Genomic DNA, 57,671 nt, shown 5'->3' with positions numbered 1-57,671 from the left:
ACTTTAGTATATCTGAAATCCTTGATGATGTGGCAACCTCTTTAAATGTTTTGTTAGATTTAACGGATAAATATTCATTTGATATCTCTCAACATAGAGATAGACGTAGAAAAGTTTAATAGAATTTAAAGTTGTCATTCCTGTGCAAGCATGAGTCCAAATAAATAATCTGATAAGCCTTTCTAGAAATAGAAGGGCTTTTTCTTTATATTTGCTTTTGTCATTCCTGCATGGGCAGGAATCTACTATTTTAATATTTTTTACAAAATAGATTCTTGTATCCGCAGGAAGTTGATATGAACGAAAACCTAGACCCAACAAATAATAACTTTTCTCCTGAAGAATTTGATGTAGAAAAAAAGTTAAGACCCTTAACTTTTGAAGATTTTACGGGGCAAGACCAAGTGTTGGAGAATCTTCAGATTTTTGTTCAAGCAGCAAATTTACGGAGTGAGGCTTTAGACCATACTTTATTCCATGGACCTCCAGGATTGGGGAAAACTACCTTAGCACATATTTTGGCTAACGAATTAAATGTTGGTATTAAAATAACATCGGGGCCGGTTTTAGATAAACCAGGAGATTTAGCAGGATTACTTACCAATCTTGAAGAAAGGGACGTTTTGTTTATTGATGAAATACATCGTTTAAGTCCTATAGTAGAAGAGTATTTGTATTCTGCCATGGAAGATTACAAGATAGATATTATGATAGAATCTGGTCCCAATGCTCGTTCCGTTCAAATAAATTTAAATCCGTTTACTTTGGTTGGAGCCACAACACGTTCAGGCTTGTTAACAGCTCCTATGCGTGCTCGTTTTGGAATTCAAAGTAGGTTACAATACTATAACACGGAACTTTTAACAACCATAATACAACGAAGTGCCACTATTTTAAATGTGCCAATTTCTATGGAAGCGGCAATTGAAATTGCGGGAAGAAGTAGGGGTACGCCAAGAATTGCCAATGCACTTTTGCGCCGAGTTAGAGATTTTGCACAAATTAAAGGTAATGGAAGTATCGATATTAAAATCGCTAAATATAGTTTAGAAGCCTTAAACGTAGATGCCTTTGGTTTGGATGAAATGGATAATAAGATCCTTTCTACAATTATTGATAAATTCAAAGGAGGCCCTGTTGGGATTTCTACTATTGCAACGGCAGTTAGTGAAAGTACAGAAACCATTGAAGAAGTTTATGAGCCTTTTTTGATTCAGCAAGGTTTTATTATGCGTACACCTCGAGGACGTGAAGTCACCGAGTTAGCCTATAAACATTTAGGGAAAATTAAAGGAAATATTCAAGGTGGTTTGTTTTAAAATAAGTTTGATTCTGAGCTTTTTTGAGAATCTTATAAATGGGAAATAAACAAAAATACACACAGCTAATAAAAACCGAAGCCAAACGCCTCGGTTTTTTGTCTTGTGGCGTTAGTAAAGCAGGTTTCTTAGAGGAAGAAGCACCCAGATTAGAAACATGGTTGAATAAAAATATGAATGGACAAATGCAGTATATGGAAAACCATTTTGATAAACGCTTAGACCCGACAAAATTGGTTGAAGATTCTAAATCTGTTATTTCATTATTGCTCAATTATTATCCCAGTCAAGAACAAATTGGGAATAGCTATAAGCTTTCTAAATATGCTTACGGAGCCGATTATCACTTCGTAATTAAAGGTAAATTAAAATCGCTTTTAAGTTTTATTCAAGAAGAGATTGGTCAGGTACATGGGCGAGCTTTTGTAGATTCAGCACCAGTCTTGGATAAAGCTTGGGCAGCAAAATCAGGTTTGGGTTGGATAGGTAAGCATAGTAATTTATTAACCCAACAAGTAGGCTCGTTTTATTTTATTGCCGAGTTAATAATTGATTTGGAATTGGAGTATGATTCTATTACAACAAATCATTGCGGCACATGTACCGCTTGTATAGATGCTTGCCCCACGCATGCCATTACTGAACCTTATGTAGTTGATGGTAGCAAATGCATTTCTTATTTTACTATCGAGCTGAAAGAAAAGATACCAACAGAGTTTAAAGGAAAAATGGATGATTGGATGTTTGGCTGTGATGTATGCCAAGATGTATGCCCATGGAATCGATTTTCAAAATCCCATAATGAACCCTTATTTGATCCGAATCTAGAATTATTGTCCATGACCAAAAAAGATTGGGAAGATATAACAGAAGATGTATTTAAAAAAGTATTTAAAAATTCTGCTGTAAAACGAACCAAATTTTCAGGTTTAAAAAGGAATATTGAATTTTTAAAAGATTAAGGATACAAAAGAGTACTTGGTTTGCCCATATTAATAGATTGGAATCCTAAATCATCTGTTTCAAAAGAGTTTGTTTTAAATATATTGTTTCCTTGTCCCGGAATAGTAGGATAATATGATAAGGATAGTTGAAAGGAACTAAATACCAAAAAATCATTCCTTATGATGAAACCAGCGCCTATGGAAGAATACATTTTACTTTTAGAAAGAGGGGTGTATGTATCGCCTATTAACCCAGCCGTAAAATTTACGTAAGGATTGAGTCTAAAGCCTAAAAGATTCCAAGGTGAATAAAACTGGGTTTGCATGGTAAAAAGTATTTTTTGAGTGCCATAAATATCAGCATCAAATCCAGGAATCCCTCTGCTATTATTACGTCTATAATTATTGCGATCATATCCTATAGTTTCCATATTTCCATCCAGAGAGAGGCGATCTCCTATGGTGTTCAACCTATTAAACCCTAAAAGAAGTTGTGGTTTTATAAATTGCCTCATTTTCCACTGGGCACCTAAAGTAATTAAGTCTGTGAAATAATTAAATTCTATATTAAGAGCAGATTGTTCTAATTTAGAATGATGGAAGAACGTTTCATAACCTATAGAGCCACTCAAATATCCCCATTTAGAATAATCTGCAACTGTAATATTTGCTCCAAGATAATACCGATTTTCCTGGTTTTTTCGTTGATATCCCGGAGTTAATGATCCTGAAAAACCAACAGGTACATCTTCAATAATACCGTCCCTAAAAATATAATTGTCTTCGATAAACTGTCTGGAGGTAATACCTATGCTTCCTAAATAAAAATTCTCATTTGAGAAATAATTGATAGAATCATATTCTTTATTAGGAGATTCTCTGTATTCAACATTAATATATCTTAATGAAGTTATAAGATTTGTGGTTCGTTCTGCAATACTCTGTCCATCTAAAATCCTGAAAGCATGTCCAGCCCAAATATCATTGGTTCTATATTTAAAATTCTGGTAATTGAATTCATTTTGAACATTCGGCAATGAATCCTGATGAAATTGTTCATCCAAGTACAAACCTCCAGCCCACTTTGTTAAAGGCGAAAAAAAAGTTCTTTCAATATTTAACTTTTTTTGATAAAAGCCTTCTAAATCAATATGATATTTAATATCAGTCCGTATATAAGAGTTCTTTATGGTCGGTATAATATACTCTAATTGGTAGCCTGTATTTTTGTTGTTAAAACTTTTCTCTATACCATTTTTAAATTCATGTCCCAATCCGAAAAAATTACGTTCATTGAGCAGGATATTGGTTTTTGAAGTGGAAATAGAAGCTTTTGGGATTATGCTCCAAGAGTCTAATACTCGAACTTTAATATCTACAGAGTCTGAGGTTTGATTCGATTTCTCAGCTTCAATTTTTACGCTTCTAACAAAGTTTTGAGAGCGTATAAGTCGTTGAGATTCATATAATAATAATGTGTCTAATGGTGTGTTTTGTTTAAAAAGTAATAAATTTCTAATAGCAAAATTCTTAGATTTTATATGAACGGCATTTCCGAATCTATCCATCCAATTTTTTGGGCCTTTGGTGGTATCTTCAACTGAAAAACCAAAAGGATCTAACGTTTCAATATAGATGTTTCTTATAGGTTTTCCTTGATATGGTTTATAACTTTCATTTGGGTTTTCATGTATTCTTTTTTCATTTCTTTTCTGGGTAGATTTAAAAATGAGTCCATGAATGGTTTGTGTAAATTTACTTCGCTTAGAATAGATTTTAATTTTATTGTAAATATCAGTAGTATCTTTTTTGTTTATTGGCGTCTGATTTTGAGCAGGTAAACTGGATATGATTAGACATGTGATTAAAAATGAATACTTTATACTCATTACCATATAATTTAAAAAATGCTATAAAAAATATAGACTATTTTAGTTCTGAAGCTATTTTACCATGTTAAATTTTGGCATCCAAATATTGAATGATAATCTAGTTTGTTTTTGCGTTTTATTATAACTAAATGGAATTAATTTTTAACTCATTAAGTTTTTAAATGATCTAAAACAAAAATGTTTATAAAATTAAAAAACGATCTTTAAAAGAAGCATCAATTTCTTAAAAGAATAGCAGTTTAAAGTATAGGATTATTATATTTGTCTCTTCAATGATATCCTTTGGGTCAATATGATTAAGGATTATTAAATATTAGTTTTTCAATTTAAAACCACCAACTAGACACTTTATGAGCAAAGAAAGTAAACGCAGAGAAGCACTAATATACCACGCAAAACCAACTCCGGGCAAAATACAAGTTGTGCCAACAAAAAAATACGCAACCCAAAGAGATTTATCTTTAGCATATTCCCCAGGTGTGGCCGAGCCTTGTTTAGAAATAGCCAAGAATGTAGATAATGTTTATAAATATACAGCTAAAGGAAATTTGGTGGCTGTTATTTCAAATGGAACAGCCGTTTTAGGTTTGGGTAATATTGGTCCAGAAGCCTCAAAACCTGTAATGGAAGGTAAAGGATTACTTTTTAAAATCTTTGCAGACATTGACGTTTTTGATATTGAGGTGAATACAGAAAATGTTGAAGAATTTATTCAAACGGTAAAAATGATTGCTCCCACTTTTGGAGGAATTAATTTAGAAGATATTAAAGCTCCCGAAGCTTTTGAAATTGAAAGACGCCTGAAAGAGGAATTAGATATTCCTGTTATGCACGACGACCAGCACGGAACCGCGATTATATCTGCCGCGGCCTTAATAAATGCTCTGGAGCTTTCAAATAAAAAGATTGAAGATGCTAAAATTGTGATTAGTGGGGCTGGGGCTGCCGCTATTTCTTGTTCTCGTTTGTATCAAGCGTGTGGGGCAAAACGTGAAAACATGGTCATGCTTGACAGTAAGGGAGTTATAAGAAATGATAGGGAGAATTTGTCATCAGAAAAAGCTGAGTTTTCTACGCATAGAAAAATTGATACCTTGGATGAAGCTATGGTTGACGCTGATGTATTTATTGGCTTGTCACAAGCTAATATTGTAAATCCAGATATGTTGCTATCTATGGCTAAAAATCCTGTTGTATTTGCTATGGCAAATCCAAATCCAGAAATAGAATATCAACTTGCTGTAGATACAAGAAAAGATATTATTATGGCAACAGGGCGTTCAGACCATCCTAATCAAGTGAATAATGTACTTGGGTTTCCATTTATTTTTAGAGGTGCTTTAGATGTTCGAGCTACTAAAATTAACGAAGCTATGAAAATGGCTGCTGTTAAAGCTTTGGCAAGTTTGGCTAAAGAGCCTGTTCCAGAGCAAGTTAATATTGCATATGGTGAAACCAGATTAACATTTGGTAAGGAGTATATTATTCCAAAACCATTCGATCCTCGTTTAATTGGTGAGATACCCCCTGCGGTTGCAAGAGCTGCCATGGAAAGCGGTGTAGCAACACATCCTATTGAAAATTGGGAAAAATATAAAGATGAATTATTGGAACGGTTAGGTTCTGATAATAAAATGATACGACTGCTTACCAATAGAGCTAAGATGGATCCTAAACGAGTGGTTTATGCAGAGGCAGATCATTTAAATGTTTTAAAGGCAGCTCAAATAGCTTATGATGAGCGTATCGCAATTCCTATTTTATTAGGCAGAAGAGATATTATTAAAAAGTTAATGGCTGAGATCGAATTTGATGCAGATATCCAAATTATCGATCCAAAATCTGATGAGGAAGAAGCTAGAAAAAATAAGTATGCCAAAGTGTATTGGGAACAAAGAAAGCGTAAAGGTGTGACGCTTTATGCAGCCCAACGTATTATGCGAGAGCGTAATTACTTTGCTGCTATGATGGTTAATGTAGGTGACGCAGATGCTATCATTTCGGGTTATTCTCTTAGTTATCCTGCGGTTGTAAAACCTATGCTTGAATTAATTGGTTTGGCTAAAAATGCAAAAAGAGTTGCGACAACTAATATCATGATGACGCAACGTGGGCCATTGTTCTTAAGCGATACATCTATTAATATCGATCCTTCAAGTGAAGATTTGGTTAAAATTGCTCAAATGACAGCAAAAACCGTCCGTATGTTTGGTTTAGAACCTGTTATGGCCATGACTACGTTTTCTAATTTTGGCTCATCTCCAAGTCCGAGAACCAGCAAAGTTAGAGATGCGGTAGCTGTACTGCACGAAACCAATCCTGAATTATTGGTAGATGGTGATTTGCAAATAGATTTCGCTCTAAATAGCGAAATGCTTGAAAGTGCATTTCCGTTTTCTAAACTAGTAGGTAAAAAAGTAAACACGCTTGTCTTTCCAAATTTAGAATCAGCAAACATTACTTATAAACTTCTTAAAGAATTAAACAAAGCGGAATCTATTGGTCCTATCATGATGGGTATGAGTAAGCCAGTTCATATTTTACAATTAGGAGCTAGTGTAGATGAAATTGTTAATATGACAGCTATTTCTGTAATTGATGCCCAACAGAAAGAAAAGTGGGAAAAAGAAAAGCAAACGCAAAATAAGCAAGAGCAATAATTTCATTACATTTGGTCGTATAACCTAAAGTTAAATGATAACCCATATTCAAGGAAAGCTAATTGAGAAAAATCCAACAGACGTTGTTATAGAATGTAATGGTATTGGATATGCTATTAATATATCGTTACATACCTATTCTCAAATATCTGATAATGAATATTTAAAATTATACACATATTTACAAGTTAAAGAAGATTCCCATACACTTTATGGGTTTTCTTCTTTAGCTGAAAGGGAAATTTTTAAGTTATTAATATCTGTAAGTGGTATTGGTGCCAATATAGCAAGAACCATGTTGTCATCATTAACACCCATTCAAATTAGAGAAGGTATTGCGGTAGGAGATGTAAATTTAATTCAATCCATAAAAGGTATTGGTGCAAAAACGGCACAACGCGTTATTATTGATTTAAAAGATAAAATTTTAAAGATTTATGATATAAACGAAGTTTCTGTTTCTAAAGACAATACCAATAAAAATGAAGCGTTATCTGCATTGGAAGTACTTGGTTTTGTTAAAAAGCAAGCAGAACGTGTGGTAGATAAAATTTTAATATCTCAACCAGATGCTAATGTAGAAACCATTATAAAACAAGCCTTAAAAAATTTATAATAGATTTGGACGCAACTAATTATAATTTTTATAAAGTAATTAAAAAATACTTTTTTTTAGTTTTTGTTATTTTGTTTTCTCTCACAGCTTGGTCTCAGCAACCTACTCAAGATTCCATTATAACGGGCTTTAATTTAGGCAATATTAAAATGCCAAACCCTAACAGTATTGAATCCAAATACACTTACGACCCCATTACGGATAGATATATTTATACTGAAAAAATAGGTAATTATAATATAAACTATCCTGTAATTTTAACACCAAAAGAGTATCAAGACTTGGTGGCTAAAGAAAATTTAAAATCCTATTACAAAGAAAAAATTGATGCTTTTGATGGCAAAAAAGATGGCTCTAAAGATGGTCAAAAAAACTTATTGCCACAGTTTTATGTAAAATCAGATTTTTTTAAATCTATTTTTGGGAGCGACACCATTCAAGTAGTTCCTCAAGGTTCTGTAGAAATGGATTTGGGAGTTCTCTTTTCTAAACAAAACAATCCATCCTTTTCACCTAGAAATCGAAGTAATTTCACGTTTGATTTTGATCAGCGCATTAGTTTGAGTTTACTTGGTAAAGTGGGAACACGACTGCAAGTAACCGCCAATTATGATACACAATCGACTTTCGATTTTCAGCAACTTATAAAATTAGAATACACACCTACTGAAGATGATATCATTCAAAAAATAGAAGTTGGTAACGTTAGTATGCCTTTAAACAGTTCTTTAATAACAGGAGCGCAAAGTTTATTTGGTGTCAAGGCACAATTACAATTTGGAAAAACGACCGTTACAGGTGTCTTTTCTGAACAAAAATCACAAGCAACATCTGTGGTAGCGCAAGGTGGTGGAACCCTTGAAGACTTTGAACTTTTTATTAGAGATTATGATGAAAATAGGCACTTTTATTTATCACAATATTTTAGAGATCAATACGACGAAGCATTAAAAACATATCCTTATTTGAATAATAAAGGATTACAAATTACAAGAATTGAGGTTTGGGTTACCAACCGAAGTAATAAAACAGATAATGTTAGGAATATTATAGCACTTCAAGATTTAGGGGAAAATGAAAAATTTGGGAATCCTGGAGTAAATGTTTTAGCGGGTCCTGGTGCTTTTCCAAGTAATAAAAATAATGGGTTAGATCCCACAAATATAGGTGGTGCTGGATCACAATTAACAAATGGGATTAGAGATATAGCTACGGTTCAATCAGGGATATTAGTTCCAAATTCAAGAGAAGGTTTCGATTATGCCAAATTAGAAAATGCCAGAAAATTAATTGAAGGTCAAGAATATATAGTAAACAAAGATTTAGGATACATTTCATTAAATCAACGCTTAAATAATGATGAGGTTTTAGCAGTTGCTTTTCAATATACGATTGGCGGACAGGTGTATCAAGTAGGTGAATTTGCTAATGATGGTATAGATGCTACAAACGTTACTACCAATGGCTCTGGACAAGTAACCAATGTTGTAAATACTAATTTAGTATTAAAGATGCTGAAAAGTAGTATCACGAATGTAACCCAACCAGTTTGGGATTTAATGATGAAAAACATTTATGATACAGGAGCTTATAATTTGAGTCAAGATGATTTTAAATTAAATATTTTTTATAACGAAGCATCACCCTTAAACTATATAACGCCTGTTGAAGGAACTACTTTTCCTTCTTTCGATTTTAATAACACCCCATTAGATAATAATGATGATACTCAAATCATTGAAACACCTTTATTAAGACTTTTTAATTTAGATAAGTTAAATTTTAATAACGATCCACAAGCAAATGGAGACGGGTTTTTTGATTTTGTTCCTGGTATTACGGTTATAACACAAAATGGAAAAATAATTTTTCCTAACGCAGAACCTTTTGGGGAATATCTTTTTAATGTATTAGGTGGGGGTAATTATGATAACCCTACAACATATAACGAAAATCAAGCTAAATATGTTTACGATATACTTTATAAAAGTACTAAAACAGCTGCTTTAGAAGCTGTTGAGAAAAATAAATTTCAATTAAAAGGGCGATATAAAACTACAGGTGGTGATGGTATTTCTATTGGCGCGTTTAATGTGCCCAGAGGATCGGTAAAAGTAACTGCAGGAGGACGTGTTTTAGTTGAAGGTATTGATTATGTGGTAAATTATGAATTGGGGCGTGTTCAAATTTTAGATGAAGCATTAAAAGCATCCAACACGCCTATTAATATTTCTACAGAGAATAATGCCGTTTTTGGTCAACAAACAAGACGTTTCACGGGCTTGAACGTCGAGCATAAATTCAATGAAAATTTTGTTTTAGGGGCAACACTTTTAAACCTAAACGAACGACCTATTACACAAAAAGCTAATTATGGTACAGAGCCTATTAATAATACTATTTTTGGCATTAATGGAAACTATGCTACAAAAGTGCCATTTTTAACACGTTTGGTAAACATGTTGCCAAATATAGATACCGATGTTGAATCAAATTTATCACTAAGAGGTGAATTTGCTTATTTAGCACCAGGAGCTCCAAAAGGGACTAATCTTAATGGCGAAGCTACCTCGTACGTGGATGATTTTGAAGGCACTCAAAATGCCATTGATTTAAAATCACAATTATCATGGTTTTTAGCAAGTAGACCATTAGAATTAGGTGTTTCTAGCAATCCTAATGAAGATGATAATGGTATTCAAAATGGCTACCAAAGAGCTATGTTAAACTGGTATACCATTGATCCTATTTTTTATACAGGGCAAAGACCAGATGATATATCAGACGAAGATATGTCCAGTTTATATACCAGTAGGGTTTTTATAAACGAGTTGTTTCCAGATAGAGACTTGGTACAAGGTCAAAATTCGGTATTAAATACTTTGGATTTGGCATACTTTCCAACTGAAAGAGGTCCTTATAACTTCGATCCAAATGCTACGAGTGGTGTTTTAAGTAACCCTTTAGAATCCTGGGCAGGTATTACAAGGCAATTAACATCTACTGATTTAGAACAAGCAAATGTCGAATATATTGAATTTTGGTTGCAAGATCCTTTTCAAGAAAACCCCTCAAATCCTGGTGGAAAACTAGTTTTTGACTTGGGAAATATTTCTGAAGATATTGTTAAAGATGGACGTAAATTATATGAAAACGGTTTACCAAAAGATGGCGATGTAAGTTTATTGCCAGTAACGGGCTGGGGGACAGTGGTGCCTCAAAATCAGTCACTTGTTTATGCTTTTGATAGTACAGGAGATGAACGTGTTAACCAAGATGTAGGTTACGATGGTTACGATGATGCTCAAGAAGCTGCAGTATTTGGGGCAGAATTCGGGGAAGACCCTTCAAATGATAATTATACCTATTTCTTAAATACAGATGGCGATATTTTTGAGCGTTATAAAAAATATAATGGAGTAGAAGGCAACACACCCGATACATTTTCTAATACAGATAGAGCATCGAATAGCCAGCCAGATGTGGAAGATATCAATCGTGATAATACCATGAATACGATTGATAGCTATTTTGAGTATGAATTGGATATTAACAGGCAAAATTTACCAGAAGATCAAACGAGTTTTGATAATATTCCTGATTCAAATCCTTTAAAGGAGTTTTTAAGAGATTATAAAGAAAGGCCTCGTGTACTTCCTAATGGAGACAGTAAAAATGTTAGGTGGTATCAATTTAGAGTTCCTGTTCAAGGCAGTCATGTTAAAGCTGTTGGAGGTATCACCGATTTGAGATCAGTACGTTTTGCGAGAATGTTTCTTAAAGAGTTTTCTGAAAACACTGTTTTTCGTTTTGGTACTCTGGATTTGGTAAGAAGCGATTGGAGACGATATACACAAGCATTAGATAAGAATGATGCAACACCAGATGATACACAGACAGATTTTTCGGTTGGAGTGATAGGAACACTAGAAAATGAAGGCAGTTATAAAAGTCCTCCAGGAATTGAACCCGAAGAGCTTTTTAATAATAATACGGTAGTAAGACAAAATGAACAATCGTTAGTAGTTAATGTATGTAATTTAGAAACCGAAGACTCAAGAGGTGTCTATAAAAATATAAGTATAGATATGCGTCAATATAAACAATTGCGAATGTTTATGCATGCAGAGTTAGGCAATTCAGGGACTTTAACCGATAATGATTTGGTTGGTTTTATAAGAATGGGGAATGATTTAACCCAAAATTTTTATCAAATAGAAATCCCATTACAAGTATCAACATCTACCTCTAGAGAAGGTCTTTGGCCTGAAGACAACCAAATTAATTTGGCTATTCAGCTTTTGGGTCAAATTAAATCAAATGGCATTTCCGACGGTACTTTAACAAATGAAGACCCCACTTTTTATGATATAGTAAATGGAGAATTAATAGCTGTTACAGATCCGTTTTCAGGTTATGTTGCAGGACAACATCGTATAGGCATTAAAGGAAATCCGAATTTTGGAGATATTAGAACGCTGATGGTTGGGGTTAAAAATGTAACCAACAGTAACGATGTTTGTGCTCAGGTTTGGTTTAATGAACTTCGATTATCCGATATGGATAATGAGGGTGGTTGGGCTGCCGTAGTAAGTATGGATACCAATTTAGCCGATTTCATGAATATTAGTGCAACAGGAAGACAAAGCACCTCTGGTTTTGGAAGTCTCGAACAAGGGCCTAGTCAGCGTAGTCTTGAAGATGTGAAACAATATGACGTAGTTACTAATATAAATGCCGGACAATTATTACCAAAAAAATGGGGCATTCAAATTCCTTTTAATTATGGACAAAGTGAAGAACTGATAACACCTAAATATGACAAATATTATGAAGATTTAACTTTGCAATCTAGATTAAATGCTGCTAATTCTAAAGATGAAAAAGAAACTATAAAACAACAATCTGAGGATTACACTAAGCGTCAAAGCATCAATTTTATAGGTGTAAGAAAAACAAGAACAACCGATGCTACCCCACATTTTTATGATGTTGAGAACTTAACATTAAATTATTCATATAATAAATTAGAACATAGGGATTTTGAAATCGAAAATGCCGTTAATAAAACTGTTAGAGTGGGTGCGAATTATGCATTTAACTTTAAAACGATTACTGTAGAACCTTTTAAAAAGAATGATTCCTTGTTTACTGGTAAGTATTGGAAAATACTAAAAGATTTCAATTTCAATTTATTGCCTACTAGTTTCACAGTTAATACAGATATTAACAGACAATTCAACAAACAAAAATTTAGAGATATTGACCTAGGTGCTGGTAATATTGGAGTGGAAGAGTTATTTAGGAGGAATTACACGTTCGATTTTCAATACACCATTAATTATGCTCTCACAAACTCATTGCAGTTAAATTTTACAGCCGCGAATAACAATATCGTACGCAATTATTTTAAGGATGGTATTATAAACGGCGAGCAAGACCCCAATTTGGACGTTTGGGATGGTTTTCTAGATTTTGGAGATCCTAATCGGCAATCGCAACGATTAGGAATTAACTATAAATTACCACTTGATAAAATTCCAACCCTTAGTTTTATTAATACCACATATACATATAGTGGTGATTTTCAATGGCAGAAGGGGTCAGATTTATATGGAAATTTAGAGCTTGATGGCCAGACCTACGATTTGGGAAATAATATTCAGAATGCTAATACGCATACTATGAATTCAACCTTCGATATGAATAAGCTTTATAGGTATATAGGGTTGGTTAAGAAACCTATTTCAAGAGCTAGAACAACTAATAAGGGTAGAGGTGGATCTGCTGCTGCAGGACAAAATAATCCAGTTCAAGTAAATAGAAAAAGCCAAGCAAGTACGAAACTACTAAACGCAGGGGTAGATATATTAACAAGTATTAAAAGAATTCAACTTAATTATACTGAAAATAATGGAACTTTTTTACCAGGCTATACACAAACACCTGGGTTTATTGGTACTCTTAAGCCAACTTTGGGCTATACGTTTGGTAGTCAAAGCGACATCAGGTATTTGGCAGCAAGTCGCGGTTGGTTAACATTGTATCCAGAATTCAATCAGCAATATACTGAGACACATACTAAGCAATTAGATGTTTCTGCTAGTATACAGCCTGTAAATGATTTACAAATAGATGTTATAGGGAATAGAACTTATTATGAAAATTACACTGAAAATTTTAGAGTAGATTCAAACACGCTTCAATATCTACCACTGACCCCAAATACGTTTGGTAATTTTAATATCTCAACCATTTTAATTAAAACAGCTTTTAGTAAAAGCGATGAAAATGTATCGGAGGCATTTAATGATTTTAGAGCAAACCGACTTACAATAGCAAGACGATTAGCCTCAGAAAGAGGTGCCAATGTTAACGATGTTGATGCAAATGGATACCCAAAAGGGTTCGGTAAAAATAGTCAAGCCGTATTATTGCCAGCATTTTTAGCAGCTTATACAGGGCAAGATGCCAGTAAAGTCAAACTGGGGGCATTTAGAAATGTGCCTATTCCCAACTGGGATTTAAAATATACAGGTTTTATGAAGTTTACCTGGTTTAAAAAGAATTTTAAACGTTTTTCAGTAAATCATGGTTACCGTTCTACATATACTATTAATCAGTTTCGGTCAAATTTAGATTTTAATGGCATAGATTACAGTACAGATTATGCTTCTCAACCAAATGAAGATTTAGACCAATCTGGTAATTTTAAAAACCAAACATTGTATAGTAATATCAATTTAGCAGAAATGTTTAGTCCGCTTATAAAAATTGATATGGAAATGCAAAACGCTGTAAAAATTGTAGCTGAAATTAAAAAAGACAGGATATTATCGCTTAGTTTCGATAATAATTTGCTTACCGAAATTCAAGGAAATGAATATGTTTTAGGCTTGGGTTACAGAATTAAAGATTTAAGAATACGCTCTAATTTGGCAGGGCCAAGTAAACGCATTATTAGTGATTTAAACATGAAAGCAGATGTCTCCGTTAGAGATAATAAAACCATCATTAGGTATCTTGATTTAGAGAACAATCAAGTCACTTCTGGACAAACCATTTGGACATTAAAATATTCGGCAGATTATGCGTTTAGTAAAAATCTAACCGCATTGTTTTATTTTGATTACTCATTTTCAGAATATGCGATTTCCACCGCATTTCCTCAAACGACCATCCGTTCTGGATTTACTTTAAGATATAATTTCGGAAATTAAAAATATCTGTTTGAATTTAAAGTTTGAATAGATACATTTGTCCATATTAATTTAAATCAATTACATGAATATTCCATCAGAATTAAAATATACAAAAGACCACGAGTGGGTTAGAATTGAAGGCGATGTTGCAACTGTAGGTATTACAGATTTTGCGCAGAGTGAATTAGGAGATATTGTTTATGTGGAGGTTGAAACCTTAGATGAAACGCTTGCTGCGGAGGAAATTTTTGGAACTGTAGAAGCCGTTAAGACAGTTTCAGATTTATTTTTACCATTATCAGGTGAAATTATAGAATTCAATACCATACTAGAAGACGAGCCTGAAAAAGTAAATAAAGACCCTTATGGAGATGGTTGGATGATTAAAATAAAATGCTCTAATCTAGAAGAGGTGGATGATTTATTAACTTCAGATGCTTATAAAAACCTCATAGGTGCTTAAAAAATGTGTTTTTATAATAACCGTTTTTTATTCTTTGGCATTAGCTTCTGTTTGTTTAATAGATTTTAAAAAATTACCAGACGTAGGCATTTCCTTTGCTGATAAAATATTCCATTCACTAACCTATACTCTTTTGGCTTTTTTATGGTTTAACACCTTGATTTTCCAATTTAAAATGGGCAATAAACAAGCAATAATTTACGCATCTGTAATTTCAATTGTTTTTGGTATAATTATTGAAGTATTACAAGGAGTGTTTACAAAAACAAGACATGCCGATGTATTGGATGTCCTTGCTAATTCTTTAGGGGTATTGTTTATGGTATCCTTGATAATGTTAAAAAATAGAATTACAGTTAAAAAATTATAAACGCTTGCAATTTTGATAAATAAATACTTATTTTAGCAATCTTCAAAAACAGTATAAATTATGGAACCTAAAAAAAATCCTAAAGCTAATGTTGGACGTAACAGTTCACTTTACTTTGCAATTGGTTTAATGCTTATGTTATTTTTAACCAATTTCGCAATTAATTATAAAACCTATGATAAATCTAATATTGATATAGGGCAATTAAGTTTAGATGACTTGGTAGAAGAGGAAATTCCATTAACTCAGCAATTACAAACACCACCACCACCACCACCACCACCACCTGCTCCAACAGAAGAGATTGAGGTTGTTGATGATGAAGAAGAAGTTGAAGAAACTGTCATCGAATCTACAGAAACGAATCAACAAGAAAAAATTGTTGAGGTAAAGCAAATTGTAGTACAAGAAGTTGAAGAAGAAACAGAGGTACCATTCGCGGTAATTGAAAACGTCCCAACATATCCAGGATGTGAAAAGGGAAATAATGAGGCTAAGAAGAAATGTATGTCTGATAAAATATCAGAATTTGTTGGTAAAAAATTCAATACAGAATTAGCAAGTGATTTAGGATTATCTGGAAAACAACGTATCACAGTTCTTTTTAAAATTGATAAAACAGGAAGCATTACAGGTGTTCAAGCAAGAGCTCCACACCCTGCATTAGAAAAGGAAGCTGCTAGAGTAATCAATTTGTTGCCAAAAATGTTGCCTGGTAAACAACGTGGTAAACCAGTGACAGTGCCTTACGCTTTGCCTATAGTTTTTGCTGTTCAAGATTAATTATATATAAATCTTAAAAAATATAAAATCCCGCTACATTTTTTGTAGCGGGATTTTTTTGGTATGCTTATTGTGATTTTATCATAATATTAACATTTAAACTATAATTATTATGAGAACTCCAAAAAAGACTCCCGACCTCATTCGCCAAAATGAGCAAGTCGTAAAAAAATCGCAAAAGCATGATACAAATTTACAAAAAAACTCTGTCCTGTATTTTCAGGTAGGGTTAATTGTATGTTTGCTCACAGCCTACGGGTTGTTTGAAATGAAGTTTGAATATGAAATGCCAAGGGTTGTTGATGTACTTCCTCCAGACGACCCAAATGATTTTGTTATTGACTTTCCATTCATTCCTGAAACACCTAAAAAATCGGATCCCATTATTAAAGAAAAATTAGCTAGCAAATCTTTAGAACCAGAAATTGTTCCAAATGATACTGCGTTAACGCCTTTCGATAATGTTGATGAACCAGTGACTAAACATCCACAATTAAATCCATCCTCAGTCAAAGTTGTTGATATACCTGAAGAAATTCCTGTACCGATAGCTTTAATAGAACAAGTGCCTATTTATCCCGGCTGCGAAAAAGAAAAAAGTAATGATGCTAGGCGTAAATGTATGTCTGAAAAAATCTCAAAATTGGTAAAAAAACAATTTGATGCTAATTTAGCTGGTGAATTAGGACTTTCAGGAAAGCAGGTTATTCAAACGCAATTTAAGATTGACAAAACAGGTCATGTTTCAGATGTGAAAGTACGTGCTTCACATCCAAAATTAAAAGGAGAAGCAGAACGTGTCATTAATAAAATCCCTGAAATGACCCCTGGTAAACAGCAGGATAAAAATGTAGGTGTTATATACAATTTACCCATTGTATTTATAGTTCAGAATTAATATTTGGCATAATTTAAAGTAATTAAACCGTTATTGTAAATAATTAATAGCGGTTTTTTTTATAAGTGATTATTGAATATCGAATCTTTTCAATTCTAAACAATGCTTTTTAAGTGTTATGAAGCAAGTTATTGTTCCTGTTTTAGTTGATAATATATCTTATTATGATGAAAAGCCCTGTTTTCCCCATATTATAGAGGTGTTATTTAAAGCCATGGAATCTATTTTAAACATACTGTTTATTAATTTGTTTATGAAAGTTTTTAAAATATCCCAATAGTTATCCAATTTAAATTACAATATTTAAAGGCAATACGGTGGGTTTGCCTTTGGAAGGATAACCGATTTATTTGATAGATTCATAGGTTTTAATTAACAAAATGAGTTTGTTTTTTTTATAATTAAAACCATTGCCCAAAATACATTAATAAAGTATCTTTGCACTCGCATTATTAAAATGACTTACACATAAAACGTTGAACAATACAAATTATTCATTAACAACACATTCTGTTATTTCAGATTTTAAGGAAATCACAAAAATGCGATTGGCAGTTAGTGTGGTTTTCTCGTCGTTAGCGGGTTATTTGTTGGGTGTAGAAACGGTAGATTTTAAAACTTTGATGTTGTTGGCTTTTGGAGGTTATTTTATGGTTGGAGCATCCAATGCTTTTAATCAAATTATAGAAAAAGATTTAGATGCCTTAATGAGCCGTACGAAGAATAGACCCATTCCTTCTGGTAGAATGTCTGTAAATACAGCTTTTGTTATCGCTTCCGTTTTTACATTACTAGGCCTCGTTATTTTATACAGCATCAATAAGCAAACGGCTATGTTTGGTGCTATTTCTATTTTTATATATACCTGCGTTTATACGCCGTTAAAAACAAAAACGCCTTTATCAGTGTTTGTTGGAGCCATACCAGGTGCCATTCCATTTATGTTAGGATGGGTGGCCGCTACAGATAATTTTGGTATTGAACCTGGCACCTTGTTCGCGCTACAATTCTTTTGGCAATTTCCACATTTTTGGGCTATTGGTTGGTTTTTGTTTGAAGATTATAAAAAAGGTGGTTTTTTTATGTTGCCAACAGGTAAGCAAGATAAAGGTACTGCTGTACAAATCATTATGTATACCATTTGGACGGTATTAATATCTATCATTCCTGTTTTTGGTTTTACTGGTAAGTTGCAATTGTCTATAGTGGCAGCTGTTTTGGTGTTTATTTTAGGTTTAGGAATGGTGTATTATGCCATTCAATTATTCAAAAAAATGACAGAACAGGCAGCAAAACAATTAATGTTAGCAAGCGTATCCTATATTACATTGGTTCAAGTTGTTTACGTTATCGATAAATTTATAAGATAAATCATGGATTTAACTGAAGGTACTTTAGAAGAGAAAAATAGTAGGGCAAAAAAAATGATGCTTTGGTTTGGTATCATTTCACTTATTATGTCATTTGCAGGATGGACAAGTGCATTTGTTGTAAGCAGTTCAAGACCAGATTGGTTGAAAGATTTTCAATTACCAAATGCCTTTATTATTAGTACGATTGTTATCATGCTAAGTAGTGGATCATTTTTTTTAGCGAAAAATGCTTTAAAAAATGGGAAAAGACAAGCTACTACCTTATTCTTATTTATAACACTTATTTTAGGAATTATTTTTATTTTTAATCAATTTTCAGGCTTTCAGCAAATTATAGATTTGGGATATAATTTTACGGGTCCCACTAGTAATGTCACTATGTCTTACATCTATTTAATAGCCGTTGTGCATATTTTACACGTTATTGTTGGGATAATTTGCTTGTTAGTGGTAATTTATAATCATTTTAAACAAAAGTATAATGTGTCGAAAATGCTTGGTTTTGAACTTGCATCTACCTTTTGGCACTTTATAGATATCCTTTGGGTGTATCTCTTTTTGTTTTTATATTTTATTAGATAAATAAATTGATTATTTTTGTGCAACTTTTATAAAAACAACCAACATATATGAGTAATACAGTTGTAACTACTGACGTTGAAGTTAAAACTTGGGGAGGTGGTAATGAGCCATTAAAAGCAAGTTATGGTAAAATGATGATGTGGTTTTTCATCGTGTCTGATGCCTTAACGTTTTCTGGGTTTTTAGCAGCCTACGGATTTTCAAGATTTAAATTTATTGAGTACTGGCCTATTGCAGACGAAGTATTCACACACGTGCCTTTTTTACATGGTCAAGAGTTGCCTATGATTTACGTGGCTTTTATGACGTTTGTGCTTATTATGTCTTCTGTGACCATGGTTTTAGCTGTTGATGCAGGTCATCATTTAAATAAAGCGAAAGTAACGGTATATATGTTGCTTACGATTATTGGAGGTTTAATATTCGTAGGGTCGCAAGCTTGGGAATGGTCTACTTTTATAAAAGGAGATCACGGTGCTGTACAAACTAAAGGAGGTAATATTTTACAGTTTGTTAATACAGAAGGACATAGAGTGGCGTTAAGGGATTTTGTTGTTGCTGGGTCTCACGAAAGAGTACAGCAAGATAGTAAAAATGGATTGTGGTTTGTGAGTGAAAGCACTTTGCCTACATATACCGTTGAAGAAGTTATACAAGGTTTAGAATCTCATAAAGATATTTTAGTTAGAACTCAAACCATTAATGAACACGGTCATAAAACGGTCCTTTCTAGAGAAGAGTCCTTAAAACAATTAAAAAATAACGGAAAAGTAGTTGTAGAAGGTGCTAATCTTCATGTGAATGAATACGGTTCACCATTATTTGCGGATTTCTTTTTCTTTATTACGGGTTTTCACGGATTTCATGTATTCTCTGGAGTAATTATTAATATCATTATTTTCTTCAATGTTATTCTAGGGACTTACGAAAAACGTAAAAGTTACGAAATGGTTGAAAAAGTAGGGCTTTATTGGCATTTTGTAGATTTGGTTTGGGTATTTGTATTTACATTCTTCTACCTAGTTTAATTGATTAATATTTTTTAGAAATGGCACACGAACATAAATTAGAAATATTTAGAGGCTTAGTTAAATTCAAATCCAATACTCAAAAAATTTGGGGTGTTTTGGTTTTCTTAACTCTTGTAACAACTGTAGAAGTAATTTTGGGTATATATAAACCGGAATCTTTAATGGCAAAGTTTATAGGTATGAAAATCTTAAATTGGATATTCATTATCTTAACTTTAGTAAAAGCATATTATATTACTTGGGATTTTATGCACATGCGTGACGAAGTAAAAGCATTACGACGTATGGTTGTATGGACAGCAATATTCCTAATCATATATTTAATATTCATCTTATTACAAGAAGGTGGTTATATAGAAGGTGTTTATGCAAAAGGGTTTATCAAAAGAGATTTTTAATCTATTGTTATAGATACTGTTAAATGACAAATTCAAGGTGGTTATTTAAACCACCTTTTTTATTTTTGTAAAAACAATTTTCAACAATAGAAAATTTATATTTAATGGAATACAAGAAAGTGGGTCGCTATGTCGTTTTAGGAATTTTATTTTTTCTACCGGTGACGTTTTTATTATTTCTATATCCCGCAACACACCACTACACGCCATTAGATATTGTTAATGAATCTGTAGTAGATTTAAATGGATTGTCTTCAGATTCAGATGAACATGTGGTGTTAAAAGATTATATTACAGTATTAGGTTTTTTTGGAAACCATCCTTTGGAAAAATCGATTACGGCTTCCAATTTAAAAGAATTAGTATATGATAAATTTAAAGGCTTTAAACGCTTTCAAGTAGTGATTTTAATGCCGAAAGGAACAGAGAATGATGTGGAGGCTTTAAAAAAAGAAATCAATTCTTATGAGGATATTAGGTTTTGGCATTTTGTTTTCGCAGACTTGGAAACTATTCAAAATGTATTTAAAAGTTTAAAAAGTAATATCAATTTAGATTCAGATTTAGCGACAGATAATGTCTTTATAATTGATAAAGATTTAAACCAAAGAGGCAGGTTAGATGATAGAAAGGATAATGAAATAGCCAAGAAAGGCCCTATTTATGGTTTATATGCATATAATTGTATTGAGGTTGCCGAGATTAAGAACAAAATGAGTGAAGATATGCGTATTCTATTTACGGAATATAGGCAAAAAAGAAAAGGAGAGTTTGATTCTACAACTAGAAGGGCAAACGATTTAAAAGGAGAAGGTGAAGAAAACTAACTGGTTTGTTTTTATTGCGAAAGCAGCAATCCAAATTTTTCAATGAGATAAATATAAACAATATGAACAAAAAAACGAATTATTCATATATAGGTATTGCTTTTATTATTTTAGTATTCGGTATTTATTTTATTCCAAAAATTGTAGATAGAATTACACATGATGATGTTTCTAGAAATGAAGGGAGAACTGACCAAAAACTTGGAGAGAAGAAATCAAAATCAGATTTGGCGTTTATTGAAATTAATGATGAACCAAAAAAAGTGCCTTCATTTTCCTTTATAGACCAAGATGGTAAATTAATAACCAATAAAGATTATGAAGGTAAAGTGTATGTTGTGGAATTCTTTTTTACAACATGTCCAACTATTTGCCCTAGAATGAATTCGAATTTAGTCCAAATTCAAAATGAATTTAAAGATTTTGAAAACTTTGGAGTCGCTTCTTTTACCATTAATCCAGAACATGATACGCCAGCCGTTTTGAAAGAATATGCTAAAAAATATGGGATTACTAATCCAAACTGGCATTTAATGACTGGAGATATGAATACTATTTATAAATTATCTAATGAAGGATTTAATTTGTATACTGCTGAAGAAGAAGATGTGGCCGGAGGTTTTGAGCATTCAGGAAATTTTGCTTTAATTGATAAAAATGGCTTTATTCGCTCTAGGAAAGATGAATTCGGAAATCCTATAATTTATTATAAAGGCATTGTTTCAGAAGAAGAAAAATTAGATGATGACGGATCAAAAGAAGAAATTAGCGCATTAAAAGAAGACATTAAAAAATTACTTAATGAATGATTCTGAAAATATGTTGGATGAAAAAAAATACAACAAATTAATAGTTGTTTTATCGGTCGTTATTCCGATAGTTGTAGCTATTTTATTTGGAGTGAAAATACCTAATGTGGAGCCACTTTCGTTTTTACCACCTATTTATGCAACTATAAATGGATTAACTGCTATTATTTTAATTGTAGCTTTTATAGCCATTAAAAACAAGAATATAGTGCTGCATGAAAATTTAATGACGACAGCTATTTGGTGTTCAGTAGTGTTTTTGGTTATGTACGTGGCTTATCATATGACAAGCGATTCTACAAAATTTGGTGGCGAAGGTGCTATTAAATATATCTATTATTTTATTCTTATAACACACATATTATTATCTATTATAATCATTCCATTTGTACTTATTACTTATGTAAGAGCCATTACAAATAATATTGAAAGACATAAAAAAATTGCAAAAATCACATTTCCATTGTGGTTATATGTGGCTGTTACTGGTGTTATTGTTTATGTTATGATTTCACCATATTATGTGTAGCATGATTTTGAGAAACGAAACAATTCATACATAACATGAAAACCAAAATAGTCTTTTGTCTCTTATCTTTTTTGTTTTTTATAGAAACAAATGCTCAATGTGCTATGTGTCGAGCCGTATTGGAAAGCGAAGAAGGACAAGGTGCCGCTCAAGGAATCAATGATGGTATTGTATACCTTATGGCGATCCCATACATCCTAATAGGAGGTTTAGGATATTTTATTTACAGGAAATTTAACAGAACAGACTCAAAGTTAAATAAATAATAAATTTTTTTTCTGAATTCAATGTAACTTTTCTTTGTATTTTGAGTCTAATTGATAATTGTAAGTTACATTAACCAATCAAGAAATGTTACAAATAAAAAATCTAAATAAATCCTATCCCATAGGAGATACCAGTTTGCACGTTTTAAAAGGTATAAACCTATCTGTTGAAAATGGGGAAATGGTAGCCATAATGGGATCCTCAGGGTCTGGTAAATCTACATTGTTAAACATTATAGGTATGCTGGATGAAGCCGATTCAGGTGAATATATACTAGATAATCTACCAATAAAAAATCTTACCGAGAAAAAAGCTGCTGTTTATAGAAATAAATTTTTAGGATTTATTTTTCAGTCTTTCAATCTCATAAATTATAAAAATGCACTTGAAAATGTAGCATTGCCCTTATATTACCAAGGTATGAAACGCAAAGAACGTCAAGAATTGGCTATGTTCCATTTAGAAAAAGTAGGTTTGGCAAATTGGGCACATCATTTACCAAAAGAACTTTCTGGTGGACAAAAACAACGTGTCGCTATCGCTAGAGCTTTGGCGGCAAACCCGAAATTATTATTGGCAGATGAGCCAACAGGAGCTTTAGACACCACAACTTCACATGAAATCATGGCGTTTATTCAGCAGTTAAATGATGAAGGCAAAACCATATTAATGGTAACTCACGAAGAAGATATAGCGAATATGTGTAAACGTATTGTACGCTTACGCGATGGCATAATTATAGAAGATAAAAAAGTCAACCAAGTAAGAGCAGAACAATATGTTTGATTTAGATCTCTGGAGGGAAATTTTTCAAAGTATCAATAAAAACAGAACTAGAAGTTTGTTATCTGGTTTTACTGTAGCATTCGCTATTTTATTATTTACTATACTTTTTGGTATTGCTAATGGTCTACAAAATACTTTCAAAGAAGAATTTGTTGATACTGCTGCCAATTCTATTTTTATTATGTCTGGTAAGACTTCTAAGGCTAATGAAGGCTACCAGGCGGGAAGACAAATCCAATTTAAAAATGAAGATTATAAATATATTAAAGAAGAGTATGGTGATAAAATAGAATTTATATCCTCAAGGGTTTACAAAAATGTAAATGCTGCATATAAAACCGAGAAAAACAGCTATAGCCTTATTGCTGTTTATCCAGATTATCAATTTGTTGAAAAAAACGAAATAAAAGAGGGGCGTTACATAAATCAAAACGATTTAGATAATAAGTCAAAAGTAATAGTAATTGGAAGATTAGTAGAGAAAGATTTATTCATACAAGAATCTGCTATAGGTAAATATTTAAATCTTGATGGAATACAATATAAAGTTGTTGGAGTTTTTTCAGATGAAGGGGGCGATAATGAAGAAAGTATTATTTATATTCCTATAACAACAGCGCAGCATATATACGGCAACAATGATTACATTGACCAAATTAACCTGACCTACAGTCCAGATTTAAATTATGACCAAGCATTAGGCTTTAGTAATTTACTAACAAGAAAATTAAAAAGCAGATTTTCTGTTGCTAATGATGACCAAAGAGGGATTAGGGTATTTAATATGGCTGAAGCAACCAAAACCGTAGACCAAATGACGGGTGGGTTAACAGTTATTATTTTAGTAATTGGTTTTGGAACCCTTATAGCAGGTATTGTTGGGATCAGTAATATTATGATTTTTATAGTAAAAGAACGGACCAAAGAAATTGGTATCAGAAAAGCTTTAGGTGCCACACCTAAATCTATTATATCCATTATATTAATTGAATCAATACTTATTACCGCAATAGCGGGTTATGTTGGTCTATTAATTGGTGTGGGGGTTCTAGAGCTTGTTGGGCCTAGCTTAGAAGTTTATTTTATTAAAAACCCAGGTGTGAGTAACAGCCTTGTGATTGGTGCTACTTTAACTCTTATACTAGCAGGTGCATTAGCAGGTTATTTGCCTGCAAAAAAAGCATCACAAATTAAACCTATAGTAGCCTTAAGAAACGATTAATATGTTTAAATTTTTATTTGATAGAGATACTTGGCAAGAAGTTTTTGATAGCTTTAATAAGAACAAATTAAGGTCTATACTTACTATGGTAGGTGTGTGGTGGGGTATTTTATTGCTAATAGGATTGTTAGGTTCTGCCAGAGGTTTGGAAAATTCGTTTAACAGATTATTTGGTGATTTTGCAACCAATAGTGTCTTTATCTGGTCTCAAAATACAAGCAAACCTTTTAAAGGGTTTCAAGAAGGACGACGAGTGAGGCTTTCGTTGACAGATGCGCAAAAAGTTGAAGAAAATGTTAATGGTATCGAATTTGTTGTTCCAAGAAACCAAAATCAAGCTACGGTAGTTAGAAATTTTCTTTCAGGTACGTTTTCTTTAGGAGGTGATTATCCATTACTTGATAAAGTTGAAAAGAAAAAACTTATACATGGTCGGTTCATTAACCAAAGTGATATTAGCGACAGGAAAAAAGTAGTTGTTTTATCCGAAGACGTTTATAAACAGATTTTCGAAAAAGATGAAAAGGCTATCGGTCAATACATTCAAATAAATAATATCAATTTTAAAGTTATTGGTGTATTTGAAGTTTCAAACATAAGTATGGGGCCTCGAATTGATATGCATATACCATTTACTACTTTTCAGCAGATTTATAACACAGGAGACCAAATTGGATGGATGACCATAACTGGAAAGCCAGGATATGATATTGTGCAAATAGAAAAAGATGCCAAGCTATTGTTGAAAAACCTGAATGATGTCAATCCAAACGACAATACGGCATTACGAAGTGCAAATGCCGCAAAGGAGATTGGTAGAGTAACAGGATTTTTAACGGGAATGCAGTTTTTAACATGGTTTGTAGGTGTGGCTACTTTAATAGCAGGCGTATTTGCAATTGGTAATATCTTGTTAATCACTGTAAGAGAACGTACTAAAGAAATAGGTGTACGCCGAGCATTAGGGGCAACACCATTTGAAATAAAAAGACAGATTGTAGTAGAAGCCGTATTTTTAACATTAATAGCTGGTTTGTTTGGAATCATTTCAGGTGGCTGGATTTTAATAGGGTTAGATGCCGCATTCGGACAGGGAGATGACGCCGTCATAGTAAATGCATCTGTATCAATAGCCGTTGTCTTTATAGCCCTTTTATTATTAGTGATTTTAGGGACGTTAATAGGATTAATACCAGCATTTAAAGCTACAAGCATAAAACCAATAGAAGCATTAAGAGAAGAATAAACAATCAAAAAAATGAACAAAACAGTAAAAATTATTTTAGGATTAGTTGCAGTGTTATTATTAATATTTGTACTAAAGTATTTTATGGATTCCAATTCTAAAGCCATTGAGGATTTTAAAGTTGAAGAGCCTTTTTATACAACAATCAAAACAAAAGCTGTAGCTACAGGAAAACTAAATCCAGAAGAAGAAGTGGAGTTAAAACCGCAAATTTCTGGAATTATTGATAAGATTTTTGTTGAAGAAGGAGATATCGTTAAAAAAGGTGATTTAATAGCTACTATTAGAGTGGTTCCTAATGAACAATCTTTGGTACAGGCTCAAAGTAGAATAGCAACTTCTAAATTATCATTTGATAATGCTAAAATTCAATACGACAGAGATAAAGCATTATTTGATAAAGGTGTCATTTCAAAACAGGATTTTGAAAATACTGAACTTAGTTTTAATCAAGCTAAAGAATCTTTAGGCCAATCTCAAAATGATTATCAAATTATAAAAAAGGGTTCTATTTCTGGGGGAAGTTCGGCAAATACAAGTATAACAGCTCAAATTGCAGGAACCATATTAGAGATACCTGTTAGAGAAGGAGATCAAGTTATTGAAAGTAATAATTTTAATGATGGAACAACCATTGCTACTATAGCAGATATGAGTTTTATGATTTTCGAAGGAAAAGTAGATGAAGCGGAAGTTGGTAAATTAAAAGAAGGTAAAGACATTAAAGTTGTTCTTGGGGCTATAAATGCTAAAGAGTTTCCTGCAAAATTAACCTTTGTCGCTCCAAAAGGGGTTGAAGAAAATGGTGCTGTGCAGTTTACTATTAAAGCAGATGTAAATATTGATGCAGGTACAAATATTAGAGCAGGTTATAGTGCCAATGCCGAGATAGATTTAGAAGGAAAAGAAAATATTTTTGCTATTAAAGAATCTTTGCTTCAATTCGATAGAATTACAGATAAACCTTTTGTTGAAATCCAGACAGGCGAAGGAAAATTCAAGAAGAAAGACGTGAAATTAGGAATTTCAGATGGTATTAATGTTGAAATTCTAGATGGTATTGAAAAAGGAGACAAAATAAAAGTTTGGAATAAAGCTTCTAAAGATGATGATGAAGATAACCAAAGAAGACGAAATAATTAATTGATTATGAAAAAGATAAAAAATAGTTTTATAGTGTCTATTTTCTTTGTTAGTGCATTGTGTTTTTCACAAAAAAAATGGACACTACAAGAATGTGTGACTTATGCTTTAGAGAATAATATTACAATAAAAAAAGCAGAGAACACTTTACTTACAAATGATCAAGATATTATTGCTGCAAAAGGTGGTTTTTTACCATCTGTTTCTGGTAGTGCTTCCCATGGTATTAGCTTAGGACAAAGTCAATTATTTGAAGGGTCTTTTGTAAATAGAACGAGTAACTCTACCAATTTTGGAGTAAGAGTTTCTGAAAATGTTTTTAATGGATTTAGAAATACTTATTTATATAAACAATCACAGCTAAATTTAGAAACAAGTCAGTTAGAGTTAAATAGAATTAAGGATGATATTTCGTTAAATGTTGCCAACTCATATTTAAATGTGTTGTTTAATAAAGAACAATTAGAAACGGCAAAGGCCCAATATGATTTTTCTAAAAAACAATTACAACAAGTTAATGATTTAGTAGATTCAGGCAAACAACCTAGGGTGAATATTTATGATGCAGAAGCTACTTTAGCAAACGATGAACAAGCCGTTACTATAGCGCAGAATAATTACACACTCTCATTATTATCTTTATCACAATTATTACAAGTGCCTTTTGAAGGTTTTGATGTTTCCATTATTGAAGTAGATAGCCCTTCGGAAGCTTTATTATATAATGACGTCACTCCTATATTAAAATATGCGTTGGAGAATAGAAATGAAATTAAAATTGCAGAAAAAAATATTGAGAATTCAGAATTAAGCACTAAAATTTCTAAAAGTGGTTATTTGCCAAGTGTAAATTTTGGCTATAGTTTTGGAACGAATGTGTTTTTCACAAACTTAAGCACTAATGAAGATGCCTTTTTTAGGCAATTAGAAGACAATAAAGGACATAGTTTTAATTTAAGTGTAAATATTCCTATATTTTCCCAATTTCAGAATAAAACAGCCGTTGCTAAATCTAAAGTAAGAGAAGAAAATGCCAAGCTAGATTTGGATCAAGCTAAATTAAGTTTAGAATCTAATATACAACGAGCTTATACAGATGCCCAAGCGGCTTTTAAAACCTTTGAAGCAGCTAAAAAATCGTTAGAATCTCAAAAATTATCATTTGAAAATTCCCAAGAACGTTTTAATATTGGAGCTATGAATTCTTTTGAATTAGAACAATCACGTATCAGATATATTAATGCACAATCGTCTTTAATAAATGCTAAATACGATTTTGTTTTTAAAACAAAAGTTTTAGATTTTTACATGGGAAAAAGAATAACCTTAGATTAATTTGGCATTAATACTTAATATAGAAACAGCTACAACTAATTGTTCGGTATCCGTTTCAGAAAATGGGAAAACTATTTATCTGAAAGAAGATAATAACAAGAATTATTCGCATGCCGAAAGTTTACATGTGTTTATTGATACTGTTTTAAAAGAATCAGAAGCAACCTTAAACGATATAGATGCTATAGCGGTTAGTAAGGGGCCTGGGTCTTATACGGGGCTTCGTATTGGTGTTTCTGCAGCAAAAGGGCTTTGTTTTGCTTTAAACAAGCCGCTTATTGCTATATCAACTCTTGAGGCTTTAGCCTATCAATTAAAAATTGATGAGGGTTTTATAATCCCTATGCTCGATGCTAGGCGTATGGAAGTCTATTCTGCTATATTCGATTCAAATTATAAGATAGTAAGAGAAACGCAAGCACAGATTTTAGATGAATACTCATTTACGGAATATTTAAATGAAGCACAGGTCTATTTTATAGGTAATGGTGTTGAGAAAACAAAAGAATTAATTCATCATACCAATGCCAATTTTAAGGATAATAAGTTGCCATCTGCTAATGAAATGAGTATGTTGGCATTTAACAAATACAAAATAAGCGACTTTGAAGATGTCGCTTATTTTGAACCTTATTATTTAAAAGATTTTATAGCTTTAAAATCTAAATCTTAAGCGTTTTTGTGTATTTCAACTTGGTGAGGATATGGTATTTCTATACCGGCAGCATCAAGGGCTTCTTTAGTACTTTCGGTAACTTCAAAATAAACACTCCAATAATCGGCAGCATTGCACCAAGGTCTCACGGCAAAGTTTACTGAACTATTTGCTAATTCCAAAACATTTACGGTAGGTTCTGGGGTGTCTAAAATTTTCGGATTGTTTTTTAGAACATCCATTAACACTTCTTTTGTTTTTTTTATATCAGAATCGTATCCAACCCCAAAAACCAAATCGACACGTCGTGTTCCCTCAGTCGTGTAATTAACAATATTTCCGTTTGATAAGGCACCATTTGGTATTATTATTTCTTTATTTGAAAGCCCTATAAGTTTGGTGGTAAATATTTCAATTTGTTTTACAGAGCCTATTTCGCCTTGTGCCTCAATGACATCACCTATTTTAAAAGGTTTAAAAATCATGATCAATACACCACCAGCAAAATTCCCTAAGGAACCTTGAAGTGCCAAACCAATCGCTAAACCTGCCGCTGCAATAACCGCTGCAAATGAGGTTGTTGGGACACCTAATGTGCCTAAAAGTGTAATAATGAGAAGTATTTTTAATGCCCAATTAAATAGGTTTATCAAGAACTTTTGAAGGCTGATATCATAGTCGCTTTTGGTCATTATCTTACGAGCTGTATTAAGAACCTTTTTAATAAGCCAAGAACCAATAATCCAAATAGCAATAGCTCCAAGAATTCTTAGTCCGTAAGTTGTAGCTAATTCAATCCATTTTTCTGCATCAATATTTTCTAAATTCATAAGTTTTTTTATAGTTATTACAAGTATACATTATACAATTTTATTATAAAAAAAACAATAAGGTAAAAGTTAAAAAACGTTAACAATTGTAGAAATGAGACCAAGAATTGCAGGAATAGATTGAATGTAAAACAGTTTAATTTGTTTAGTGGAATAGGCTCCATAAATACCGGCAATAGTCACAAAAGTAAGAAAGAACAAGGCAATCTTTATATCGTTTTCTATGATTGAAAATAGTAAACTAGCAGCTAAAAAGCCGTTATATAAACCTTGGTTGGCCGCTAATACTTCGGTGTCTTCGGCAAATTGTTTTGATTTTAAGCCAAACGCCTTCATACCTTTAGGTTTCGTCCAAAAAAACATTTCTAATATTAAAAAAAAGACATGTTCTACAGCGACAAATGCTATTATTATGATACTTAAAAAATTCATTCTTTTAAGAATTCTAAAGCTTTATTTACATCTGCGACAGGTAATTTGCAAGCTTTGTTTACACAAACATAAATAAGCGTTTGTTGTGGGTTATATCTGCTTTCCAATAAAGGCATATTGTTTTCTGTAGTGCTTGCGGCAATTAATTTATTGGGCACATAATGCGTGTTTAAATCGGCTAATTTTTGTCTAGCATCTTTTCCAACAATAGCAACTTCATAAAATGAATTGGCATAATTCAACATTAAATCGAACCAATTGGAATATCCAGATGGGTATTCTTTCATTTCTGGTTTTACATTATTTAACATCGTCATCGCCGTTTTTGAAAAATGTTCATTATCGAAATAATGAGATAATTTAAATAGGTTTTTAGCCATCATAGAATTGCTGGCAGGAATCACATTGTCTCTATATTCAATACTTCTAGAAACCAATGAGGCATCACTGTTTGAAGTGAAATAAAACATTTTACTAGAGTCATCAAAAAAATGGTCAAATGTATAATTAGCTAAATCTCGTGCAGTGGTTAAGTATGTTTCGTTTAATGTGTTTTCATAAAGTGAAATAAAGGCATCGATAGTAGCCGCATAATCTTCTAAATAACCATTTATAGTGCTTTTGCCGTCTTTATAATTATGGTTTAAACCACCATCTTGTCGTAATTGGGTGTTGATGATGAAATTCGCATTTTTTTCAGCAGCTTCTAAATAGGCTTTAGTGCCTAAAACCCTATAAGCGTCTGTGTAACCTTTTAGCATTAAAGCGTTCCACGAGGTCAGCGTTTTATCATCAAGTCTAGGTTTAGGTCTTTTATTTCGAACAGTTAAAAGGATGCTTTTCCAATGCTGTTTCTTTTCAGATAATTGATTGTCCGTTAAATGATGCTTTTTAATAATGGAGGGATCATCATCTTTTCGGATTAACACATAATTATCATGTTCCCAGAGTCCGTAATTATTGATATTGTAATAATCTGAAAACACATCAAAATCTTCTTTAATGAGTGTTTTTAACTCCTCTTTGGTCCAAACATAAAAAGCACCTTCTTCTAATTTCCCTTCTGGATTATTACTGTCTGCATCCAGAGAGGAATAGAAAGCACCGTTGCTCGCAGTCATATCATTTTTTATATAATCTAAGGTTTCTTCAATGACAGTTTTATAAAGTTCATTTTTTGTGATGAGGTAAGCATCAGCATATAAACTAACCAATTGTGCATTGTCATAAAGCATTTTTTCAAAATGAGGGATATGCCATTTTTCATCTACCGAATATCTTGAAAAGCCGCCGCCAATATGATCGTAAACACCTCCATATGCCATTTTAGTAAGCGTTAAATTCACAAATTCCTGTAAATCTGTATCATTATTTTGATAAGCATTTCTTAACAAAAAATGATAGTTGTTTGGCATCATAAATTTCTGTGTTTGCTTGGTGCCCCCGTCATGATAGTCAAAATTTTTCTCCCAATTTTTAAGTGCATCATTTATATAAGACGCTTCAAAAATGGGCTCATCGGTATTTAAATTTACAACATCTAGAGATTTGATACCTTTAGATAATTTCTCGGCATATTCATAAAGTTTATTAGGGTTTTCAGAATACAGTTTAGAAATCTGATTTAAAATGTCAATCCACTGGTCTTTTTTAAAATAGGTGCCTCCCCAGACTGGTCTACCATCGGGTAATGCTATTACATTTAAAGGCCAGCCACCACTACCGGTCATTAATTGTACCGCATTCATATAAATTTGATCCACATCGGGGCGTTCCTCTCTATCAACTTTTACATTGATGAAATTTTTATTCATGACTTGCGCTACCAAACTATCTTCAAAACTTTCATGTTCCATAACATGGCACCAATGACAGGCTGCATATCCTACACTTATTAATAATAACTTATTCTCAGATTTTGCTTTTGCCAATGTTTTATCGTTCCAAGCATTCCAGTTTACCGGGTTGTGGGCGTGTTGTAGAAGATACGGACTTGTTTCGTTTATAAGATCATTCGTATATGGATGTGTCATGTCTTCTGAAGTTTGACTTTTACAACTAAGGAGGGGAATAGTTGAAATTAATAAGATGTAAAAAAGTTTTTGCATGATATAAAAGTAAGTAAATAATGAATAAAAAAAACGTCCTCATGGCGGACATTTAAATTCTATAATCATTTATAATGTTTAACCATTAATGGCTTCCACAGTTTCAACTTTGCCTTTTAGCATTTCTTTCAGCATATTTTCAATGCCACTTTTTAATGTATAGGTTGAGGATGGACAACCACTACAAGCACCTTGAAGCAATACGCTCACGTTTTTAGTAACGTCATCATAAGAAATGAACTGAATATTTCCACCATCACTGGCGACAGCGGGTTTTACATATTCTTCAAGTATGTTTATAATCTCTTTTGAGGTGTCATCAAGCGATTCAAAATAATCATCTACTTGTTTTGTGGATTTTTTTAAATTTTCAGTAGCACCAGGCAACACTATATCTTTTCCATTTTCAATATAACTCCTTATAAATTCACGAAGTTGTACGGTAATGTCTTGCCATTCGGCGATGTCATATTTGGTAATGGAAATATAATTTTCATCAAGGAATATATTTTTTACAAATGGAAAATAAAACAATTCTGTGGCTAAAGGAGATAGTTTAGCTTCATCGATTGAAGTAAATTCAAATAAAGCCGTTACTAATTTTTTATTTGCGACAAACTTCATCACAGAAGGGTTCGGTGTGCTTTCCGCATAAACCGTAACTGGTACTTTTTTAGAAACAGCCGTATCTTCAATAACAATGCCTCCTTCATTTAAATAATTCGTTATTTGTTCAGCCATTTCATCTTGTACATCTTCCCATTCAACAATATTGTAACGCTCAACAGCAATAAAGTTTCCTGAAATATATACTTTTTTTACAAAGGGTAAATAAAATAATTGTTGCGCTAATGGAGAAGGCTTAGCTTCATCAATATTATTAAACTCAAAACTTTGGTTTTTGGTTATAAACTGATTAACTTCAAATTTTATAATGGCTTTATTCGTGGTTTTTTGTATTGAAACGTTAAAAGTGTTCATTTTAGCTTTTTTTTGTAAAAATACTAAAAGAAAACTATAGTTATATATATATTTGGTTTTTGTTGCTCTTTTGAAAATATGAAAACACATTAAATTCAATGTTTTAATTTATTGGTAATCAAAACATTGAATTTAATGTAAAACCTACTAAGTGATAGTTTATGAAGTTGAAATATTGTTTTGTTTTGGTACTAGGATTTTTGAGTATGCTTATAGCAAAGGCTCAAGAAGGATTGCCTATTTATGCCGACTATTTAACTGATAATTATTATTTAATCCATCCATCCATGGCAGGAGCTGCAAATTGTGCTAAGGTTCGCCTAACAGCACGCCAACAATGGTTTGGACATGAAGATGCTCCTAAGCTTTTAACCTTAAGTATGAATGGTAGAATAGGGGATTCGCCTTCTGCAATCGGAGGTATTTTATATACAGATAAAAACGGTTACCATTCGCAAAGTGGTGCTTATGTAACGTATGCGCATCACATAATGTTTTCGAGGTCTGAATTAGATTTAAATCAGTTGTCTTTTGGATTAAGTGTTGGTTTTATTCAGTATAAGTTAGATGAAACGTCTTTTCCTCAAGATGGTTACGATATTCTAATTAGTGGAAATGTAGAAAGCAAAACAAACCTTAACATGGACTTTGGCTTTTCTTATAACTATTTAGACTTTTATTTGCATGGCACAGTAAAAAATATGTTAAAAAATTCTGGTGTTAATAATGATATTGAAATTACAAGCAATCTGAGGCGTTATTTGTTTTCTGCTGGTTATGTTTTTGGAGCTTATGGAAGTGATTGGACTTACGAGCCTTCATTGATGTATCAATATAAAGAAGGTACTAAAGAATCTTCCATAGATATTAATGCTAAAGCATATAAACAAATGGAATTTGGAAGTATTTGGGGAGGTTTGTCTTACAGACAAAGTTTGGATGGTGCTCAATATTTAACAAATTCAGGAGCTATAAATAGCCAAAAACTACAAAACATAACACCTATTCTTGGGGTTAATTATAACCAGTTTATGGTTGCCTATACATATACTTATCAAACAAATTCAGTGGTATTTACCAATGGTGGATTTCATCAAATAACACTTGGATATAACTTTAATTGTAAAAGAGAAAAATACGATTGTAATTGTCCTTCTGTAAATTAATATTAGTAAGACGTATCGACAATAATTTTCCAATCGGTTTCTATTTTCCTAAATAATAGCATAAAAAAACCATCTGCATTTCCAACATTGCGTTTTAAATGGTATTCGCCTAAAACGTAATAATTGTTTTCACTGATTTTGGAAACATCGTTTATTTTAAAGCTTAAGATACCTGTGTGATCTTTATCAGGATAACTCCTTCTATATTTTTCAAAGGTGTTGTCCCAACCTTGTGTAATACCATTAGGACCATAAAACTTAAGTGAATCACTTTTCCAATAGGCTTCCATAAAACCTTCCATATCATCATCAGACCAAGCTAGTCTTTGAGCTTTTAAAACAGCAAGAATATCTTTTTTGTCTTCTTTCTCGGAGGTTTGTGCAGTAACGTTATGTAACGATAAAATAAAAAGTAATAGTAAAAGCTTCTTCATCATGCATATAAAATTTGTGAAGTAAAAATAGCAAAATCAAACTTTTAAAGAAGTGATATATCGATTTATTTGACAAGTTTAATTTTTTTAACTAAAGTATTTTCCGCTTTATCGATAAAATGCAACTAAGTTTATTTTTAGTTGTATATTAATATGGTAATCAATGGATTAATAATTATAAATATTTATATAATATAAATTTATGTGTATGGACCTAACAATTAGTAACTGCAATAATTTTTATAGTTTAAAAGGAATTTTAAACAGGAATAATGTATATATGTTTCAGCAAGCATTCAAAAATATTTTTGAAAAATCTAACACTGTTACTATTAGCATAGAAGATTTAGAAAGCATAGACAGATATGGAGTTAATGCCATTGCAAGACTTCATGATGAGGCTATAGCTAAAAACAAAAAATTCGCTATTGTTGGTTTGGGGTGCAAAGATTTATATGATTATTTTAAATCTGGGAAAGCCGCTTAATTATAAAACATTTTTTTGTTGTTTAAAGAATGCATCAGCTTGTAGCTGCATAAGTTCTCTGGCTTTTTTGCGTTTATAAGAGTATAATTCATCTTCATGTTCAATGTCGTTGTAAATACGGTCATTAATGGCAAAGTCCGTTTTAAGTAAAGCCTCTCTTTGGTTTTTATTTTGAAGAATGGTTGTTTTTAAAGTAGCTTCCTGGTCTTCTAATTTATAGTCGTAAGCACTTTTTGGGGATAATAATTTTGCGAGTATAGGAGATGTTTCAATGGCCAGAAACAGCAGAAATATAAAAAACGAAGGTAGCCAAGGCAGCTCACCTAAAGCATTAACACGAGCCATTAAACCGTCAAAATTATTGATGATGGGTTGTGTTTTCTCAACCTCGGTGTCATAACTGCCTTTTAAATGGGCTATTTGGGTGTCATTAGCTAAAATCTTTTCTTTATTCTCTGCTTTTAGTTGTTGCAATTCCGCCAACAAATCATCATGTTTATCACGTTTTTCTTTATAAACAGGACCTTTGCCTAAAAGTTTGGTACCAGCGGTTCCTTCTGCTTCTGCGATATAAGTATTGTATAATGCGTTTACTTCGGCTTCTTTGTCATCGATTTGTTTTTGCAAAGCTTTATTATTTTCGGCTAAACTGTTTATACTAGGATTAAATTGTTCTGCTATTTGTGTTTTATTGGCAAGTGTTAAATCATTTTTTTGTTCCAATAACACCTGGTTAATTTCTTTTTCAAAAATTTTAAGTTCTAATGGTTTTGAAATAACGATTGCTATGATAACTGCCAATATAATTCGAGGTGTTGCTTGAATAAATTCGTCAATAAAGTGTCCGGTTTTTTTAATAGTGGAAACGATATAGCGGTCTAAATTAAAAATGAGGAATCCCCAAATAAGTCCGAAGAATATGGAGGTATACAAATTATCGAAAACGGTATAAAGCGCATAACTAGATGCTATAAAAGCCATAACGGCTGTAAAGAACACGGTGGCTCCAATACCAGCGTATTTATTTTGTTCCCCTTTAGAACAGTTTTCTAAAATGTCGGTATCTGCACCAGAGCAAATAATGAAGAATTGCTTTAACATAACGTATGCTATTTGATTGACCCTTCGACTAAGCTCAGGACAGGTTGACTATTAGAACGTTATCTTAATCATTTTGTTACATAAATTGATAAAAAAAAACAGCCAAGTTTAAACTTGGCTGTTTTAATCATGTATGTTTTGTTTACTTTTTTGCTGGCGGCGGTGGAGGTGGAGGCAACACATTTTCTTTTCTGGCTAAAGCCGTATATACGTTATAGAGTTCCATAACTTCTTTGTACTGAGTTTTTAAATCGTTAAGATCTCCTTTTTTCTCTTTAAAATAAACCTGCATAGCGTCTCCATAAGCATCAGCTTTTTCTACAAATTTTTTCTTGGCTTGCAATAATTCTTTTGAAGGATTTTGTGGTAAAGCTGTTTCAATTGGTGGAGGTGGAGGTGGTGGAAGTAATTTTTTGTCTTCCTCGGTCAAATCACTAATTTTTTTGTATTCTATTTTTCCATCTCTTATCAACTTCGCGTAAGGCAAAATAGGAGCTTCTGGTCTTGAAACAAGTTGTCTATTAGTGCTAGACATTTTAAAATACATACCACCTAAATCTGAAAACAAGGCATTCATTTTTTCTTGTTCTGTTTTTGTTTTGTTTATATAATGAGGAGGTATTTTTTTTAGCACTTCTAATTCATTGTATTTTTTCTTGTATTCTTCTACAGTATCTTGAGTTGCTCTTTGTTGGGTTTTAGAACTTTCTGCTTTCAATTCCTTTTTAATTTGTTCTAAAGCAGAATGATTTTTTTTTGAATTAGTAAACGTAGTTTCAAATCCTTTTTGAGTATACAAATGATTTTGATAAGATTGAGAAAACTTTACGCTTCTAGCATTATTATAAACAAAACTAGTTGTAAAATATTTAATATCAGATACTTTGTAATTGTCTAGTTCTGAATTTTTTACATGGGTTCCATCAATCCAAATAGCAAATTTGTTGGAGTTTTTCCATGAATTAAATTCAGTTTCAGTAGGAGTTTTTGGTTTTACATTGGATAAATTAGAAATTATATCTTTTGGATATTTTTTAACTGAATGGCGTTGTTCATCTGTCATTAAATCATAAATAGCAACAGCCCTTAAATATTTAGGATAAATTATCTTATTTGAATTTTCAAAGTCTTTGATGAAGTCTCGATATTCTTCCATCATCGCTTCGGTTACACCACTGCTGGTGACGTTTTGTTGAACAATAAAGGGCTTTTCAACAACTTTCTTTTCACTAAAACTATAAATCAATATAGCAAGTAATGGTAATAAAATGAGGCTTCGGAGCCAAATAGCTTGTTGGGATGTGTGTGTTTTCATAACTGTAAATCGTTTTTTGATGGATGAATAATTGATGGCGTTTGCCAATTGAGGTTCTAAAGCATTTGATGAGAATGTCAATAACATTTGTTGATATGTTGAAGGTATAATACCATTATTTATAACAGCTTGGTCTGCTAAAAACTCATGGTTTAATTTAATGCTGCGTTTTATAAAATGAATAAATGGATTGAACCAAAATAGAATGTGTAATAGTTCAATAAACAACACATCCAAACTATGTTTTTGTTTAGCATGGGTTTCTTCATGTAACAACACTTCTTTAGGGATTTGATGCGATTCAAACTTTTGCTTGTTTAAAAAAATGTAATCAAAAAAGGTATGGGGAATGACTAAATCTTGCAGCAACACATTAATGAAACGTTGGTTTTTAAATTTCGGGTTTCGTTTTATTTTAGTGATTAGTCCTGATAAATTTTTAAAAAACTTAAAACTAAAAAGTAACACACCCAAACCATAGATGCTCCATAACATCATAGAAGTATAGTTTATTGGTTCAGCCTTTATTACTGAGTTTGTTATAATTGATTCAGGGAAAACTAAAGGTACTTCTTGAGGAATAACTTCTATATATTTTATAAAGGTTATTAATGGGATTACAAATGCTATAACTACCGAAAGCAATAAATAAAAACGCTTAAAAACATGAAAGCTTTCTTTTTCTAAAACCAGCTTATAAAAGCCATAAAAGATTGCCAAACAGATGCCCGATTTTAAAATATAGAATCCCATAGCTATTTATTTTTAAGTTCCTTATCTATGAGTGTTTTTAAATCTTCCAATTCTTCTTTGGTTAAATTGGTTTCTTTGGTAAAAAACGAGGCGAACTGCGAGGCACTATCATTAAAAAAGTTTTTGATGAGACCGTTTACATGTTTAGAGAAATAATCCTTTTTTTTAACCAACGGGTAGTATTCTCTGGAGTTTCCGAATAAATTATAAGCAACAAAACCCTTATGGGTCATACGTTTTAAAAGCGTTGCGACGGTTGTAGTTGCTGGTTTAGGTTCTGGGTAGGCATCGAGTAAATCTTTCATAAACGCTTTCTCTAGCTTCCAGAGGTAGTTCATTAAATCTTCTTCGGTTTTTGATAATTGCATTTTCTACAAGATTAGATTATGTTCTACAAACATAGAACAAATATTTTAATTCTACAAGTGTAGAGTTAAAAAACATAAATAGTAGTGTGTCAATTCGATATTAGAAGCAGGAGAATGGTATCGAGAACTATTTGAAAATCTAAAAAGAATGATTCTCGATACAAATTACACACATGAAAAATGTGTGTAATTCACTCGAATTGACATTTTTAAAATATAGAAATATTAATTAGGATTTTTTACGCGAGCGAACACTCTCAATAACAACAGTTGCCAAGATTAAAGAGCCTCCAAGGAATGTGTTTAAATTAGGGATTTCATTTAGAAAAATAAAAGCCAAGATAATCCCAAAAATAGGTTGTGTGCTACTGATTATGCTGGCGGTGCTTACCGAAAAATGTTTAAAGCTACTTACCAACATGGTATGCCCAATGGCGGTTGTTAATAAACCTAGAGCGATGATGTATGGAAATTCAGTTGAAATATTTGAGATATCAAACAAAAAAGCAGCAGGTAACAATACCACACTTAGTATAACCAATTGATAAAACATAATGCTCATGCCTGTATAGCGAGTTATTAATTTTTTGGAAATGATGTTACGTAATGAATATAGTAATGCCGATATCACTCCAAAAATAATAGCTTCTACATAAGAATTTTCAAGACTGAATTCAGGTGCTAAAATATAAAGCCCCAATAATACTATAATGCTCAAAACAATGTACATGGGGTCAAATTTCACTTTAATGAACAAAGGTTCAATAAGAGCGGTTATCATAGGATAAGAGAACAACGATAACATCCCAATAGCAACGTTTGATAATTTAAGCGCATAGAAATAAGTAATCCAATGGGCGCCAAAAAACAAAGCGCTTAGTAATATGGTTAAAAAATCTCTTTTTGATAAAATCTTTAAATTAACCTTCTTAAAGTAGCAAAAAGCAAACAAAAAGATACCGCCTAAAACACAACGGCACCAAATAATAACTGGTGGATCTAAATCTATAAACTTACCTAGGGGACCAGAGGTGCTGCCAAAAAGCGTTGCTATTAAAAGAAAAATAAGGTTTTTGGTGTGTTGGTTTTTCATTTAACGGTTATAAGGGGTCTCATTAATCCAATTAAATTCTCTTGAATCTAACAGTAATTCTTTTCTTTTTAGTTTTATGACTATGTCATTAAAATTGAGGTTGCCTTCAAGAATTAAAGTTTCATTATTCAATAGGTTGTATTTTAGATTATAAGTTTTAGATTTAGTAATGCCAACTGAAATCATTGCTTTCTTAGAAGTTGTATCAATTTCAATCCTATAGGGCATATATGAATCATTCATGGTTTTTATTGTAGCACGGTGATTGTTTTCAATAATCAAATATCGCCATCTTTCAGTGTCTGTAATTAGTGGTTGAAGTGTGTCACCTTCTTTAATGTATTCTTCAACTTCCCAAATCCCATAAAGTGGAGTTTTATTACCTTTACTTTTTCCTCTGTCTCTTCCTTGCATAAGGGAGAAACCGAAGAATAAAATTACTAAGACAATTTTAATCCATAAGATAATTTTATGATACGTATGGTTTTTAATTGGATTGTAATAATTGTATGAGTTTGTTGGTTTATTTTTAATAAAAACATTAATAAACCTTTTAATATCTGTACTAAAAATAAATAATGCCATTATTGTTAAGTGTGTTGAAAATAACTTAACAGGAATGTCGTAAGTAAAATTCATAACAACAACATGCATCATAACTCCCATAGTTATAAACGCACCTAGAGTAGATGTTCTTCTTGGAATTAATAGTAAACCACCCGAGATTTCCATAATGCCCATAAAAAGATTATATCCTTTTGAGTATCCTAAATAAGTCCAAGCAAGTCCCATAGGGGAAAAATTCCCTAAAGGTTCTAACATTCTTGCTAACGAAGGATAAGGGAATTGTGACTGTATTATTTTTGCGAAACCATAGGAAAACATAGATAATATTAAGAAGACTCTTAGAACAACAATCAACCAATATAAGGGTTTGTTGTAATTTGTTCTTTTCTTGTCTAATAATATCCACAAAAAGGAAATAAAAAGACAAAGAGTTGCATTGACGAAAAGTGTAATATAAGCAAATGTATGGTCACCACTCCCAAAACCACTCACATTATAGTTGTAAGATATTCCTAAGATATTCTTGCCAATCCATTTAAATGGTACTTCCAAGAAATTACCAAAAAATCTTAATGTTAAGTAAAGAACAAAATAAGAAAATACAATTTTAAAAAACACTTTTTTGCTAAAACTCCAATTGTCTTGATATTCTTGAGTAAGTAACATTTTTAGTTTATTTAGAAAGCTCCGTAAAATATTTATAAAACAACGGAATGGTTTCAATACCTTTTAAAAAATTAAAAATGCCGAAATGTTCGTTAGGGGAGTGAATGGCATCACTATCCAAGCCAAAGCCCATTAAAATGGTTTTACTTTTTAGTTCTTGTTCAAAAAGAGAGACAATGGGAATGCTGCCACCACTACGTTGAGGAATTGGGACTTTGCCAAAAGTGTCTTCATAAGCTTTACTGGCTGCTTGGTACTCAATGCCATCAATTGGCGTTACATAACCTTGTCCACCATGATGCGGCTTTACTTTAACAGTCACTCCTTTTGGAGCGATGCTTGTAAAATGTTTTGTGAAAAGTTCGGTGATTTCTTTCCAATCTTGATGAGGTACCAAACGCATGGATATTTTGGCATAAGCTTTACTAGCTATCACCGTTTTAGCACCTTCGCCTATATAACCGCCCCATATCCCATTCACATCTAAAGTTGGACGAATGGAATTACGTTCGTTGGTGGCATAGCCAGTTTCTCCATAAACGGCTTCGATATTCAAGGCTTTTTTATAATTTTCTAAATTGAAAGGGGCTTTTGCCATTTCCGCACGTTCTTCTTTGGAGAGTTCTTCAACTTTGTCATAAAAGCCCGGAATGGTTATGTGGTTATTGTCATCATGCAGCGATGCAATCATTTTTGTTAAGATATTGATTGGGTTTGCCACTGCACCACCATACAATCCTGAATGTAAATCTCTGTTAGGTCCTGTTACTTCCACTTCTACGTAACTAAGTCCGCGTAACCCCGTCGTGATGGACGGGACATCATTCGCAATCATGCCTGTGTCGGAAATAAGAATGACATCGTTTTTAAGTTTTTCCTGATTATTCTTGACAAAGATGGACAGATTCGGACTCCCCACTTCTTCTTCGCCCTCAATCATGAATTTAACGTTGCAAGGCAATTGGTTGGTGCTGGTCATAAACTCCAATGCTTTCACATGCATATACATCTGTCCTTTATCGTCGCAGGAGCCTCTGCCAAAAATAGCACCATGAGGATGTAATTCCGTTTTCTTTATTACAGGCTCAAAAGGAGGCGAATCCCATAAATCAATGGGGTCAGCTGGTTGTACATCGTAATGTCCGTAAACTAAAACCGTTGGCAGTGCTTTATCAATAATTTTTTCACCATACACTATAGGATTCCCATCTGTTTGGCAGATTTTAACCCTATCGCAACCCGCCTTTTCTAAACTGGTTTTTACGGTTTCTGCCGTTTTTAATATGTCGGCTTTATAGGCTGAGTCCGCACTTATAGAAGGTATTTTAAGAAGTTCTATAAGTTCATTTAAAAATCTATCTTTATGCTCGTTGATGTATGATTGAATATCTTTCATGAAGTTATAATATGTTTCTTCAAAAGTATAAAAAAAGAATGTTTTTTAATCTTAAGAAGTTTGCCATTTAAAAATCTTGATTATATTTGCAGTCCTTTTGCGGGCGTGGTGGAATTGGTAGACACGCTAGACTTAGGATCTAGTGCCGCGAGGTGTGGGAGTTCGAGTCTCCCCGCCCGTACAAAAGCCGAAGAGAAATCTTCGGCTTTTTTTGTTTTAAATCCCACCTTAAAAAAGTCAGGTACAACATTTTCAATTTTTTAGAGTTCTAATAAGTTTTAAAAGTTTTTGATTATAAATCGTTCCAAATCAAATTAATTTGTTGGGTTGTTCCATAGTATGTAATATGCCTTATGTGTTTTTTTGTTTGTTTTCATTTGATAAATATCTGTATCAGTATATTTTTTTAACTATTGATAGGATTTTTCAATACATCATTATTCTGCTTTGTGGTCCTTTATTATAAGATGTTGTTTTTCTTACTATATTTTATGTGAGTTTGGATTCAACTTAATTTTTTTTAAACTAAAATAGAACCTGTCATTATATAGATATTCAATCCAATAACTTACATAAACAATTATGAATATTGTTATATGAAAAAAAAGTAAGACTTTTGCGCCGTGAAAACAGCAACAATCATATTATCTTTATTCATGCTTTTTAAACCTATAATTCCATTTGTGGAATATGTGGCATTGTATGATTATATAAAAAATGAACTATGCATAAATAAAGATAAGCCAATACTTAAGTGTAACGGTAAATGTTTTTTGAAAAAGCAATTAGCAAAAGCCTCAGAATCTGAAAATAGTAAAGATAAAAAACATATTTCAGTAGAAACGAGTATTGTCTTCTTTCAACCAATAAAAAAGGATTTTTGTTTTCGGACTTTATTGCATACAATTAAATTAAAAACATTTTCAATAAATGGTGATTTATCTTATTCGTATTTAGGTGTAAATTCCATATTTCGTCCTCCAATGGTATAGTTTTCAAGAGGTGTTTTTAGCTTGGTTGAAACATATGCCAACATCTAGGTTTGGTCTTTTTCCAATCACTATACCACGCCCTTCATCAGGAATATTATAATGTAACTAAGTGTTTTTGATTTTCAAAGATACTTAGCAATGTTATATATAGTTTCTGCTGAACTTCCTATAGTTTCAATTTAACATTCAAATTTATTAGAAATGAAATTTCTTAATTTTTTTGCAATTGCAACATTGTTTGCATTTACCATATCCTGTACCGTTGATAAGACGGATTTTGAAGCCGAGCTCAATCAGGATGTCACCGAATATTTTGAGTTTGAAGAAGCTGTTTCTTTTAATACCAACGGTTATCGCATAAGTGTCGAAGCCCTGAACGGAACGTTTTTCAAAGGGTATAATGAAATCCGCTTAAAAATTGTTAATACTCAAAACAACCAATTGGTAAGCAATTCTGAAATTACTTTTTTGCCGATTATGACCGGCCTTCAAGATCAGACAACATCTTGCCCACACAGATATAATTTGATTTACAATGCCGAAGAAAATTATTATTCTGGATATGTGGTATTTACAGACGAAAGTAGTTCGGTGAATAGTTGGGATGTGTATATCGGATTTATGAGTGAGGGCGAGCAAATATTTATTAACCAAAGTGTTACGGTTGAAACGCAGACCAATAAAAACCTGAATATGACGGCATTTACAGGAAATGACGGGGAAACATATTTTATTGCATTAATAGCTCCCCAAAAACCAAGTGTTGCAGAAAATGAGTTGGTTGCCGGAATTTATAAATACCATCAGCCGACCACCCCTTCGGGAACTTTTCCCGACCCTTCGCAGTTTTTATATTCTGAGGTGAATAACTATACATTATTGCTAGATCCTAGAATGCCGGAACCGTCTATGGGAAACCATTCTTCGCCCAATAATGTCGATTTGACCCAGCAATTAGACGGATTGTATTATGGAGTGGTTAATTACACGATGACCGGTAAATGGACATTGAACTTTATCCTACTAGATAAGAACGGGCAAATTATAAAAGGAACTGAAGTACCAACGGATTTTACACCTGGACTAGAAGGCGCAAAAAGCGAACTTTATATTGATATATTATTTTAGAAGGATGAACCGTTTAACACTATTATTACTTTTTACGGGAGTTGTGGGCTGGACTCAAAATACTCCAATACAAAACGACAGTACAGAGGTTGCTTTGGATGAAGTTGTACTTATTGCTAAGACTAAAAAAAAGATAGAGACCGAAATGAAAATGGCTGTTTCAGTCGATGAGTTTCTGGCATCTTCTGACAATATAAGTTTTATTAAAAGAGGGGCTTATGCTTGGGAACCTTTGCTAAACAACATGAGTACCGAGCGTTCGATCATTACCATTGACGGAATGCACGTTTTCGGAGCATGTACCGATAAAATGGATCCGATTACCTCATATGTTGAGAGTAATAATCTTGCATCCATTGAAATCAAATCTGGACAAGAAGGAGGAATGCAAGGTTCAACAGTGGCAGGAAGTATTAATTTGAAAAGAAAAAATACTTCGTTTACCAATTATAAAGACTGGAAAGGAGCGTATCAATCTGGGTTTGAATTTAACAATAAACAATTTTTCAATCTAGGTAACATATCATATTCAAGTGAGAAATTTGTAACCGAAGGAAGCTTTTCTTATCGTAAAGCTGAAAATTATTCTGATGGGAATAATGATAAGGTCAATCATTCTCAATTTAGAAAATTTAACAGTTCGCTAGGATTGACTTATAAAACCAGTGATTTATCTTCTTTACGTGTTGACGCAATTTTTGATCAGGCCAATGATGTCGGCTATCCCGCGCTTCCTATGGATTTATGGCTTTCAAGAGCTCTGATTACTTCAGTTGCTTATAAACAATTATTTGAAGAGGGATTGGTTCGGGTTTGGGATTCCAAAATATATTTCAACACCATAGAACATTATATGGATGATACCACCCGACCCGAAAACCTAGTGCATATGGATATGCCGGGGTGGAGTACAACGTATGGGTTGGTATCTAAAATCAACTTGAAAAAAGATAATTACTCTTCTGAAATTCAATTGAATGCCTATAATAACCTGTCGATTGCCGAAATGCGAATGTATCCGCAGGACAGAAGTGAACGAACCATGTTTGCCTATAGCTGGCCTTGGGTAACTACGCGTTATGCAGGAGTTTCCATAAATAACTCATTTGAGGTTACAGAAAAGACCCAGTTAAATTTTGGAGGTTCATTAGGATTAAATTATAACCATTCTAAATATGTGGATTTTAACTGGATTTTCCATCCGGGAGTGCCACAGGAAAAAACCAGGTTTTTACCAAGTCTGTATGCCGGTTACACAATTGATGTAAACAAATTCAATTTTTCTGTAGGAAGTGGTTACGGACATCGTGCTCCTTCTGTTTCGGAAGGTTATGGGTATTATATCTATAACAGTTTTGATCGCTACGATTATATCGGAAATCCTGATTTAAAGAATGAGATTTCGTATGAAATCAATGCAAGTGCGGGTTTTAAAAATGAAAAAATCAGCTTTCAGGTAAAAGCCAATTATTTCCATATTCAGAATTATATCATCGGAAGGATTTTAAGTATGGGAAGTCCAATGAATTATCAATCTGTCGGAGTTAAGGGGTATACCTCATTGGATTATGCAACGCTTTTCAATTTTTCCCTAAATGCTAAATATGATATTTTAGAACATCTGCATTGGAATGGAACGTTGACTTACGCCCGTGGGAAAGATAATAAAGAAGGGAATCTTCCTTTCATTCGTCCTTTGAGCTATCAGACTTTGTTGCAATATCATTACAAGGATTTTGGTTTTCAAACTTCGGTAAATGGAGATTTTGAACAAATCGATTATAGTCCTGAATACGGAGAAGATAAAACGCCATCTTATACGGTATGGAATCTGTCTGCCGATTATACGTTTTATCTTGAAAATTTCAGTACGACATTTCAGGTAGGGGCTGAGAACCTATTAAACGAATACTACAGCACGTATGCTGATTGGGGAAATATTCCTAGGATGGGACGTAATATTTTCACCTCCATAAAATTCAATTTTTAATCATAAATCAAATTATATATAACAATTAAATTCAAAAAAAATGAAAAATTTAAAAAAGTATCTTTTCTTATCTGTTATTTCAATGGCATTTGTTTCATGTAGCAATGATGATGATATTCCTGTTGCAAACAATGTAACCTTAGCGTTCAACAACACCTTTGGGGATAAGGCTATTGTACTGGGCAATGCTTCTTCTACCACAGCTTCGGTAAATACTTCAGAAGCAGGACAAGTCCATCGTTTTTCAGAGCTGAAATATGTAATAAGCAATATACGTCTTATAAAAGCAGATGGCACAGAAATTCCTTATAATGTGAATGATCTGGATAAAGGGGCAACAGTAGTAGATCAATCAAAACCAGCCTCATTGAACTATGTCATGAGTAATATCCCTTCGGATGAATATAAACAAATCAAATTCGGATTAGGGGTTAGAAATGATTTGAATACTTTGAATGAGGCAAGTTTTCCTGATTTCTACGCTATGGCAGGAGCCAACGATACCGAGATGATGTGGGAATGGGGAACGGGATATCGCTTTACTAAAATAGAAGGCTTTTATGATACTGATAATAAAGAAATGTCCATTCACACCGGGAGTACAGTAGAAGGAGAAGAAGGTAGTTATATACAAGGGGTTGATGCCTATAGGGATATTGTCTTAAATCTTTCTACAAACGCTGTAGTGGGTAGTGCATCACCAAAAATTACCATTAAAGCAGATTTTGACAAATTGTTGAGCGGAAATTCCAATACGATTACATTATCAACAGGAACAGGTATGGGCGACAATGCAACTCCAAACATTCACACAGCTGTTCAAATGGTGAAATTTGTAGATAATTTGGGAGGAAATGGCTCAAGCGATACCACTGGCATGTTCTCTATTAGTAGCGTAGAAAACTAAATTTATATTTCAGAGCCGCCTTATAATAGGCGGCTCTTACTAAAAAATATTTTAAATAACCAGAATGAAAGTTTTTCTGAAATTTTTACCGCTTTTATTTTTGCTGGCATCTTGTAGCAATGATGACCACGAAGATATTTTGTATGACAATCCCGAATTATCTTTAAATATTCCGTCCGGTTTTCCAGAACATAATAATTCGTTCTATACAAATAGGCCAACAAAATATGGAGTGCAATTAGGACTAAAACTATTTAACGAAAAACGGTTCAGTTTAGACAATACCATTTCATGTGCGAGCTGTCACATTCAGGCAAATGCCTTTACTGATAATAAACCACAGGCCATAGGTATTGAGGGAAGAATAGGAATCCGTAATACTCCACCTATCCAAAATTTGGCATTTATGATGTTTTATAATTGGGATGGAAGCAAGCTTCAGTTAGAGCGTCAATCTATAGTGCCCATCATAACGCATGAGGAAATGGATTCTTCTATTTTGGAAGTTATTGGAAAAATAAATGAAGACCCTTCCTATAAAGATTTGTTCAGAAAATCCTTTGGAGATGAAGATATCACTCCGGATAGGATTTATAAGAGTATAGCCCAATATGAATATACATTAATCTCGTCAAACAGTAAGTACGATAAAGTAAAAAGAAATGAAGGTGGAACTTTTACGGAAAGCGAATCACAGGGCTATCAAATTTTTCAGCAAAAATGTGCTAGTTGCCACAGTACCGAATTATTTACCGATCAAAGTTTTAGAAATATCGGGTTTCCTTTAAATCTGGACAGTAATGAGGGTGGAAGAGCTAGGATTACAGGAATTGAAGCTGATTATATGAGTTTTCGTGTACCTTCATTAAGAAATATAGAGTACACAGCACCTTACGGAAGCTTCGGGCAATTTGCCACGTTGAAAGATGTTCTGGATTATTTTGATGATGGTGTCTTAGGTGCAGATAACCTTGATCCTATTTTTAAAGATAACGGAAATAGAATTCCGCTTACCGAAGAGGAAAAAGAGCTTCTTATTTCATTTATGAAAACATTGAGCGACAATGAATTTACAGAGCGATAAAAAAGTAAGCAAGACGACTAAGAATCACATTTTTAGTTAAATATTGAAAATAAGTATATTGCACTATGAAAAGAATGGTCTGGTTTTTATTTCTAATTATAGCTTTTGGTTGTCAAGAAAAGCAACTACCTATTTTGGGTCATCCTGAAATTAAGGATAATAAAACCATATATCCTAAGATTAAGGAGTTTTCCTTTATAGATCAAGATAGTACGGTCATAACAAACAGCACGTTCAATAATAAGATATATATTGCGGACTTTATTTTCTTATCATGTCCTACGGTATGTCCAAAAATGCATACCCAATTAAAGTCGGTGTATGATATCTATAAGGATAATCCTAGCGTATCATTTTTATCCCACACCATAGACCCTGAAAGGGATACGGTAGAACAATTAAAGAACTTTACCGAACTACACGGTATTGATAAAAATTGGCACTTTGTTACTGGAAATAGGGACAGTATAATGAACATAGCTACGGAAAGCTATTTTACTACCGCATATCCGGATTCAAAGGAACCTGGGGGTTTAGTACATGGTGGTGGGTTTTTATTAGTTGATAAAAACAGACATATACGGGGTGTATATGACGGGACAGATCCAGTAGATACTGCAAGATTAAGTGATGATATCAAGGTATTGCTAAAAGAATAAAACCGATTAATGAATAAAATAATAACATATTTCCTCATTATTTTGTTTGTATTTCAAAGTACAAGCAATTTTTGGATTATGTTTTCATTTTATTTAAACAGGGATTATATTGCGCAGGAGCTATGTATTAATAGATTTGATAAAATCCCTGTTTGTAAAGGGTCTTGTTATTTAGGTGAAAAGCTATCCGAAAACGAGAAGAAAGAACAAAAAAACACCAGTACTAAAAACAAAGAAGTTCAACTTTATACACAGGTAAAGTACGATATGGATTTTGGGATCAAACCTTTTATAGGTTATCACAAAGCGGTTTTTTTCTCAAAAAACGATCTCATACATTCCACTTTTGTCCATTCCATTTTTCATCCTCCAAAGCAGGTTAATTTAATTTAGTTTTTCTAATTTTTAATTAATCATAATCATGCAAACAGAATATATACCTGTATGCAAGATGGATTTATTTGATGAAAATTTAAAGCATTTTTGGATAAGCGATTTAAATGGGTTATTACCTAAATTTCCTTTTTTAGAATATCCTCACACTCATAATTTTTACACCATACTATTTATTGAACAAGCTCAAGGAGAAATCAATATAGATACTGAAAGAATTATGGTTAATGATGCTAAAGTTATCATCATTAAACCTTATTGCATCAATACGATTAACTTACATAGTAAAGCTACTGGGACAATTATTTGTTTCCATGAGGCTTTCTTTTCATTGCGATTCAATAACAATATTTTAAATCTATTTTCCTTTTTACATCTGGAATCTAAACCTTTTGTTAGCGTTTCAGAAAACCAATTAAGCAGATTTAAAATATTTTTGAATCTCTTGGAAGAAGAATATGTGCTTCAAAAAATAGAAGCAAAAAAAGTAATGCAATCCTATTTAAATATTCTATTGTTTGAATTGGAACGCATTTACAAGCCTATCGGAGTTGTTAACTTTAAAACCCAACGACAGCATAGGGTCCAAAATTTCGAAAAATTAATAGATAAACACTATGTTTCGAAAAAGCTCCCTTCAGATTATGCTAAATTGCTCAATATCAGTCCGAATTACCTCAATAAGCTCTGTAAGGAAATTACAGGCATGACGGCCGGAGATTTGATAAGAAAACGTATCACCATAGAAGCTCAAAGACTTATTCACTACACTCACCATTCCATAAATGAGATAGCGGATAAACTTGGATTTGAAAACACGTCCTATTTCATAACCTTTTTTAAAAAACAAACAGGGAATAGTCCTGAACAGTTCAGGAAACTTGAAAAATAATTAACTAGAAACAATGAAAACAAACACTATTTTATTTTTACTGATGATTCACTGTGCATACGGTTTTGCACAATTCTCACAAGAGCCATTACCTTATAAAGTAGATGCCCTTGAGCCTTATATTGACTCACAAACGATGGACATCCATTTTAATAAGCATCATGCAGGCTATATTAAAAATTTGAACACGGCCGTAAAGGGAACAGCGACAGAAAAAATGACCTTACTGGACATTTTATCCAATGTTTCCAAGCTGGGTAGCACTATTAGAAATAATGCAGGAGGCCATTACAACCATCAATTATTCTGGAAAGTTTTAACACCAAATACGGCTACAAAACCATCTAAAAAATTAGAAAGAGCCATAAATGAAACCTTTACCGATTTAGAAGCCTTGAAAGTTGAGTTGTCCAAAGCCGGTTCAACTCAATTTGGTTCCGGATGGGCTTGGCTTTATGTAAACCAAAATGGTAAATTGTCCATTTGTTCCACAGCAAATCAAAACAACCCTCTAATGGATGATGCCGAACATAAAGGAATTCCAATTTTAGGAATTGATGTCTGGGAACATGCTTATTATTTAAAATACCAGAACCAACGTGGTAATTACCTGAATGCCATTTGGAATATCATAAATTGGGATGAAGTGAGCGAAAGGTATGAGGAAGCCATAACTAAGAAACAATAATTTAAAAAAGGAAAATGAGTTATAAAAATTTTGTAGTGGTATTGCTATGCCTTTTAGCCACCAGTGGCTTTGCCCCTAACGGTCTTCTTTACTTTGATTTATTAATTTAATAGAAGAAAAGAGGAGAACTAAAACGGTCTTCCGTTAGAGGTTCGGGCTTTTATCAGCCTTTAATTGCAAATGAATATGTCCAAGCAATGAAGAAAACTTGCAACGGAACCCTGAACCATAAATAAGTTAGTCCGTTTCCATCAAAAGTTCCATTTTGATAGTCAATGTGTTTCATGGCTGCATAAATGTTTGCAGGAAGTATGAGTATAAAAAATATGATTAACAACCACGCTGTAACAATTCGGGCATTAGGTATAAAAAGCCCCATAGCTGCTGTAATTTCAATAATGCCTGTCAAATAAACTACTCCTGTTTTGTATGGAATAAAGCCGGGTAACATCATTGACATTCCTTTGGTGAATGCAAAATGTGCAACTGCTGTAAATACGAGCATAACCGACATGGCAATACGACCTGATAAGGCAAATTCAAAATTTCCACGAATAATTTTTGTGGTAATGAGCGAAATGGCAAATACCGAAAGTAAAACGATTAGAGGTTTCATAACTGATTATTTTTAAAGTTAGTTTTTCATTATTTTGTCCGAAAGTTTAGGCGAAAGCCGGTTGATAAGTTTTAGCAACTTTGTTTTACCGATATAACTCTCCAACTTGTCTGCTTTAAAGTTGCGGAAAAATTCATCTGTTAATTGTTCCGGTGTAATTTTTGATTTTCCACGTCCTGCGGTCATTGGTGTCTCTACTAATGCAGGAATAATTTCAAAAACTTTAGCGTGGGTATCTTCCAACTGATAGCGAAGTGTTTTTGTAAAGCTGTGAATGGCAGATTTTGTGGCACAATAAATAGAAGCCGATTTTTTGGGTGCAATAAATAGTCCGCTACTTACATTTACTACAGCACTATCTTTATTTTTCAATAGCAACGGCAATAAAAGCCCTGTCAGTTTTATAGGTGCTGTTAGGTTAGTCGCTATTTCGTAGTCTATTTTGTAAGTAAGGTTTGGTTCTTCTGTAAATGTGTAATTGTACTGAACGGCTGCATTGTTTATTAAAATGTTCAAGCCTGAATGTTGTTGTTCAATGAAAACAACCAATTCATCCAAAGAATTTTTATCGGTCAAATCACCTTTAAATGTTACCATTTCTGGAAAGTCATTTTTTATTTGCTCTAATTTTTTTAGGTCTCGTCCTGTGATGATGACTCTGTTATTGAGCGACAAAAAGCGTTTTGCCAACGCAAGTCCAATGCCCGATGAACCCCCTGTAATTAAAACCGTGTTTCCTGTCGTCATCATTACTCTTCCTTTTTAAATCGTTCGTTAAAATCTTTAAATAGGTTTTCCTGCCCAACAATGATGTCCTTAATTTCAAAATAAGGAGCTGCGTAAACTTTGGTATCGCGAAGTAGCTCAATCAACAATTTGTAATCGTCCAAATTGGTTGTAGTTACAATCATAAAATCTGATACCGATGCATGAAAATACTCGCTATCAAACAAACGTACACTTACGGTTTTACTAACACGAACAAATATTGGCGTCAGTTCTTTTTCTACAAATTCGCTTCGTTGCTCTCTCGTTAAAGAAAGCCATTTCGGGGTTGCATTCATCAACACCAAAATGGTATAAGGTTTTTTGTTTTCCATATCACTTTGCTTTGGTTGAGCATTGGCAACTAGGGACAATGCCGTAAATAGAATTAATAGTAGTTTTTTCATTTTGCACTATTTTGATGATACAAAATTGCAAAGCTGAAAAACCAATTCCATTTACATAGGTTGATAAATGCTACTTACCCCAAATTTTTTTTCTGATACGGCTTAATTGTGTTGGCGTAATGCCTAAGTAAGAAGCAATGTGATATTGCGGAATTTGTTGTTCCAACTGCGGAAAATTGTTTTGAAAAATCTGATAACGCTTTTCAGCATCCAATAAAACGATTTCTATTTCTCTCTGTTCTTTCTGCACAAAAAACAGTTCGGCTAAAATTCTCTGTGCTCGTTCAATGTCAGGGCAAGTTTCGTAAAGTGCCTGTATGTCTGCATAGTTAGCGACCATAAAGGTACAGTCTGTTAGTGCTTGTTGATTAATTTGGTTGGGTTTTCCTGTGATAAGTGAAGCGTATCCTCCAATGAAGCAAGGATTGATAAAAAAATGTTTGTTGTATTCAACGGCTTCGTTGTTTCTGTAAAATGCCCTAATAATGCCACTTTCCAAAAAACCGATTTCTTTTGCTGTCTGTCCATCCGAAATAAAGTAGTCGCCCTTTTTCAAAGCTTTTGTTGTAAACAATGCCGAAAACTTGTCCCAGCTCTCAGGCGAAATAGGTGTCAGTTTATTGAAAAATGTTTTTAAGTCTGTCATTGTTTTTCTTACGTGCTGTCGTTCATAGCCTGAACGCAAATAACCGTATAATCCCAACAAACACCAATCCCCATGGTAGTCATCCCAGTTATATATGCAATATATTACTTTTTAATAACCTATCCTATGGGCTTATGATGGTTTTGTTGTTAATCTCAAGGGGAAATCATAATTAGCTGGTGATTTAAAGGCCAAAGCAGTCCAATTCGAATGAACTTTTCCACATTCAGAGCATTTAAATTCAGTCGGTTTATTTTTCTTCTTTTTCCAAAACATTAATTAGTCCGTTTTATAAAAATCAAGCACGAAACAATAGTCAAAATCAGAATTCCAATTGTTCCGAAAATTATCAGATTTAACCACATTACAACACTGTGAATTCCTGTTGCAAATTTATTTAATATTGGCTCGGATGTAAACAGTAGTAATAAAGTCAGAACTACAAATACTATTAAATGAATTAATATTATTTTCTTTTTACTTAGCATTTATTCACTCGGTATTGTTACAAAACCTGTCCAAATCATAATTATATAAATTAGGCACATTATGGATGCCGCTTTAAAGAACAGATTAAATATTTTAAAAATGATTGGTACTTTTTCAACTAAACCTGTGTTATTTCTAATATGAAAATCTTTAAGTTTATTTACTATAATTGTTCCGCCTATTCTAAAAAAGAAAAATCCAAAAAGAAAAAACAATGAGAGTTTAATTTTAAATTCCAAATTTTGAGTTTTTTTAATGTTGTACAACAATCATATAACCCCAACAAACACCAATCCCCATTGCAGTCATACCATTTATATATGCAATATATTACTTTTTAATAATATCCTATGGGCTTGTAATGGTTTTGTTGTTAATCTCAAGGGGTCTGGGAAGTGGAGAATTTAGCATATCACATCACAGACTTCAAAGCCCTGGAAAAATACAGTGAAAAGTGGAGCAGGAATGCTTGCTCTATTGTTTTTAGTAAAAAAGAGTGCATACAAGCTAAAAACCTTGTTTTTTAAGGAATCTTAAAACAGCTCATTATAAAGTACCTAAAAAGAGAAACTGCCTCAACAGACAGTTATAGAAGCCTGTTTTTTATAATGTATGGGCTTGTGCTACCGGTGTTGTGTTTAGTTCAATTTATTCGTCCAAATTTATCTTGACATATATAATTTTCAACTGTAAATGTTTTAATGTCAATCGTATCTTTTACAAAACTTGCTTTTTCTTTTACAAATACAGTTCGCTCATGAGGTAAAATATATTTTTGGTCTTTATTATATATAAATTCAGTGTCCTTTGCCATTCCGTCACTGCCTTTAAATAGTTCAATATTTTTGTAATCCTTTGAAGGTACTTTGTAATTATTGAAATAATAAAAACAACCATCAGTACTCCATCGTCCTAAAAAGCTTTCTTCATCCTTGTAAACAAAAGTAAAGTCTTTAACAGAGCATACATTTAAAGACTTATTTGTGTAAAATACATTATTCCAATTTTGAGAAAAATACCCATCTATTATTTTGAACTCTTTTGGACTCGAATTTGAGATAGAATCGTTATAGTAATATGCTCGATTTTTGTCAACTGCATAGCCGTCTTTAATGTGCTTAAATGTTTTTGGGTCAGCTCCAGGAATAACTATGTTTTCGTAGTAAACATTTGTTTTATCCCTACCATAAAGATTGTCATCTGTTTTAATTTCAGAAAAAGATTGTAAGTCAGCATTTTCAACTATTTTCTCATTCCAACCTCCTTGTCCGAAACTCCAAAATCTATAATAAACTTTATTTTCTCGTTTTTCATATTCTGAACTACAAGAATAAAAATTCAATAATATCAATATGACGAGAATTTTTTTCATAATTAAACACAACACTTATACAACCACAACAAACTTACATCATCATCTTTCAATGTACAAGATAAGAACCTATTAAAACCAAAAAACGCCCTTAAAATGGGTGTTTTTGTATCATGTTTTTTTGAAATTATAGGGTTGTGCAACGGTTACCGGTGTTGGCAATAGTATTTATTCTAAATATTTATCAATCGGAAATTTTATTCCGATATAATATTTGTGTCGGCTTAAATAGTCTTTAACCACAGATGTAACTGCTGGATAAGTTCCTATTTCTATTCTACCAATATTTTCAAATTTATAAGCTAAAGCAATTTTTGCTATAAAATCAAAATTCTCTACTTTTCTATTTTGGTTTTCAAAACCTTGGTCATTTACTATATAACCAATTCCACCTCCAATATTTACAAAAAGGTTAACACCAAATATATCATAATCGAAATACGGGATTAAATTAATTGCGGAAAATTCTATATTTTCTAAATCTTTTGATGAAGTCTTGTCGTAAAATAATTCCACACCAATATTCGTTCTATATTGAACATTAAAGCTACCATATAATCCGATTGCAAAATTCATCTTGTAACCTGTATTATCTGTATTCTCACTTATACCACCTCCAGAATTAATAGTTATCCCACCATTTGGAACGGATAAAGTCGTATTTGCAATATTAAACATTAGTCCAAACTCATTTTCTTGAGCTTTGCTGACTGTTAAAAAGCAAAGTAGTAAACAGGTAATAATAATTTTTTTTCTCATAATTAATAAGTTGTTGTTTTTAGAAAGTTAGTGTGGCTATCTTTTCATTTCCATAATATAAAATGCCAGAATTAATTGATTTTGGAAAAGGGAAAAAGAAAACAATTTTTTTTGATTTAAAATTTTGTGGTTTGAAATATAAAATAAAAGCTCTTGGTTTATTTTTATTTCCAAAATTTATTGGTATTTCTAATGTGTTGAAACCATCAAAATTAAAATTTTCAAAAGAATCAGGAACAGATGGGTCATATTTTAATATGGAATTTTTAAGGTCAAATGAATTTGGATTTTTAACAAGTTTTTCAAATCCAGTATAGGCAGTAGCATTTTGATAAGAAATGTCGACAGGTCTTATTTTTAATTTGTTCACTGTGTCCAATAAAATGAATTTATTTACATCAAATTCTTTTTTTTCTTTACTTGTTGATGACATTTCAACTTTGATGAAAATTGTTTTCAATTTATCGGAATCGACAATAATTCTTGTAGAAATTTGCACTTTTTTTAATTTTCTTGCCGCATTGATTTCTATATCATATTGATTGTCTGAAGTACGTATTATTTGACCAAATGAAATTAATACAGAGAAAAAAAATAGTGGAAGTAAGAATTTTGTTTTATTATTCAAATCACTAATATTTAGTAAGGTTCATATTATTGCCAACGTTTATGTATAAGGAAAGTTGCGTGTTTGTGTGCGAGGATTTTCCGAAGGAAAATCGGAAGCCGGCAAACAAGCAACAGAGTTTGTGTTAGCTAAAACTAGCAATTTTTTATACACGTTGTGCCTGTTGCACAACAATCAAATATAGTTTAAAATTTCAATAATTGCATGAA

53 protein-coding genes and 1 tRNA gene are annotated in these 57,671 nt (G+C 32.5%); 35 read left to right on the top strand and 19 right to left on the bottom strand.

Annotated features, from left to right (window positions below):
• Positions 1 to 296 precede the first annotated feature (296 nt).
• Together ruvB and queG are read left to right on the top strand one after the other, a co-directional pair.
• On the top strand, positions 297 to 1,319 hold the full coding sequence (gene ruvB, locus DKT72_RS05265; RefSeq protein ID WP_111307686.1) for a Holliday junction branch migration DNA helicase RuvB: 1,023 nt from the start codon (positions 297 to 299) through the stop codon (positions 1,317 to 1,319).
• Between the two features lie 38 nt (positions 1,320 to 1,357).
• Positions 1,358 to 2,281 carry a tRNA epoxyqueuosine(34) reductase QueG gene (gene queG / locus DKT72_RS05260; protein WP_111307685.1) on the top strand — a complete coding sequence of 308 codons (924 nt, stop codon included), beginning with the start codon at positions 1,358 to 1,360 and terminating at the stop codon, positions 2,279 to 2,281.
• Here queG and DKT72_RS05255 read toward each other — a convergent pair.
• Complete coding sequence (locus DKT72_RS05255; protein ID WP_235841621.1) at positions 2,278 to 4,152, bottom strand: BamA/TamA family outer membrane protein; 1,875 nt, start codon at positions 4,150 to 4,152, stop codon at positions 2,278 to 2,280. The two genes, queG and DKT72_RS05255, sit on opposite strands and share 4 nt — an antisense overlap.
• Positions 4,153 to 4,505: 353 nt before the next feature.
• On the opposite strand from DKT72_RS05255, the gene DKT72_RS05250 reads away from it, so the two are divergent.
• From DKT72_RS05250 to tsaB, 21 genes are all read left to right on the top strand, one after another.
• Positions 4,506 to 6,815, top strand: a complete 2,310-nt coding sequence (locus DKT72_RS05250; protein ID WP_111307684.1) for an NADP-dependent malic enzyme — start codon at positions 4,506 to 4,508, stop codon at positions 6,813 to 6,815.
• Positions 6,816 to 6,849: 34 nt separating this feature from the next.
• A complete protein-coding gene (ruvA, locus tag DKT72_RS05245) occupies positions 6,850 to 7,431 on the top strand; it encodes a Holliday junction branch migration protein RuvA (protein ID WP_111307683.1) in 582 nt (193 codons plus the stop codon).
• Positions 7,432 to 7,436: 5 nt separating this feature from the next.
• Entirely contained in the window at positions 7,437 to 14,651 is a 7,215-nt protein-coding gene (sov, locus tag DKT72_RS05240) for a T9SS outer membrane translocon Sov/SprA (RefSeq protein ID WP_111307682.1), read from the top strand.
• Positions 14,652 to 14,715: 64 nt separating this feature from the next.
• Positions 14,716 to 15,096 carry a glycine cleavage system protein GcvH gene (gene gcvH / locus DKT72_RS05235; RefSeq protein WP_111307681.1) on the top strand — a complete coding sequence of 127 codons (381 nt, stop codon included), beginning with the start codon at positions 14,716 to 14,718 and terminating at the stop codon, positions 15,094 to 15,096.
• Complete coding sequence (locus tag DKT72_RS05230) at positions 15,089 to 15,466, top strand: VanZ family protein (protein WP_111307680.1); 378 nt, start codon at positions 15,089 to 15,091, stop codon at positions 15,464 to 15,466. Before gcvH ends, DKT72_RS05230 begins: the two co-directional genes overlap by 8 nt.
• A gap of 60 nt (positions 15,467 to 15,526) precedes the next feature.
• Positions 15,527 to 16,249, top strand: coding sequence for an energy transducer TonB (locus DKT72_RS05225; protein WP_111307679.1), 723 nt, complete (start codon positions 15,527 to 15,529; stop codon positions 16,247 to 16,249).
• A gap of 112 nt (positions 16,250 to 16,361) precedes the next feature.
• A complete protein-coding gene (locus DKT72_RS05220) occupies positions 16,362 to 17,147 on the top strand; it encodes an energy transducer TonB (RefSeq protein ID WP_111307678.1) in 786 nt (261 codons plus the stop codon).
• Positions 17,148 to 17,623: 476 nt separating this feature from the next.
• Positions 17,624 to 18,517, top strand: a complete 894-nt coding sequence (gene cyoE, locus DKT72_RS05215; protein WP_111307677.1) for a heme o synthase — start codon at positions 17,624 to 17,626, stop codon at positions 18,515 to 18,517.
• A 3-nt stretch (positions 18,518 to 18,520) separates the two neighbouring features.
• Positions 18,521 to 19,102 carry a cytochrome c oxidase subunit 3 gene (locus DKT72_RS05210; RefSeq protein WP_111307676.1) on the top strand — a complete coding sequence of 194 codons (582 nt, stop codon included), beginning with the start codon at positions 18,521 to 18,523 and terminating at the stop codon, positions 19,100 to 19,102.
• 47 nt (positions 19,103 to 19,149) lie between these two features.
• Positions 19,150 to 20,130, top strand: a complete 981-nt coding sequence (locus DKT72_RS05205; RefSeq protein WP_111307675.1) for a cytochrome c oxidase subunit 3 — start codon at positions 19,150 to 19,152, stop codon at positions 20,128 to 20,130.
• Positions 20,131 to 20,150: 20 nt separating this feature from the next.
• The gene (locus tag DKT72_RS05200) at positions 20,151 to 20,531 is read left to right on the top strand and encodes a cytochrome C oxidase subunit IV family protein (RefSeq protein ID WP_111307674.1); all 381 of its coding nucleotides are present in this window, start codon (positions 20,151 to 20,153) and stop codon (positions 20,529 to 20,531) included.
• Between the two features lie 104 nt (positions 20,532 to 20,635).
• A complete protein-coding gene (locus DKT72_RS05195) occupies positions 20,636 to 21,358 on the top strand; it encodes a hypothetical protein (RefSeq protein ID WP_111307673.1) in 723 nt (240 codons plus the stop codon).
• A 62-nt stretch (positions 21,359 to 21,420) separates the two neighbouring features.
• Positions 21,421 to 22,167 (top strand): SCO family protein, encoded by a 747-nt coding sequence (locus DKT72_RS05190; RefSeq protein ID WP_111307672.1) that lies wholly within the window; start codon positions 21,421 to 21,423, stop codon positions 22,165 to 22,167.
• Positions 22,160 to 22,696 (top strand): DUF420 domain-containing protein, encoded by a 537-nt coding sequence (locus tag DKT72_RS05185; RefSeq protein WP_111307671.1) that lies wholly within the window; start codon positions 22,160 to 22,162, stop codon positions 22,694 to 22,696. The genes DKT72_RS05190 and DKT72_RS05185 overlap by 8 nt, the downstream gene beginning before the upstream one ends.
• Positions 22,697 to 22,731: 35 nt before the next feature.
• A complete protein-coding gene (locus DKT72_RS05180) occupies positions 22,732 to 22,962 on the top strand; it encodes a hypothetical protein (protein ID WP_111307670.1) in 231 nt (76 codons plus the stop codon).
• A gap of 85 nt (positions 22,963 to 23,047) precedes the next feature.
• The gene (locus tag DKT72_RS05175) at positions 23,048 to 23,749 is read left to right on the top strand and encodes an ABC transporter ATP-binding protein (RefSeq protein ID WP_111307669.1); all 702 of its coding nucleotides are present in this window, start codon (positions 23,048 to 23,050) and stop codon (positions 23,747 to 23,749) included.
• Complete coding sequence (locus tag DKT72_RS05170; RefSeq protein WP_111307668.1) at positions 23,742 to 24,971, top strand: ABC transporter permease; 1,230 nt, start codon at positions 23,742 to 23,744, stop codon at positions 24,969 to 24,971. Before DKT72_RS05175 ends, DKT72_RS05170 begins: the two co-directional genes overlap by 8 nt.
• A gap of 1 nt (position 24,972) precedes the next feature.
• Entirely contained in the window at positions 24,973 to 26,217 is a 1,245-nt protein-coding gene (locus DKT72_RS05165; protein WP_111307667.1) for an ABC transporter permease, read from the top strand.
• Positions 26,218 to 26,229: 12 nt separating this feature from the next.
• Positions 26,230 to 27,360, top strand: coding sequence for an efflux RND transporter periplasmic adaptor subunit (locus DKT72_RS05160; RefSeq protein ID WP_111307666.1), 1,131 nt, complete (start codon positions 26,230 to 26,232; stop codon positions 27,358 to 27,360).
• Between the two features lie 6 nt (positions 27,361 to 27,366).
• Entirely contained in the window at positions 27,367 to 28,695 is a 1,329-nt protein-coding gene (locus DKT72_RS05155; RefSeq protein ID WP_111307665.1) for a TolC family protein, read from the top strand.
• Position 28,696: 1 nt separating this feature from the next.
• Positions 28,697 to 29,368, top strand: coding sequence for a tRNA (adenosine(37)-N6)-threonylcarbamoyltransferase complex dimerization subunit type 1 TsaB (tsaB, locus tag DKT72_RS05150; protein WP_111307664.1), 672 nt, complete (start codon positions 28,697 to 28,699; stop codon positions 29,366 to 29,368).
• Here the strand turns inward: tsaB and DKT72_RS05145 are convergent.
• The 4 genes from DKT72_RS05145 to DKT72_RS05130 form a co-directional block, all read right to left on the bottom strand.
• Positions 29,365 to 30,180, bottom strand: coding sequence for a mechanosensitive ion channel family protein (locus tag DKT72_RS05145; RefSeq protein ID WP_111307663.1), 816 nt, complete (start codon positions 30,178 to 30,180; stop codon positions 29,365 to 29,367). The two genes, tsaB and DKT72_RS05145, sit on opposite strands and share 4 nt — an antisense overlap.
• A 69-nt stretch (positions 30,181 to 30,249) precedes the next feature.
• Positions 30,250 to 30,612 (bottom strand): DUF1304 domain-containing protein, encoded by a 363-nt coding sequence (locus DKT72_RS05140; RefSeq protein WP_111307662.1) that lies wholly within the window; start codon positions 30,610 to 30,612, stop codon positions 30,250 to 30,252.
• Positions 30,609 to 32,645, bottom strand: a complete 2,037-nt coding sequence (locus DKT72_RS05135) for a thioredoxin domain-containing protein (protein WP_111307856.1) — start codon at positions 32,643 to 32,645, stop codon at positions 30,609 to 30,611. The genes DKT72_RS05140 and DKT72_RS05135 overlap by 4 nt, the downstream gene beginning before the upstream one ends.
• 153 nt (positions 32,646 to 32,798) lie before the next feature.
• Positions 32,799 to 33,701: a NifU family protein gene (locus DKT72_RS05130; RefSeq protein ID WP_111307855.1), complete on the bottom strand. Its 903-nt coding sequence runs from the start codon at positions 33,699 to 33,701 to the stop codon at positions 32,799 to 32,801.
• A 161-nt stretch (positions 33,702 to 33,862) separates the two neighbouring features.
• Between DKT72_RS05130 and DKT72_RS05125 the strand changes: the two genes are divergently transcribed.
• Complete coding sequence (locus tag DKT72_RS05125; protein WP_111307661.1) at positions 33,863 to 34,867, top strand: PorP/SprF family type IX secretion system membrane protein; 1,005 nt, start codon at positions 33,863 to 33,865, stop codon at positions 34,865 to 34,867.
• Positions 34,868 to 34,869: 2 nt separating this feature from the next.
• Here DKT72_RS05125 and DKT72_RS05120 read toward each other — a convergent pair whose 3' ends face one another.
• Positions 34,870 to 35,304, bottom strand: coding sequence for a Cif family virulence factor (locus DKT72_RS05120; RefSeq protein ID WP_235841620.1), 435 nt, complete (start codon positions 35,302 to 35,304; stop codon positions 34,870 to 34,872).
• A gap of 205 nt (positions 35,305 to 35,509) precedes the next feature.
• Between DKT72_RS05120 and DKT72_RS05115 the strand changes: the two genes are divergently transcribed.
• Positions 35,510 to 35,788, top strand: coding sequence for an STAS domain-containing protein (locus DKT72_RS05115; RefSeq protein ID WP_111307660.1), 279 nt, complete (start codon positions 35,510 to 35,512; stop codon positions 35,786 to 35,788).
• Here the strand turns inward: DKT72_RS05115 and DKT72_RS05110 are convergent, their stop codons facing one another.
• The 6 genes from DKT72_RS05110 to DKT72_RS05085 all read right to left on the bottom strand — a co-directional run bounded on the left by DKT72_RS05110 (position 35,789) and on the right by DKT72_RS05085 (position 43,047).
• Positions 35,789 to 36,889: a DUF4407 domain-containing protein gene (locus DKT72_RS05110; protein ID WP_111307659.1), complete on the bottom strand. Its 1,101-nt coding sequence runs from the start codon at positions 36,887 to 36,889 to the stop codon at positions 35,789 to 35,791.
• 142 nt (positions 36,890 to 37,031) lie between these two features.
• Positions 37,032 to 38,957 carry a M56 family metallopeptidase gene (locus DKT72_RS05105; RefSeq protein ID WP_111307658.1) on the bottom strand — a complete coding sequence of 642 codons (1,926 nt, stop codon included), beginning with the start codon at positions 38,955 to 38,957 and terminating at the stop codon, positions 37,032 to 37,034.
• A 2-nt stretch (positions 38,958 to 38,959) separates the two neighbouring features.
• Positions 38,960 to 39,325 (bottom strand): BlaI/MecI/CopY family transcriptional regulator, encoded by a 366-nt coding sequence (locus DKT72_RS05100; protein ID WP_111307657.1) that lies wholly within the window; start codon positions 39,323 to 39,325, stop codon positions 38,960 to 38,962.
• Between the two features lie 229 nt (positions 39,326 to 39,554).
• Positions 39,555 to 40,418, bottom strand: a complete 864-nt coding sequence (locus DKT72_RS05095; protein WP_111307656.1) for a DMT family transporter — start codon at positions 40,416 to 40,418, stop codon at positions 39,555 to 39,557.
• Positions 40,419 to 41,651 carry a hypothetical protein gene (locus tag DKT72_RS05090; protein ID WP_111307655.1) on the bottom strand — a complete coding sequence of 411 codons (1,233 nt, stop codon included), beginning with the start codon at positions 41,649 to 41,651 and terminating at the stop codon, positions 40,419 to 40,421. It abuts the gene before it with no gap.
• Positions 41,652 to 41,658: 7 nt separating this feature from the next.
• Positions 41,659 to 43,047 carry a dipeptidase gene (locus DKT72_RS05085; protein WP_111307654.1) on the bottom strand — a complete coding sequence of 463 codons (1,389 nt, stop codon included), beginning with the start codon at positions 43,045 to 43,047 and terminating at the stop codon, positions 41,659 to 41,661.
• Positions 43,048 to 43,146: 99 nt separating this feature from the next.
• Here DKT72_RS05085 and DKT72_RS05080 point away from each other — a divergent pair.
• From DKT72_RS05080 to DKT72_RS05035, 10 genes are all read left to right on the top strand, one after another.
• Positions 43,147 to 43,228: transfer RNA gene (locus tag DKT72_RS05080), tRNA-Leu, on the top strand.
• A 442-nt stretch (positions 43,229 to 43,670) separates the two neighbouring features.
• Positions 43,671 to 44,039, top strand: coding sequence for a hypothetical protein (locus DKT72_RS05075; protein ID WP_111307653.1), 369 nt, complete (start codon positions 43,671 to 43,673; stop codon positions 44,037 to 44,039).
• A gap of 201 nt (positions 44,040 to 44,240) precedes the next feature.
• A complete protein-coding gene (locus tag DKT72_RS05070; protein WP_111307652.1) occupies positions 44,241 to 45,167 on the top strand; it encodes a hypothetical protein in 927 nt (308 codons plus the stop codon).
• Positions 45,168 to 45,171: 4 nt separating this feature from the next.
• The gene (locus DKT72_RS05065; RefSeq protein ID WP_111307651.1) at positions 45,172 to 47,157 is read left to right on the top strand and encodes a TonB-dependent receptor plug domain-containing protein; all 1,986 of its coding nucleotides are present in this window, start codon (positions 45,172 to 45,174) and stop codon (positions 47,155 to 47,157) included.
• Between the two features lie 40 nt (positions 47,158 to 47,197).
• Positions 47,198 to 48,064 (top strand): MbnP family protein, encoded by an 867-nt coding sequence (locus DKT72_RS05060; RefSeq protein WP_111307650.1) that lies wholly within the window; start codon positions 47,198 to 47,200, stop codon positions 48,062 to 48,064.
• A 64-nt stretch (positions 48,065 to 48,128) separates the two neighbouring features.
• On the top strand, positions 48,129 to 49,148 hold the full coding sequence (locus tag DKT72_RS05055) for a cytochrome-c peroxidase (RefSeq protein WP_111307649.1): 1,020 nt from the start codon (positions 48,129 to 48,131) through the stop codon (positions 49,146 to 49,148).
• A 65-nt stretch (positions 49,149 to 49,213) separates the two neighbouring features.
• Positions 49,214 to 49,807 (top strand): SCO family protein, encoded by a 594-nt coding sequence (locus DKT72_RS05050; protein WP_235841619.1) that lies wholly within the window; start codon positions 49,214 to 49,216, stop codon positions 49,805 to 49,807.
• 9 nt (positions 49,808 to 49,816) lie between these two features.
• On the top strand, positions 49,817 to 50,200 hold the full coding sequence (locus DKT72_RS05045) for a hypothetical protein (protein WP_162623245.1): 384 nt from the start codon (positions 49,817 to 49,819) through the stop codon (positions 50,198 to 50,200).
• 28 nt (positions 50,201 to 50,228) lie between these two features.
• Positions 50,229 to 51,092, top strand: coding sequence for a helix-turn-helix domain-containing protein (locus tag DKT72_RS05040; RefSeq protein WP_111307647.1), 864 nt, complete (start codon positions 50,229 to 50,231; stop codon positions 51,090 to 51,092).
• Positions 51,093 to 51,105: 13 nt separating this feature from the next.
• Positions 51,106 to 51,780 carry a superoxide dismutase gene (locus DKT72_RS05035; protein WP_111307646.1) on the top strand — a complete coding sequence of 225 codons (675 nt, stop codon included), beginning with the start codon at positions 51,106 to 51,108 and terminating at the stop codon, positions 51,778 to 51,780.
• A gap of 163 nt (positions 51,781 to 51,943) precedes the next feature.
• Here the strand turns inward: DKT72_RS05035 and DKT72_RS05030 are convergent, their stop codons facing one another.
• From DKT72_RS05030 to DKT72_RS04985, 7 genes are all read right to left on the bottom strand, one after another.
• A complete protein-coding gene (locus DKT72_RS05030) occupies positions 51,944 to 52,396 on the bottom strand; it encodes a DoxX family protein (RefSeq protein ID WP_111307645.1) in 453 nt (150 codons plus the stop codon).
• Between the two features lie 18 nt (positions 52,397 to 52,414).
• Positions 52,415 to 53,146 (bottom strand): SDR family oxidoreductase, encoded by a 732-nt coding sequence (locus DKT72_RS05025; RefSeq protein ID WP_111307644.1) that lies wholly within the window; start codon positions 53,144 to 53,146, stop codon positions 52,415 to 52,417.
• On the bottom strand, positions 53,146 to 53,568 hold the full coding sequence (locus tag DKT72_RS05020) for a darcynin family protein (protein WP_111307643.1): 423 nt from the start codon (positions 53,566 to 53,568) through the stop codon (positions 53,146 to 53,148). The genes DKT72_RS05025 and DKT72_RS05020 overlap by 1 nt, the downstream gene beginning before the upstream one ends.
• A 70-nt stretch (positions 53,569 to 53,638) precedes the next feature.
• The gene (locus DKT72_RS05015; protein ID WP_111307642.1) at positions 53,639 to 54,214 is read right to left on the bottom strand and encodes a Crp/Fnr family transcriptional regulator; all 576 of its coding nucleotides are present in this window, start codon (positions 54,212 to 54,214) and stop codon (positions 53,639 to 53,641) included.
• 1,132 nt (positions 54,215 to 55,346) lie between these two features.
• Positions 55,347 to 56,075: a DKNYY domain-containing protein gene (locus tag DKT72_RS04995; RefSeq protein WP_111307639.1), complete on the bottom strand. Its 729-nt coding sequence runs from the start codon at positions 56,073 to 56,075 to the stop codon at positions 55,347 to 55,349.
• A gap of 168 nt (positions 56,076 to 56,243) precedes the next feature.
• A complete protein-coding gene (locus tag DKT72_RS04990; protein ID WP_111307638.1) occupies positions 56,244 to 56,834 on the bottom strand; it encodes a hypothetical protein in 591 nt (196 codons plus the stop codon).
• A 19-nt stretch (positions 56,835 to 56,853) separates the two neighbouring features.
• Positions 56,854 to 57,462: a hypothetical protein gene (locus DKT72_RS04985; protein ID WP_111307637.1), complete on the bottom strand. Its 609-nt coding sequence runs from the start codon at positions 57,460 to 57,462 to the stop codon at positions 56,854 to 56,856.
• Positions 57,463 to 57,671: the final 209 nt, after the last annotated feature.

Origin of the sequence: Confluentibacter sediminis, assembly GCF_003258355.1 — a bacterium.
GTDB lineage: Bacteria > Bacteroidota > Bacteroidia > Flavobacteriales > Flavobacteriaceae > Confluentibacter > Confluentibacter sediminis.
The sequence above is the reverse complement of the archived record's forward strand: the minus strand, read 5'-3'. Positions and strand labels throughout refer to the sequence as shown.

Coding starts and splice junctions, on each gene's coding strand:
- ruvB (WP_111307686.1), top strand. CDS start 297: ATGAACGAAAACCTAGACCCAACAAATAATAACTTTTCTCCTGAAGAA.
- queG (WP_111307685.1), top strand. CDS start 1,358: ATGGGAAATAAACAAAAATACACACAGCTAATAAAAACCGAAGCCAAA.
- DKT72_RS05255 (WP_235841621.1), bottom strand. CDS start 4,152: ATGAGTATAAAGTATTCATTTTTAATCACATGTCTAATCATATCCAGT.
- DKT72_RS05250 (WP_111307684.1), top strand. CDS start 4,506: ATGAGCAAAGAAAGTAAACGCAGAGAAGCACTAATATACCACGCAAAA.
- ruvA (WP_111307683.1), top strand. CDS start 6,850: ATGATAACCCATATTCAAGGAAAGCTAATTGAGAAAAATCCAACAGAC.
- gcvH (WP_111307681.1), top strand. CDS start 14,716: ATGAATATTCCATCAGAATTAAAATATACAAAAGACCACGAGTGGGTT.
- DKT72_RS05225 (WP_111307679.1), top strand. CDS start 15,527: ATGGAACCTAAAAAAAATCCTAAAGCTAATGTTGGACGTAACAGTTCA.
- DKT72_RS05220 (WP_111307678.1), top strand. CDS start 16,362: ATGAGAACTCCAAAAAAGACTCCCGACCTCATTCGCCAAAATGAGCAA.
- DKT72_RS05210 (WP_111307676.1), top strand. CDS start 18,521: ATGGATTTAACTGAAGGTACTTTAGAAGAGAAAAATAGTAGGGCAAAA.
- DKT72_RS05205 (WP_111307675.1), top strand. CDS start 19,150: ATGAGTAATACAGTTGTAACTACTGACGTTGAAGTTAAAACTTGGGGA.
- DKT72_RS05200 (WP_111307674.1), top strand. CDS start 20,151: ATGGCACACGAACATAAATTAGAAATATTTAGAGGCTTAGTTAAATTC.
- DKT72_RS05195 (WP_111307673.1), top strand. CDS start 20,636: ATGGAATACAAGAAAGTGGGTCGCTATGTCGTTTTAGGAATTTTATTT.
- DKT72_RS05190 (WP_111307672.1), top strand. CDS start 21,421: ATGAACAAAAAAACGAATTATTCATATATAGGTATTGCTTTTATTATT.
- DKT72_RS05185 (WP_111307671.1), top strand. CDS start 22,160: ATGAATGATTCTGAAAATATGTTGGATGAAAAAAAATACAACAAATTA.
- DKT72_RS05180 (WP_111307670.1), top strand. CDS start 22,732: ATGAAAACCAAAATAGTCTTTTGTCTCTTATCTTTTTTGTTTTTTATA.
- DKT72_RS05175 (WP_111307669.1), top strand. CDS start 23,048: ATGTTACAAATAAAAAATCTAAATAAATCCTATCCCATAGGAGATACC.
- DKT72_RS05170 (WP_111307668.1), top strand. CDS start 23,742: ATGTTTGATTTAGATCTCTGGAGGGAAATTTTTCAAAGTATCAATAAA.
- DKT72_RS05165 (WP_111307667.1), top strand. CDS start 24,973: ATGTTTAAATTTTTATTTGATAGAGATACTTGGCAAGAAGTTTTTGAT.
- DKT72_RS05160 (WP_111307666.1), top strand. CDS start 26,230: ATGAACAAAACAGTAAAAATTATTTTAGGATTAGTTGCAGTGTTATTA.
- DKT72_RS05155 (WP_111307665.1), top strand. CDS start 27,367: ATGAAAAAGATAAAAAATAGTTTTATAGTGTCTATTTTCTTTGTTAGT.
- DKT72_RS05145 (WP_111307663.1), bottom strand. CDS start 30,180: ATGAATTTAGAAAATATTGATGCAGAAAAATGGATTGAATTAGCTACA.
- DKT72_RS05140 (WP_111307662.1), bottom strand. CDS start 30,612: ATGAATTTTTTAAGTATCATAATAATAGCATTTGTCGCTGTAGAACAT.
- DKT72_RS05135 (WP_111307856.1), bottom strand. CDS start 32,645: ATGACACATCCATATACGAATGATCTTATAAACGAAACAAGTCCGTAT.
- DKT72_RS05130 (WP_111307855.1), bottom strand. CDS start 33,701: ATGAACACTTTTAACGTTTCAATACAAAAAACCACGAATAAAGCCATT.
- DKT72_RS05125 (WP_111307661.1), top strand. CDS start 33,863: ATGAAGTTGAAATATTGTTTTGTTTTGGTACTAGGATTTTTGAGTATG.
- DKT72_RS05120 (WP_235841620.1), bottom strand. CDS start 35,304: ATGATGAAGAAGCTTTTACTATTACTTTTTATTTTATCGTTACATAAC.
- DKT72_RS05115 (WP_111307660.1), top strand. CDS start 35,510: ATGGACCTAACAATTAGTAACTGCAATAATTTTTATAGTTTAAAAGGA.
- DKT72_RS05110 (WP_111307659.1), bottom strand. CDS start 36,889: ATGTTAAAGCAATTCTTCATTATTTGCTCTGGTGCAGATACCGACATT.
- DKT72_RS05105 (WP_111307658.1), bottom strand. CDS start 38,957: ATGGGATTCTATATTTTAAAATCGGGCATCTGTTTGGCAATCTTTTAT.
- DKT72_RS05100 (WP_111307657.1), bottom strand. CDS start 39,325: ATGCAATTATCAAAAACCGAAGAAGATTTAATGAACTACCTCTGGAAG.
- DKT72_RS05095 (WP_111307656.1), bottom strand. CDS start 40,418: ATGAAAAACCAACACACCAAAAACCTTATTTTTCTTTTAATAGCAACG.
- DKT72_RS05090 (WP_111307655.1), bottom strand. CDS start 41,651: ATGTTACTTACTCAAGAATATCAAGACAATTGGAGTTTTAGCAAAAAA.
- DKT72_RS05085 (WP_111307654.1), bottom strand. CDS start 43,047: ATGAAAGATATTCAATCATACATCAACGAGCATAAAGATAGATTTTTA.
- DKT72_RS05070 (WP_111307652.1), top strand. CDS start 44,241: ATGAAATTTCTTAATTTTTTTGCAATTGCAACATTGTTTGCATTTACC.
- DKT72_RS05065 (WP_111307651.1), top strand. CDS start 45,172: ATGAACCGTTTAACACTATTATTACTTTTTACGGGAGTTGTGGGCTGG.
- DKT72_RS05060 (WP_111307650.1), top strand. CDS start 47,198: ATGAAAAATTTAAAAAAGTATCTTTTCTTATCTGTTATTTCAATGGCA.
- DKT72_RS05055 (WP_111307649.1), top strand. CDS start 48,129: ATGAAAGTTTTTCTGAAATTTTTACCGCTTTTATTTTTGCTGGCATCT.
- DKT72_RS05050 (WP_235841619.1), top strand. CDS start 49,214: ATGAAAAGAATGGTCTGGTTTTTATTTCTAATTATAGCTTTTGGTTGT.
- DKT72_RS05045 (WP_162623245.1), top strand. CDS start 49,817: ATGAATAAAATAATAACATATTTCCTCATTATTTTGTTTGTATTTCAA.
- DKT72_RS05040 (WP_111307647.1), top strand. CDS start 50,229: ATGCAAACAGAATATATACCTGTATGCAAGATGGATTTATTTGATGAA.
- DKT72_RS05035 (WP_111307646.1), top strand. CDS start 51,106: ATGAAAACAAACACTATTTTATTTTTACTGATGATTCACTGTGCATAC.
- DKT72_RS05030 (WP_111307645.1), bottom strand. CDS start 52,396: ATGAAACCTCTAATCGTTTTACTTTCGGTATTTGCCATTTCGCTCATT.
- DKT72_RS05025 (WP_111307644.1), bottom strand. CDS start 53,146: ATGATGACGACAGGAAACACGGTTTTAATTACAGGGGGTTCATCGGGC.
- DKT72_RS05020 (WP_111307643.1), bottom strand. CDS start 53,568: ATGAAAAAACTACTATTAATTCTATTTACGGCATTGTCCCTAGTTGCC.
- DKT72_RS05015 (WP_111307642.1), bottom strand. CDS start 54,214: ATGACAGACTTAAAAACATTTTTCAATAAACTGACACCTATTTCGCCT.
- DKT72_RS04995 (WP_111307639.1), bottom strand. CDS start 56,075: ATGAAAAAAATTCTCGTCATATTGATATTATTGAATTTTTATTCTTGT.
- DKT72_RS04990 (WP_111307638.1), bottom strand. CDS start 56,834: ATGAGAAAAAAAATTATTATTACCTGTTTACTACTTTGCTTTTTAACA.